Genomic DNA, 41,165 nt, shown 5'->3' on the forward strand with positions numbered 1-41,165 from the left:
CTGGATCACGAAGCACACAAGGGTGATACCACCCAGACAGTAGAAGATATTAACGTGGGGGGGAACGTATTTGGTGCTGATATCATCAGCGATCCCTTGAATTTCTAAGCGTTCCTCAAACCATTGATAGGCTTTGGAATCCGTTACTTGTTTGGTAAACATCGCGTAACCAGTAAGAAAAATGAAAGATTTAAGGTGTGACCTTTAAAAAATGTAACACAGTTTTCAGGGCTAATTCTCGCTCTTGTCAGGTTTCTCCACCGGTGGGGATCAATTGGCGATCGCTGTCTGCCAAACGGCTAACTTCCTAAAATTTCCCTTAAAATGTCTCCTAGACTACAAAAAATCGGGCCAATTGTCCGACACTGGGAATAGGTAAGGTATGGAATGAGGTCAGCGTGCTATTAAATACCTACGATCCCGAAGGCTTCTACGACGAACTATTCTTAGATGATGGTCAACCTCGTCCCCACGCGTCCCCTTTAATCAAATGGTTGCAGAATCTGCCGCCCCGAGAACTTCAACAACACCGGGAAACCGCTCAGTCGGCCCTGTTTGAATTGGGGGTGACTTTCAATGTCTATAGCGACAATCAAGGGGTAGAAAAAATCTTTCCTTTTGATATTATTCCCCGAATTGTCGCGGCTGAGGACTGGGATTATTTAGAAAGAGGCCTGAAACAACGCATCAAAGCTCTCAATCTTTTTCTCTCCGATATCTACAATGACCAGTTAATCATTAAAGATGGCATTATTCCCCCCGAATTAATCGCCTCGGCGACGGGATTTCTGAAACCCTGTCTGGGACTGAAACCCGCCGGAGGGATCTGGTGTCACATCACGGGGACTGATTTAGTCCGCGATAAGGATGGTCAATGGTACGTTTTAGAGGATAATTTGCGGGTTCCTTCCGGTATTTCCTATGTCCTCGAAAATCGTCGGGTAATGAAAAGCACCTTCCCCGATATTTTCCAGACAATGAATGTTAAACCGGTGGATGATTATCCTTCCCATCTGTTGGAAACTCTCCTCAATTTAGCCCCACCCCAATTACCTAATCCCACCGTGGTGGTTTTAACCCCCGGAACCTATAATTCTGCCTACTTTGAACATTCTTTTATCGCCCAACAAATGGGGGTAGAATTAGTGGAAGGGCGTGATTTAGTCGTCTTTGATGGTTATCTACAAATGAAAACCACCAAGGGATTAAGACGGGTAGATGTGGTATATCGTCGCCTCGATGATGACTTTTTAGATCCGGCGGTTTTTCGTCCCGATTCGATGTTAGGTGTACCAGGATTATTAAAAGTTTTCCAGGAAGGTCGCGTCGCTTTAGCTAATGCTCCTGGTACGGGAGTTGCCGATGATAAGGTTATTTATGCTTTTGTCCCGGATATGATTCGTTATTATCTGGGAGAAGAAGCGATTTTAAATAACGTTCCCACCTATCTTTGTTGGCGAGAAAAGGACTTAGATTATGTCTTAAATAATCTCGATAAGTTAGTCGTAAAAGCCGCTAATGAATCGGGAGGTTATGGGATGTTAGTCGGTTCTCAATCCACCCCCGAACAAAGGGCAGAATTCGCCCCGCGCATTGCCGCTAATCCCCGCAATTATATCGCTCAACCGGTGTTAAGTCTTTCTCGGGTTCCCACTTTAATTGACACGGAAGTTGAAGGTCGTCATGTGGATTTACGCCCCTATATTCTCCATCGGGGTGATGAAATTTATGTGCATCCAGGAGGGTTAACTCGCGTAGCTTTGAAAAAGGGTTCTTTAGTGGTTAATTCCTCTCAAGGTGGTGGCAGTAAAGACACTTGGGTTTTAACCAAGTAATCAGGACAATAATCAAAATTTTGCTGGGTTACTAACCCACCCTACCCTTTTCACTTTTTCCTCGTTAATTATGCTTAGTAGAGTTGCCGATTCAATTTATTGGTTAAATCGCTATATTGAACGGGCGGAAAATGTCGCCCGGTTTATGGATGTTAACCTTAATTTAATGTTAGATATTCCCACCAGTGTTTTGCAACAGTGGGAACCTTTGGTTTTAACCACAGGAGATTTAGAACAATTCAAGGAACGTTACGGCACAGCCACCGCAGAAAATGTGATCAATTTCTTGACATTTGACACGGAATATAGTAGTTCAATTATCTCTTGTTTGCGCTGGGCGCGAGAAAATGCTCGGTCAGTTCGTGAGATTATTTCTTCGGAAATGTGGGAACAGGTTAATGGTTTTTTCTTGATGGTAAAAGATGCTTCCTCTTACCATCCTCAAACTACTTTACCTAACTTTTTTACCCAAGTTAAATTGGCTAGTCACCGTTTTGCGGGGGTGATGGATGCAACGATGACTCATAATGAAGGTTGGCATTTTGGCGTTATGGGAAGATTACAGGAACGCGCCGATAAAACCGCCAGAATTCTTGATGTTAAATACTATTATCTCTTACCTTCCGCTCAATGGGTAGGAACTTCTCTAGACCAAATTCAATGGATTGCTTTACTGCGGTCGGTGAGTGCCTACGAAATGTATCGTAAATGTCAACGACGGATTACTCCTAGTGACGTGGCCGAATTTTTAATTCTTAATCGAGAATTTCCTCGTTCAATTCACTTTTGTCTGCGGGAATTAGACCACTGTTTACATCAAGTTACAGGGACTCCTGTAGGAACTTGGGGGAATTCGGTAGAAAGAAGTTTAGGGCGACTTTGTGCGGAAATGAGCTATCTAACTATCGATGATATTATTGAAATGGGATTGCATGAATTCCTCGACCATATTCAAAAAAGAGTTAATGATGTGGGAATAAAAATGACAGAAACTTTCTTCGTTTTTAATCCTGAACTTGCCTCACCTCTGCCAGTAAATAACTTTCAATATCAATCCCAATTAACAACTTAATGCGTTATCACATTCGGCATCAAACTAACTATTTCTATAATCAGCCCGTGATTTTATCTCCCCATCTGCTGCGCTTGCGACCAAAATCCGATGGTGGGCAAACTTTGCGAGAGTTCACGCTCAAAATTAACCCAGAACCTTTAACGATAACTAATATTATCGACCTCGATGGCAATTCTTGTTTACAAATTTGGTTTAATCAACCGACGGAAGAATTATTGATTGATGTGGTGAGTGAAGTGGAAACCCATGGGGTTAATCCTTTCCAGTATTTATTGGAACCTTGGGCGACCTGTTTACCCTTTGATTATCCCATTTCCCTCCACAGTCAATTACAACCCTACAGACAATTTTATGGGTTAGCTAATGACCCCGATGTGACAGCATTAGCCCAGGAAGTTATGCAGGAAACCGAGGGACAGGTGCTATCTTTCTTGTTTAATCTTAATGACAAAATTTACCGAAATTGTCAGCAAATTATTCGTCTTACCGGGGAACCCTATCTACCCGGAAACACTTGGAAAAATAAGCAGGGTTCCTGTCGCGATTTGGTGGTTTTATTTATGGATGTGTGTCGCTGTGTGGGATTGGCTTCCCGTTTTGTCAGTGGCTATCAAGAAGGAGATTTAGACCAAGGAGAAAGACATTTACACGCTTGGGTAGAGGTGTATTTGCCGGGGGGCGGCTGGAAAGGTTATGATCCTACCCATGGATTAGCGGTGAGTGACCGTCATATTAGCCTCGTTTCTAGTCCAATTCCCCGTTATTGCGCCCCGGTACAGGGAAATGCTCGACCGGTTAGTCTGGGTCATCAAGTGATGGAATCTCACCTATCATCGACAATTGCGCTCGATTTGTTATCTTGAGGGTGATTGTTTATGGCTAAAGGATTTGGCACAGCAACAAAAGGACATTTAGGCTATGTTTTATTGTTTATGGGGCTAATAATAGTTTAGATGGGGAGGGAGAGGAGTTTATTGGGGTTACTAATCTGTTAGAAATGGCGCGAGTTTGGACTAAAAAAAATGCGGCGCGTGAGGCGATAATCAAATATGCAGATTTTTTGATTGAACAGTTAGAAGAAACTCCCCAAGTGAATATTCAGATTAGAAGTTTAAAGCGTTTAGCCAACGGCAAGTTGGTTACGGAAGTGTTAGAGGAGTTAACTTTTGAACAAAATTCGGCCTCTCCTAGATAGAGAGCCATTTAAGTAATTTTCTATGGAGAGTTAAATTATGTCGTCAACTGCCTACGAAACTGATTATAATCAATGGCTAAAAGAGACGGTAAAACAGTTACGAGAGCGCAATTTTGAGCAGGTAGATTGGGATAATTTAATTGAAGAAATCGAGAGTATGGGTAAAAGTGATAGACGAGCTTTAATGAGTCTGTTAACCCGTCTTATCGAACATCTTTTAAAGCTGGCTTATTGGCAAGAAGAAAAAAAACGGTCAGGTAATCATTGGGCGGCAGCAATAGTCAATTTTCGCGCCCAAATTCAGCATCGTTTAGAAGACAGTCCCAGCTTACGGCAAGAATTAGCAGCTATGTATGATAAAGTTTATCCAGTGGCGATTAAATCAGTTTCTCAGCTTTTTTCCCTCAATTCAGACGCTCATATATCCCTCGAACAAACATTAGATGATAATTGGTTTCCCCAGCTGAAAAATAGTTCTTATAGCAGTTATCTTAATGGTGAGGTATGAAGTTTTCGTTTTGGGGAGTCAGGAGTTAGGAGTCAGGAGATAGGAGATTATTTTTATTTATTCTCCCTGCTCCCAATTCTGGTGCAGTCTTAAGGAGTAATACTAAATCCGTTGAGTATAGGCTACTTATGAGTATAGGTAAAAGGCAAAAGGGAGAATCGATAATCAGTCTTTAATAACCAGATTTAGTATAATTTGCATAGTCAACAGCTGACCCACGACTATAAAATTAACATCCATCTTGCGGGGGTATTACCCTAGTTAATACCCCCTATTTTTGGTCTGGTATAGTGTTAAGCTTCTCCCGTGATTGATAAACCCTCTACCCAAACGTAGGGACAAACACCACTAGGAGTAATAACTGCTTCCGGTTCCAGATAAACAATCGATTTCAGCAGTGTTAAAATATCTCCGGCTACGGTAGCGGAATCGATGCTAACGCGCTCATTTTTGTTCACTAACCAACCGTCAAAGGGCAAAGAGAAGGAACCTTGTAGAGAATTAACTCCCGCATGAAGTGCCTGTAAACTATCAATTAAAACCACATTTTCTGCTGTTTCCAAAGAATAGCTTTTTGGTTGATTAGCACTAGCAAAAACGTGATAAAAATGGGGACTAACCGTTACTTTTGACCCAATGTTACCGTTGCCAGTCGGTTCTGTATTCATCCGTTTAGCGGTAATCGTGCTATGGAGAAAATTACTCAAAATCCCCTCTTTAATTAATTCCACACGACGGGTGGGAGTGCCTTCACTATCAAAAGTTTCTGCGGCAACATTAGCCGGATGGAGGGAATCATCGCACAAATTTAAGGCCGTAGCAGCGATTTGTGTCCCTAGGGATTCAGGAGTAGAAAGACTCTGTTTATCAAGGACATTTTGGGCATTAAACAGATTAGAAAATGCTCCCATTAGACTCAAAAAGGCGCGGGGGGCAAAAACCACCAAATATTTACCCGTGGTAATCGGTTGATAGTCCAGATGGCTAACAGTTTTGCTAATCGCTTCCTCGATGCAACCATCGATATCTAATTTTTCCAGGCCCGGACTCACCCGAAAAGCACCGGCGCTGCGGGGTTTTTTGCCTTCCTGTTCGGTTTTGGTGTATAAATACACACTGGCATAACTACGCGCTTCCTGACGCATTGCCCCGTCGCTATTGAGATAAAAACGTCTGACCTGCTGTTGTCCCAAACCATTATAGGGAACACTGGCAATAGCCGGATGGGCCGCTAGTAGGGATTTTTCGGCGGCTAATAACTTATCGATGAGAGTGGATACCGGTGCTTGATTGTACATTTCGCTGGCCACTTCTGTGGTGGGTGCGGTGGCAGCGGGACTAAAATCGGGGACATTTTCCTTAACGCCAAAAACGCTGGCTTCCTGAGCGGTTTTTAGGGCTAATTGCAGTCCCACCGGGTCCACATCGGTGGTGGAGGTGACACCGACTTGATTATCCTGATTCCAGACGCGAACAATAACGCTGGAACGATTGGAAGCTTGTACCTGTTTCGGTTCCCCTTGAAACACATCCACATCGGTTTCATCGACCGAGGAACCATAGATGTCGTATTTAGCAATTCCTAAAGCTTGGGCGCTAGAATTAGCGATTTGGGCGATATCTTCAACTTTTGGCATAGATTTGGTCAGAAATGAGATGAATGTAGAATTGAGCGGTCAGCCATCAGCCGTAAGCTAGATAAAAGTGATATTTATCAGAAAAATGGCTGATTAATTGAAAAACAAAGAACTCAAATCTGAAAACTGATAGCTGAAAACTGATAACTGAAAACTGATAACTGAAGAGAGATTCGGCCAGGTGGTGACAATAAAGACGATAACGGCAGCCGTGGCCAGCATAGCTTTGGCAACGTGACCGATAACCGTACCGACGACGATACCGACACAGACTTTTAGGGATTGTTGCAAACGGGGAGTTAATTCCAAATCGCGACGATAGGCGTATTCTCCCAAAAAAGCCCCCACCACAGGACCGACAAATAAGCCGATAATCGGGCCGCCAATGGGTAAAGCTGGTAAAAGCCCGAATATTCCCGCTAATAAACCCACTACTAGCCCGATTTGACTCCAATTGCTCGCCCCAACTTTTTGGGCGCCGAGATAACTAGCGAGGAATTCCACCCCCAGACTGAGGAGAAGGACAACAAAGGCCACGGTTAAAGCGACCCCCATCCCCGCAAATTTGGTGACAAAACCCCACACCACCATGGCGATTAAAATCAAACTCATGCCGGGGATAGCGGGCAGCAGTTCGCCAATTATCCCCACTATCATGATGGCAATGAGGAAGTAGTAGAGAATCACTAAAGTCATGATTAACGACCGCCAACGGTAATAGAATCGACTTTTAAATGGGGTTGACCAACGGTGACATAAACGCTACCACTAACGGAACCGCAAAAACCCGCCGCTAGACCTAAATCTTGGGAACACATAGAGATTTTATTCATAATCTCCTTAGCTGAACCGATTAAAGTCGCGCCTTTCAGGGGTTTAGTCAGGTTGCCATTTTCGATAAGATAGGCCTCCTCGACGGCGAAATTAAATTCCCCGGTCGCCCCCACACTACCACCGCCCATTTTTTTGCAATAAATGCCTTTATCGATGGAATTAAAGAGATTATCGAGGGTATATTCCCCGGGGGCGATGTAGGTATTCCGCATCCGACTAGCGGCCGCATAGGTGTAGTTTTGACGGCGACCGCTACCTGTGCGCGGATGGCCGGTTTTAATTGAACCGGTGCGATCGGCAATGAAGTTTTTTAGGATACCATTTTCAATTAGGAGAGTACGCTGGGCCGGCATTCCCTCATCGTCCATATCGATAGTACCGAAAGCTTTATCGGATAATCCTTCGTCCCAAGCCGTCAGATTTTCGTGGGCGATTTTTTCGCCTTTTTTATCGAGAAAGGGCGTGGTTTTTTGCTCGATTTGCGTAGTTTCTAACAAATGGCCACAAGCTTCGTGGAAGATAACGCCGCCAAATTCATTGGCCATGACGATGGGATAACTGCCGGATTCTACATAGTCAGCGTAAAGCATTTTACCCGCCGATTCGGCCACTTCTGCCGCCGATTCCTCGGCATTCCACGTCCGCAGAAAATCGGGATTACTGGTACTACCCACCCGTTTACCAATGCTAGAACGATTAGTCCCATCGGCACAGAGGAGATTATAGCCCACCGATTGGGTGAGGCGAATATCCCGGGCAAAAGTGCCATCACTAGCGGCAACTAAAATTTCTTGCCAATCGCGAAAATAAGCGGCGCGACGAGATTGGACGTGAGAGGCTTTCTGATTGAGTTGAACGTTAGCATTTAGGAGAATATCACCCATTTCTCCCAAAGAACTGCAATTATTCAACCAAATATCTTTGTTTTTGACCGTGGCATAATCCCGGAACATTTCCAGATTGATTTCGGGAATATAGGCGTTAGGACTGGGTAGGTTTAAACCGAGAATCGATAAACCTTTTTCTAGGGCATTTTTTAAGCCTTGGAAGCTTAAATCGTTGGTACTGACATAACAATCGGCTTTACCGCGAAAAAGGCGGATTCCTGCCCCTGTAGATAGTTTCGGTGAGAGACTGGTGATGCTGTCATCTTCGGCTAAACAACTGATATAGTTGACTCTTTCCAGGAAAAATTCGATAAAAGTTGCCCCGGCAGCCCGTCCCAGTCCCAGAAGAGTGGACAAAGGAGCCGCCCAAGAGCTATCAAAGCGCTCCAGACTAGGATTATATTTCAGGGTGGGGAGTTCTTTGGAGATGAGTAGAGTGGGTGACATAAAGCTCGTTTATCAGTTAATCTGCTGGTTTCTAGTCTAACAGTTCTCCGTTTTTTGCGTCTGGGGATGCGTTAGCGCCGCCCAACCAGGCTAAATTTTTCTCCTTCATATCTCTTAATAAAAACCTTGATTCGAGCGCTCATCGCCCGCAAGATTAAAGAAAGAGCGACTCAGGATTAAAATAATGGCCACAGCGACACAATTCTTAAACATTTCTGACTTGACAAAAGATGATTATTGTGTATTCGGTTTAGCAATTTGTTTTCTCAAACAGGAGGGAGAATTAGAAAAAGTGGCGGTGTTAGAACCGATTCCCTCGGCAGCCCTAGAGGCAATTGTCAAAGGAATTCCCACTTCCTACGAATTTGCCCGCGCCATGAGTTTAGGAGAGGTTTTTCAGGACGATAATCCTCAAATACCTAGTAATTTCCCCGATAATACCCAATTATGCGAGAATTTTGTCGAAAGGGCGATTGCGGCCACTCGCACCTATAAAAATCAACCCCACCTGCAAGGGTTAATCTCCTTGGGCAGCCAAAAAAACGATTTAAACTTTTCCCTAGAGAAAAAACGCATCTTGAATGCTGTTCATGTGGTGCGGACGGAGGATAACGTCAAACAACATTCTCACACCCATAAGGTTTTGTAATCAAGGTTAGTTCGGGTTAGGGAAATTTGGCAGTTTTCCCTGATTCCGAACTCAGGTTATAGCAGTCGAGCAATAGCTGCTCAATTAATTGTTTAGTCTCTGGTGATACTAATCGAGGGCAAATATAGGCTAATTTTCCCAAAAATCAGCGATAAAAACCTTTTTTCCCATCTGGACTGGCTCTGAAGACTGGGAAGCTCGGAAAAATCTCAATTGAGCCACAATTAGCTTAATCAAAAAATATGCTATAATCAGAATGTAAGCACAAGGGGCCGTAACGGTTTCGACAGGTTAGCGAAAGCTCCCCCGTGATACAGGTCGAGAGTGAGTCTCCTCTCGTAAATCAAAGGCTCAAACAAAAAGTAAATGCGAACAACATCGTTCCTTTCGCTCGTAAAGCCGCTCCTGTAGCTGCCTAATAGTCTCTAATCGACTCGAGCATTCATGGTTTGACTCCGTTAAGGACTATGGATAAACCCCCAACGGATGCCACGTTTAACTTTCTCTAGTTAGTTAACCGTCTAAGCTTTAACTAGAGCATCCCACTGTCCGGGATAAGTGACAGTCCCCGTTTCGAGGGTAATCGAGACTAAACCTGTGAATGAACGGACAGTCAATACCTAATTTGGACAGCAGTTCGACTCTGCTCGGCTCCATTGATTACTTTAATAAAAAACCCTTAAAAAAAGTGTCTAAGGCTTTTCTCCTCCACGAAGAAACGGGGACTCTCTTGGAAATTTCGGGACGGAAAAACCGTTTTTATCTGGGAAAGGTCAATCCGAAAGTGACGGTAGATTTAGATCTTTCCCATCTTCCCGATGCGAAAATAATTTCCCGCGTCCATGCGATTATTTATGTGGAAAAAGACGGTTTTTATCTAGAAGATGCCGGCAGTCTTAACGGCACTTATCTTAATGGGGAAAATCTGCAATCGGGACGCAAAAAGCTGAAAAGTGGCGATAGGATTACTTTGGGATATTACCGGGCGATTAATCTTTTGTTTGAGATTGAATCAGCCCATCCTCCCCAATATACCTTCAAATCTCTTGCCAACTGATGAAAAACCTTCTCTCTCGCATGGACGGGGTACAAACACCAATTATTCCCGTGGTCGGTCAATTAATTAAAGCGAACCCCGGCACTATTTCCCTCGGTCAAGGGATTGTTTCCTATTATCCACCCCAGGAAGCGCTCGAATCTCTATCTTTATTCTTAGCTAATCCCAAAAATCATCAATATCAATCTGTGGCGGGAATTCCCCCCTTATTAACAGTAATTAGGGAAAAACTAGCCGAAGATAATCGGATAGAAATCAGCGATAAACAGGCAATTTTTGTGACGGCGGGCAGTAATATGGCCTTTATGAATGCCATTTTAGCCATTACTTCCCCGGGGGATGAAATTATTCTCAACACTCCCTTTTATTTCAATCATGAAATGGCCATAAAAATGGCTGATTGTCAAGTAATTTTAGTTGCCACAGACAAAAATTTTCAATTGCGTCCAGCCGCCATTGAAGAGGCAATCACGGAAAAAACTAAGGCAGTGGTGACGATTTCTCCTAATAATCCCACGGGAGTAGTTTATCCAGAAAATACCCTGAGAGAAGTCAATCACATCTGTCAAAAAAAGGGCATCTATCACATTCATGATGAGGCTTATGAATATTTTACCTATAACCATGCCCGTCACTTTTCTCCGGCGGCAATTGTTGACAGTGAATCCTGGACTATTTCCTTATTTAGTCTCTCAAAAGCCTACGGTTTTGCCAGTTGGCGCATTGGTTATATGGTAGTACCAGAACATTTATCTGAGGCGATTAATAAGATTCAGGATACTATTTTAATCTGTCCGCCGGTGGTGTCGCAATACGCGGCCCTAGGGGCGTTACAGGTGGGTAAAAGCTATCCTTTAGAACAGTTAAAAACCATCAGTCAAGTTAGAGAAATTTGCCTGAATGCTTTAGAATCGATTAGGGATATCTGTGATGTTGCTACTGCGGAAGGGGCTTTTTATTTCTTCCTGAAAATTACCACAGACAAGAATGATTTTCAGTTAGTTAAAACTTTAATTGAGCAGCAGCGGGTGGCGGTGTTACCCGGTTCAACTTTTGGGATAACAGAAGGCTGTTATTTGCGTCTTGCCTACGGTGCTTTATCTCCAGAAACGGCTTTAACGGCAGTAGAAAGATTGGTAAAAGGACTGCGTTATTTTAGTCAATGATTTTCAAGAATAAATACCGGCTTTCTTTCTTGGTTTTTACTTTACCACAGCCTTTATCTTCAAGATAACGACTCCCCAAAACCAGAGAGTTTGTACCTCACAATTAAGATAACTGCTATCAGATAACCTCTGATTCTATCTTTTGGGCTATTCTTAGTTTAGCCGAACGAGAACGAGGATTTTTAGCTTGTTCTTCTCGGCTGGGAATAATCGGCTTTTTGGTGATAATTTTCAAGGAATTATTTTCGCGAAAGCCATACTTGATCAGACGATCTTCTAGACTATGAAAACTGATCATAGCGATAATTCCCCCGGATTTTAGCCAGTGGGGGGCTTGATCTAACAATTTTTGCAGAGAATCTAATTCTTGATTAACAGCGATGCGTAGGGATTGAAAAACCCGCGTTGCCGGATGAATACGTCCATAACGGTAACTAGCGGGGACAGAACTAGCGATGACAGCTGCTAATTCTGTAGTGGTAGTAAAAGGACGTTTTTGGACGATCGAGCGAGCAATAGGACGAGATAAACGTTCTTCTCCGTATTGATAAAAAAGATCCGCTAATTCTTTCTCCTGCCAATGGTTAATAATATCGGCTGCCGTCAGGGATTGACAGCGATCCATCCGCATATCTAAGGCTGCCGTGTGGCGAAAACTAAAGCCGCGCTCGCTCTGATCGAATTGGGGAGAACTGACTCCTAAATCGGCGATAATGCCATCAAAACTGCTATTTTGTCCCTTATAATCGGCGAAGTTCCCCCACCAGAGGGTTAAACGGCTATCTAGATAGGGGGCAAGACTGATTTTAGCGGCTTCTAGGGCGCTTTGATCGCGATCGATGGCGGTTACTGTGGTTTCGGGATGAGCTTCTAAAAGCAAGCGGCTGTGTCCACCACCGCCTAGGGTAAGATCGAGATAATGCCCCCCGGGTTGAATATTTAAACCGGCGATTAATTCTTGACTCAAAACGGAAATATGGGGAAAATCTTGATTCATCTGTACTGATAACTTCCTGAAAATGGCGATTTAACCTAAAAATAACTGATAGGCCCGGTTTTGACTTTCATCCCAATAGCGATAGCCGAGAGTATCGAGAAAAGCTTGCCATTGATTCATTTCATCGGGGGGGACCTGTATGCCCACGACGATGCGCCCGTAATCGGCCCCGTTATTGCGATAATGGAAAACGCTGATATTCCAGTGGGGACTCATGGAGGCGACAAATTTCATTAAAGCCCCTGGTCGTTCGGGAAACTCGAAGCGATAAAATAATTCATGCTCGGCTAAATGCGATCGCCCTCCCACCATGTGGCGCAGATGCAATTTAGTCAATTCATCATCGCTAATATCGAGGGTTTTAAAGCCGCAAGCTTCAAAACTCTCGGCTAATTTCTTGGCATCGCTGCGATTTTCGATCTGGGCGCCGACAAAAATATGCGCTTCTTTTTCATCGGCAATGCGATAACTAAATTCGGTTAAATTGCGTTTGCCGACACATTCGCAAAAACGCCGTAAACTGCCCGGTTGTTCGGGAATAGTCACAGCATACAACGCCTCGCGCCGTTCCCCTAATTCGGCCCTTTCCGCCACAAACCGCAGACGATCAAAGTTCATATTCGCCCCACAAGCCACAGCAACGAGGGTTTTATCCTCAATTCCTTCTCTTTCTACATAAGCTTTCGCTCCTGCTACCGCTAACGCCCCCGCAGGTTCTAAAATCGAGCGTGTATCTTGAAAAACATCCTTAATCGCCGCACAGATATCATCCGTATCCACTAGGATAATCTCGTCCACATACTGCTGACAGAGACGAAAAGTCTCCTCTCCCACCTCGCGCACCGCCACCCCGTCGGCAAATAATCCCACTTGAGACAAACGCACCCGATAACCGGCTTTTAGGGATTGATTCATCGCGTCTGAGTCCACAGGTTCCACCCCGATAATTTTAATTTCTGGGCGTAAACGCTTGACATAGGCGGCAATACCTGATATTAAGCCACCGCCACCAATAGCGACAAAAATGGCCTCGATCGGTTGCTGATATTGTCGTAAAATTTCCATACCGATCGTACCCTGGCCGGCGATTACCTCCGGATCATCGAAGGGATGGATAAAAGTTAAGCCTTTTTCCGCTTCTAACTGCCGCGCGTAGGTGTATGAATCATCGTAGGTGTCACCGTGCAGGACGACAATCCCCCCCCGGGCTTTTACTGCGTCGATTTTGACTTGGGGAGTGGTGACAGGCATAACGATAATCGCTTGGGTTCCCAATTGCCGCGCCCCCAAAGCGACTCCCTGAGCATGATTTCCCGCCGAGGCAGCAATTACACCTTTTTGTAACAAATCCCTTGACAAATACGCCATTTTGTTGTATGCGCCGCGCAGTTTAAAAGAGAAAACCGACTGCATATCCTCACGCTTGAGTAAAAGCTGATTGTGCAAGCGTTGGGAGAGATTGGGGGCAAATTCCAAGGGGGTTTCTTGGGCGACATCATAGACGCGTGCGGTGAGGATTTGAACCAGGTAATCGCAGTACATTATTCTTTTTTGGCGGTGGGGATTGGCAAGTCAGGCTAGGATCCAGAATAGATCATCGTCGGTCCAGTTAGCAATAAAGAGCTATCAACCGTCAGCCGTCGGCTTTTTGCTCCCCGCTGCCTGGGGTTGTTTGGCTTTTAAAATACGGGCAATCTCAAAAAATAGCGTACCTCTGGTGTGGTCAAATGCCTTTAAATCACCACAAATACTAAAAGGGGGACATACACAAAAACAAGGATGGTGGGTTACGCTTCTTGAACCTCAGTTTTCTAGGAAATCACAGCGAAGAATAACAGAATTATATAATTTGAAATTCATCCTGTTTAAGATTTTGAATCGATTCAATCTTGGAAGCTTCTACAGCGATAACTGTATAGGCTTTTCCCTGATTATTTAACACTTCTAAAACATAGCCATCCTTTTGGCTTTCGGCTCGAGGACAATAATCCACGATAATCGCGTGACTGCCACGATAAAAATTAGATTCTGGCAAATTTTCGGTTAATTGAACTTCGGAAAACCTAGCAAATTTCATAGTCTAACTTTTTTAATCTGGTAATAAGGTGATTTCTGATCAAGAAGATACCTGATAGATTAAAATAGGGGAAATGGCAAGTAGGAAAGAAAAAAAATGGTGTCTATGCTAGAAGATACAGCCTGAAACCTCTCTCAAATCGAAGACTTATGTTTTGCAGCTAAAAAGATGACGGGGGATTTTCGGTGAGCCTTTCAAGGGAGGATTTGTCAAAAGTATTTTGAAGGGAATGTCATAAAAACGGAAAAAATCTTGGGTTGGGGGCGAAGAAAAGTCAAATTGGGAATAGAAGAACAAAGAAGCGGAATAATATGTGTTGGGCGACAGTCAACTCACAGTGGAACGAAAAAATGGGAAGAGAAACAACCAGAAGCTGCCGAGTCTTTAAGAAAAATAGCCGAGTCATACGCACAACAAAATCCAACATTTAATAACCCGATTGCTTATACTCGACTGACGGCTTCTGAGGCGAGAAAACAATTAAAATTCGCCAATTCAAAAATGAAACGCATCAACCTCAAGAGTTGACAAAGAAAGGCTCATCAGGTACTGTCTGATCATTAACAAAAACAAATCAGACCCAAAAACGAAGCCCTCAACATCTTAACATAGAACAAAGAAACTTGCTCTACCAACTTAGTCAGGAGGGAAATTTATCTCAACGGCAAATGGCCGTCTGGCTCGGATGTCATCAAAGCACGACCAGAGCGAGAATTAAGAAGGAATCAAAGTTCCCTGGGCTGATATCTACCTGACACAGCACAAGCTGAAAGCGAGAAGCGCCAAAAAAATGCCAAACAACCCTTTTAAAATGTCAGCGAGTCGGCCTTAGAGTTGGTGAAAGAAGGATTGAAAAATTATCATAGTCCCGAACAAATAGCAGGTCGTCTGAAAAAAGCTGGTCAAGAATCGCTCAGTCATGAAACCATCTATCAAATGATCTATCAGAACTATCGAGACTGTGGAAAATATCAAGAATACCTACGTCAAGGACGAGGAAAAAGAAAGAGTCGAAATGGAGCAAAAAGTAAGCGTGGAGGGATTTCAGGGCGTGTAGATATCAGCAAGCGACCAGCAATTGCTGACCAGAAAACTGAAATCGGTCATTGGGAAAGTGACACAATGATTGGAGGCAATCATCTAGGAGTTCTCGTTACTCATGTGGACAAAGCCTCGAAATTTTTAGTAGCAGAATTAGCCAAAAACAAAACCGCATCGGAAATCAATAGAGTCACAGAAAAACTTTTCCAAGAGATTCACCCTGACAAAAGAAAAACCTTTACTTGTGACAACGGCAAAGAATTTTGTGGACATCAAGAGTTGAGTCAGAAACTAGGAGCAGATTTTTATTTTGCTACTCCTTATCATTCGTGGGAGAGGGGATTAAATGAGCATACCAATGGACTGTTAAGACAATTTTTCCCCAAGAGAACGAATTTTAAAATCCTTAAGCCAGAGGAGGTGGAAAGAGCCGTAAACTTAATTAACAATCGTCCTCGAAAATGTCTTGACTATCAGACCCCCAATGAGGTATTCTATAAAGGTAGATCAGACAGTGATGCAATTCAGACTTGAATCGGCCTTATCCTGATTTACTCAATCTTTCTCAAGCCTACATAGAAAGTATTGACAGGAATCAGTTAACTAAAAATGATCTCGAAGATTTTAAAAAACCAGCAGGTGAAAAGAAAGCAATTATATCCAGTATTAGTAGTATATTAAGAACAGGTAAAGCCCGACAAGTTTCCCTACAAGATAATCGATGGCTAGATGAGCAAACCCTAGAATTAGAGAGCATCAAGCTTATTAAAAATTTCCTTGAGCAGATTATCGGACTTTGAGAAAAAAAAGCTAATTGAATAGCTGCTATCGAAATTATCCCCATCTCTACTAGGAACAAGCTATCATAAAGATTGCTATCTCGTTCCGATTCTATCCGTGCCTTACTATTCCCAATATCCCGATGCTTTCACTCCCAGTTACCTGAGCGAACTACAAGGACAGATTCTCGCTTGTCCCCACTTCACAGTTAACAATTTAAATCGAGATTTCGTTAAAACCAAAGGCTTTTCCATCGCTTTTCGACGCACACAAATCAGCGAAGTCGCACGAATGTTTCCCTATTTTAAACCCTATCTTGATCGCAGTTTACAAGCTGACTGCAACGCTTTTTATCTTAACCCCTTACTCCTACAAACCGGTTCACGCGTCGATCCCCATATCGATCGCTCCCTGCGCTCCTATTGTAAAACTATCGATCCCCCGCTCCTAGTTAGCGTCCTTTATGTGCAGGTTCCTAAAGATATTCAAGGGGGGGAACTGGTACTAGCAACAGGCAATCGTTCCGTGGCCCAGATTCGTCCTTGTACTAACACCTTGATCCTCTTTCAAGGAGATCTCACCCATTCAGTTAATCCCGTTAGCTGTTCTGGTATTCGTCTCAGTCTTGTCTGCGAACAATATCGTTTAGATGCCGAAGAATTGCGAGAGATTCCCGAAATACAGATAGAATCGCGAACCATGAAACCAGAAAAGAAAAAAAAGAAAGATCGGGTCATTGCCCTACAATAAAAGGGCATTTTTGTAAAGATATTCTAGATGGTGATGCGCGAACCGATCGTCGAATTAAGGGGAGTAACCAAAGCTTTCGGCAAGAAAGTAATCTTAAATAACGTCGATCTGAAAGTGTACGAAGGGGAAGCGATCGGCGTGATCGGTCCGTCCGGGACGGGAAAATCGACGATTTTGCGCTTAGTCGCCGGATTACTGGCCCCCGATCGAGGAGAAGTGTACATCTACGGCACAAAACGCCAGAGAACCGTAGAACAGGGGGAAGATCCCCTCGGTGTTGGTCTAGTTTTCCAGCAATCGGCCCTTTTTGACTCCCTCACCGTCGGGGAAAATGTCGGTTTTGCTCTCTATCGCCACTCAAAGCTAAAACGAGCCGAAATTCGCGATTTAGTGGAAGAAAAACTGGATTTAGTGGGTATGACTGGTTCCTACGACCTCTATCCCTCTGAAATATCCGGAGGGATGCGAAAACGCGTCAGTTTAGCCAGAGCAATTATCAGCGATCCCTCGATCGCCGCCGATCGAGCGAACATTCTCCTTTACGATGAACCCACTGCCGGACTGGATCCCGTCGCTTCTACCCGCATCCAGACGGTAATTATGGAACTTCTCAAAGTAAAAAAAGCCTGTGGGGCCCATCTCATTGTCACCCACGTCCACAGCACCATCGAAAATACCACCGATCGCATCGTTTTTCTCTATAAAGGTCAATTTCAATGGGTTGGGCCGACTCAAGAGGCTTATCACTCGGAAATCCCCGTACTCAAGCAATTTTTTACCGGCAGTATCGACGGACCAATTCAGTGATCAGTAAACAGTAAACAGTAATCAGTGAACTGATAAGCTGCCCGCGCATTTAAATTGCTTGTTGAGACGAGGCAAGAGGCACTCTTGCAAGACCCCCCCCAACCCCCAAACCCCCTGCCCCCCCCCGACATCGGGAGGGTCGGGGGAAATTCAGCTAATCTAAGGATAGGCGGTTAAGATGCGTCTTAGCTTAACTCGCATCTGATCACTGATAACTGATAACTGATCACTGATCACTGATCACTGATCGCTGAAATCCCCCGATTTCTCCTGTAAGATACTGTGTAGAGATGAGGAGTAATTATTTATGGAAGCTGGCGGTTCACAACGAGGGATTTCCCCAACTCTCAGGCAAAGTGGTATCGGTTTAATGTTACTGACATCGGGGGGAATATTAATCTGGTTTATCGCCTGGTTAAGTAATTTTAGCTTCGGGGGACGCAGTTATCGCGCCAGCTTCCTTTTTCCTAATGTGGGTGGCATGATGGTGGGAACCCGCGTCGGTTATCGGGGAGTGAGAATCGGGCAAGTGACGGCAATTACCCCAGAACCGGAGGGAGTCGCCGTAGAAGTGGAGATTTCGCCAGCAGATCGCCTAATTCCCAGTAATTCCCTCATCGAAGCCATTCAATCCGGTTTAGTGGGTGAAACCACGATCGATATTACTCCCCTGCAAGCTTTACCCGTCGGTGGTGTTAAAGAACCCCCTTTGAGTCCTAACTGCAATGGGGAGGTGATTATCTGTAACGGTTCCCGTTTACAAGGTCAATCGGCGCTAAATGTCAATACCCTGATCAGATCTTTACTGAGAATTTCTAATCTAGTTAGTGATCCCGATATGGTAGCCGGATTTCGTTCCTTTACCCAACGCGCTGCCAATGCCTTGGGGGGACTCGATCGCTTTAGTGGTGAGGCAACCACCGCTTTAAGCGAGGTTCGTCGCAGCGGTACTCTAGGTAAAGTTAATTCGGGGATGAGATCCCTAGAATCCTTACCGCAAGTATCCGGTTCCCTCGATCGCCTTTCTAGTGATCTTTCTGGTGTCGGGGGATTGAGTCAGGAAGCGACTACTTTACTGAGAAGTTTACAGGGAAGTGGCGGCCTGAGAAATTTAGACGCTACCCTGGTAGAGGCCCGAAAAACGCTGCTTTTGGTGGGAGAAACCACCGAAGAACTGCGGGTTTTTTTGGCAGCTAATCAAAATCGTTTAATTGCTACTCTCGATAGCATCAAAACTACCAGCGATCGCCTACAAACTACTCTCGCTGCTTTGGATCCCATCCTGACGGAAGTGCAGAAAAGCCAAATTATCGATAATTTAAACACTATTTCGGCAAATGCTGTTAAATTAAGTGAAAATTTGGGAAATTTTACCGCTTATCTCTCCGATCCTGCCACTGTTGTCACCCTACAGCAACTCCTCGACTCCTCTCGTGCCGCTTTTGCCAATCTTCAGAAAATCACCTCGGATGTGGATGAAATTACTGGTAATCCGCAACTGCGACAGGAAATTATCCGCTTAATTCAGGGTTTAAGTCGTTTGGTTTCTTCTAGCGAACAACTACAGCAGGAATTCGCCCAAGGTCAAGCAATGACAAGAATGGCCGCCCAAATTGCGACAATAGCCCCAAATCCCCCCGCTAATACCCCAGAAAAAGACCCTAAGAAACCTGAATCTGAGTAGCAGAATTTGGGGTTAGGGGTTGGGAAAAAAAGTCCGAGCATTTGTACTAAAATTTTTAAGACCCAGTTTCAATACACAACAGTTTGTCTAATTTTTTGTCATAGCTAAATGAGGAATTTCTTCACCATGTTGACGATAACTTTCTTTAACGCTTTCCCAAGCTAGAATTAATTGATTGAGTGCTGTTTGGGGGCTATCAGCAAAAGCGGAAACGCTAGGAATTTCTACTAAGTATGCTATCCAATCTCCCTCCTCATCTTGGAAGATATTAATGCTAAAACCGTTAAAATCCTCGGTTGTTGGATTCATTTTCTTCCTCCTGTATTTTTAAAAATTGTTTAACTTGATCAGCTTTCGCTTCACCGTTTTTTGTCGGTTGAATAGATAGACGGACTCTCTTGGATGAATACCAAATGTGATGACTTCCTGTTTGATGGTCAAAAGTCCAACCACAAAGATTAAGCAAACTCTCAAATTCGCTAAAACGTAATCCTTAAGGCGAGTTTTTGGCCTTTTCTAGCAGTTTTTCTTTTTTTCCCATCGATCGATCACAACGAACTCAATCTATTTTAGCTTAAAGTTAAAAGAAGGAGATCGCATTTATACATCAGAGATAGAATGCAATTCGCCGCTACAATACCCGCAAATCAATTAGTTTTGCTAATCTTCGAGTAACGGCCACACCATAGCACAGAAAACCTCAAAATAGATGAAAAAATGATTAACTTTTTGCTCAAGATGGCCTTAAATGAGCTTTGGGATAGAGAGACTTGTGGCAAGATATAATTAAGGTATATTTTGGGGAAGAAATTGGATTATGGAAGAACTTTTAGAATTAAAAGCTTTGCTCTTAAAAGGTGATATTAAAGGTTCACTGGCGATTGTAGAACACCTTGAAGATATGAGCAAAAATGCGATTATTAGCACCATTCGTAGTTATGCTGTTATCTTATTACTGCATTTAATTAAACAACAGGCAGAAAACCGAACCACTCGTTCTTGGGATGTCTCCATTCGCAATAGTGTTAGAGAAATTCAACGCCAAAATAAACGCCGAAAAGCAGCAGGATATTATTTAAGTGATGAGGAATTAACAGACACTTTAAACGATGCTTATCTTAATGCTTTGGATGCCGCTTCTTTAGAAGTCGAAGCTGGTGGTTATCAATCGGAGCAACTAGAAGCTATAATTGACAAAAATAAACTGATTAGTGATGCTTTCCTTTTAATAAAAAACGTCTCTTCCTAGAAAGATTATGACCAACTCAATCTCTCAAGAACAAGCCCAAGAAATGTTAAGTTAGTTAAACAAAAATCGTGAAACCGTGCTTGATTTATATAAAAATCAATACATTGCCTATAATGAAAAAGGGGTCATTGCTGACGGTGAAAATTTACAGAATGTTCTGGAAGAAGCCAACACAACCAATCAAGAATTTGTCATTTATCTTGTTCCTAGTTGTCGTTATTCTATTCAAATTTTACCCATTCAAGTTTAAAGTAGTTTAAGATGATTTTGACAACGGCAAAATTCTATGAAAATAACCCTTTATCAACCGACATTATCGTTATTATTGCTGCTGTTGCTATCGGGGGGTTGTGCAGTCAATCGGGAAAAAGACAAAACCACCACTCCGCAAGCGTCTCCCCTAGCAGAAATCGTTCCTTGGCAGATGGTGGAACGGGTTACTATTTTAAAAGCCGATCGGGATCCCATCTATGCTTTGGCCATTAGTCCCGATAATTCCCTGCTGCTGAGTGGTAGTTTTGACGGCACGGTTAGGGAATGGGACCTAAAAACTCAAAAACCTCTCAGGACTTGGCAACTAGGAGATACCGTTAACGCTATCCAATTTAGTCCCGATGGTAAGACTTTCGTAACTGCCGATGCGGGGGGAAAAGTGCAACGCTGGAATACGCGCACGGGAAAATTGGAAATGACCTATCCTGGCCATGCTTTTCTCGTTACCGATGCCGCTATTTCTCCCGATGGCAAAATTTTGGCCACGGGTAGCTGGGATCGTACTGTTAAACTCTGGGATTTTCAGACGGGTACACTGTTAAAAACCCTGCGCGGCCATAATCATCCGATTCAGGCGATCGCATTTAGTCCCGATGGTAAAGGAATTGTGAGCGCCGATTACGATGGTTTCGTTAAACTGTGGAAAGTGAGTACCGGTCGCTTTATTCGTGCCTATGCGGGTAATTTATTCCCCGTTTATCGGGTGCTTTTTTCCAAGGATGGTAATACCGCCGGTACTGCTAGTCAAGACGGTTCGATCCGCAGTTGGCAAGTGAAAAGTGGCATCGGCACCACTACTATTCTCGCCCATAATGACGCTGTTACCGATATGGCCCTGCTGGATGGGGGCAAAGTTTTGGCCAGCACTTCCGGGGATGGAACTGTCAAATTTTGGGATGTTAATACCCGTCGGCGCTTGAATACCCTGAAGGGAAACGTCATCTTAAGAATGGTTGCCAGTCAAGATGGTCGTTGGTTAGTCACTGGAGATCGGGATGGTGCGATCGCGATCTGGCGGGGAATCTAATTGACTATAATTAAGACTAGAGTGTTTTCTAGGGTGAAATATAGCTATGGCAGCAGTGATTTTAAACTTAGATACAGTCAATCTCAGCGATGAGCAGTTTTACCGTCTCTGTCAAGTTAACCCAGATTGGCAACTGGAAAGAAACGCCCAAGGAGAATTAATTGTGATGCCACCTGTTGGGGGAATTAGCGGCAACCGAGAGGCCGATTTTATTAGTTTACTTTGGTTGTGGAATCGTCAAACCGGATTGGGTAAAGTCTTTAGTTCGGCGACGATTTTTCGTTTACCGAAGGGGGGAGATCGCGCTCCTGATGCCGCTTGGGTGAGTTTAACCCGTTGGCAAGCTCTAAGTCGAGAAGAACAGGAGAAATTTCCGCCTATTTGTCCCGATTTCGTCATTGAACTGCGCTCCCGTAGCGATTCCCTCCCAGAAATTCAAGCTAAAATGCGGGAATATCTCCACAGTGGTTTGCGATTAGGTTGGCTAGTTAATCCTCAACAACAACAGGTGGAAATTTATCGTCCTCAGCAACCCTTAGAAATTATGGAACTACCCGCTAATTTAAGCGGAGAGGATGTCCTACCCGGCTTTAGTTTATTTATCTCCATTTTTGAGTAAAATATAGTCAAGACTAATGTATGATTCTACTTGTAAATTTATCGCCCTGGAATATTCGAGAGATTTAGCCACTTGGTTATTAGGTAAACCTTTAGATTTAACCGAAATTAAACCCTCAGAGTTGTCATTGGAGCCGATAAGAGCCGATAGTTTAATCTTTTTAGAGTCAGAAGAATTAATCTTACATATTGAGTTCCAAACCGACCCTAAAGAGGATATTCCCTATAGAATGCTCGATTATGCCACAAGACTCTATCGACGCTATCAGGGCAAACCTATCTATCAGGTAGTTATTTATCTAAGGAGGAGTACCTTGCCCCTAGTCAGACAGAATGACTATCAACAGGGAAAAACTTATCATCAATTTGAGGTGATTAGACTATGGGAACAGCCCTATCAACCCTTATTACAAGCACCAGGACTATTGCCCTTTGCTATACTAGCTCAAGCTGAGGAGCAAGAGAATTTACTGCGGCAAATCGCCCAAAAAATCGAACAAATCAGCGACAGTCGAGAACAAAGCAATCTGGCTGCCTCCACCGCAATTCTCGCTGGATTAGTATTAAACAAAGACATCATTCAACAATTGTTGAGGAAAGATATTATGAAGGAATCTGTCATCTATCAGGAAATCAAAGGGGAAGGAAGACAAGAAGAAGCCATCAATTTGCTTCTACGTCAATTAAATCGGCGTATAGGTGGCATTTCTGCCGAATTATCTGCCAATATCCAAAGTCTTTCTCTAGAAAATTTAGAAAACTTAGGAGAAGCTTTATTAGATTTTCAGTCAGTAGAGGACTTAGAACAATGGCTAGAAAATGAGCGTTTTTAACTGAAATTACTGTCCAAACAAAACCGAACTATTGCCAGAGCCTTGGAACAAAATCCAAGTCATCAGCAGATTAGATAAAAAAATCGCTAAGAGCATAGTGACTACGGCTGCGGTAGTAGCTTGGCCGACTCCTTTAGCACCGCCATCGGTCGTTAAACCCCAATTACAGCCGATAATCGCAATTAAAGCCCCAAAAACCACCCCTTTAACTGGTCCACTCAGCACATCTCCCACACCCAGGAAACCGCGAACCGAGTCGAGAAAAACTGAATTAGCAATTCCGTATAAACTTTGGCCGACCAGCAAACCGCTACCTAAACCGATCAGCAACGCCATAACACTCAAAGCGGGAACCATCAGACAACAGGCAATTAAACGAGGCAGCACCAGATATTCCACGGGATCGGTTTTGAGCATATAGAGTGCGTCGATCTGCTCTGTCACCTTCATGGTGCCGATTTCCGCCGCAAAAGCCGATCCTACCCGACCAGCCACCACGATCGCCATCATAATCGGACAGAGTTCCCGACCGAGAGCAAGGGCCAAAATTCCCCCCACCATACTGCCAGCACCCAAAGCTTGGAACTCCCGGGCCACTTGGATAGTAAAGATCATCCCGATCACTGCGGCCGTGATCATGGCGATAATCAGTGAGGCGGGCCCAGCTGCCACCATTTGTTCTTGGGTGACGCGCCAATCGGGTTTGCGCGTGAATAGGAAGTAAAAAACCCTGCCGGTTAAGAGTATCGCTAACCAACAGCGCCGAAACCAAGAGCTTAATTCCTTGCTAAAAATTGCCAATAAATCCTTCATGGCCCTCAAAATAGATCGGACTAGAGAAAAGTCTATCCTGTTTTGTCTTTTAATCCCATTCCTTACCACGCTATGGATAGTACAGAATTTTTGGCTCTTCGGTAATTGTTATGCAAATAATTAACTTAAAATAAAATTCGATGAGAGTACCTACGCTAAAAAATAGCTGAAACCCATACAGGGAAAGATTTAAGGCACAAACAGGTTAATGCCAAAAGATAGACAATTGAGTTAAGATTTGATATAATAGCCAAAAACCAGAGTATTTTACTTATGATACTTGACAAATTCTTGAACCTAGAAGGAACCTCTATTCAAGGCTATCGACACCTAGAAAATATCGGTATAGTTTTCCGAATTGAATCGAAAAATAAAAAAGCACCCTGTCCTCGTTGTGGGTTAGAGAGCGATAAACTCCACCAAAATCATCGACATTTAGTCAAAGATTTACCGCTCTCAGGTCAACCAGTGTACCTACAAGTTAATCGTCGTCAATTTAAGTGCGGTAATTGTCAGAAACCCTTTAGCGAAGAGTTAGATTTTGTCGCCAAGAAACGAACCTATACGAAAAGACTAGCCGAGAATATAGCGGTGTGCAGTCGTATGAGGTACAGTGTCACGAGCTATAAACCATGCTAGGCAAAGCTTGGTCTGTATCTCACTCAAGCGCTTACCGCTATATACTCGAACAATTAAAAGAAGGAGATATTTTAAATGTTAGTCGAAGAAATAACGTAACGGAAGAAGAGATTCAAAGAATGGTAGAGGACATCGCCGAAGAAATTACAGAGCCAGATTTATCGAAATTAAAAAGACTAGGAATTGATGAAATCGCTCTAGTCAAAGGACAAAAAAATTACTGTGCGGTTTTAGTAAATTTAGATACGGGAAAACTAATAGCTATTCTAGAGAATCGAACACAAGAGGAGTTGAGAGAAACGCTTACAAGCTGGGGAAAAGAGGTGTTAGAGCAAATTGAAGAAGTCAGCATAGATCTTTGGTTGCCCTATAAAAATTTGGTGAAAGAATTGATGCCATCGGCCGAGGTAGTCGCCGATAGATTCCATGTAATGAAACAAATTAATCAAGAGTTAGACGAACAGAGAAAAGACGTTCGGCGATGCTCAGTCGAGCCGCAGAAAAAAGAGCCGTAGAAGCGCAGAAAAATAAAAAACAGAAAGCGGAAAAAGAAGCAAAGCTAGAAGTTTTAAAGCGAAGTAAATATAGCCTGTTAAAAAATGAAGAAGATTTAACGGAACCCCAAAAAATCAAACTAGAAGCTATCAAAGAAAATTTGCCAAATTTGAAAAAGATGCAGGAATTAAAGGAAGAATTTAGAAAGATTTATGAAACCTCAGAGAATCCGACAGAGGGAATGCTATCCATCTCGGAATGGTTGGCAAAATCCTCCAGTGTTTTTACAAAGAGTTGTCAAACAATCCGAAACTGGTTTGGAGAAATAATTAGTTATTTCGAGCGAAGGACAACGAATGGGGTGGTCGAGGGAATCAACAATAAACTTAAACTAATAAAACGGAGAGGCTATGGCTTTAGAAACTTTCGGAATTTTTGGGTTAGAAGTATGTTGTCTTGGCATCTTGTCTGTTGATTTAGCATAAAGGGTAACGAAGAGCCTGAATTGTTATCGCTTTAACTCTTGTATCGGCAATGAATTGGCAATTAATCAGAAATTAATATAAGCAATTATTGTAGGTTGGGTTGAGCGAAACAATACTGGGTTGAAAATGGATCAATTCGATTGTTTAAGCGAAACCCAACAACCCCAAAGGTTACTCTTTGTTGGGTTTCCTTGCGTCAACCCAACCTACGAGGCTTAAAAATTGGCTGTTACCTTTATATGTTACATTTTGCAAGTCTCGACGCGAGAGAAGAGACTTCTCCAATTATTTTTCCATTTTTCAAAGGGGAGGTGGCCTTGGGGTGCCTTTAGGTCAAAAGTAACGTCTTTGTAGTATATCCAACTATTCTTCATAAATCCTACTCGTACTCGCCAGCCGATTTTATCCCCGAAACCGTTCCAGATTTTATCATTATACTCCTGCGTCCCGCCGAGGTCGTGATAGATTTTCGCTTGCACAGAAAAGCCAAATTTTCCGTTACTATATTTCACCCATAATTGGTCAATTGTTCGCAAATCTTCGCAGGGGAACTTATCGATATCCTCCTTTCTCAGCCATCTCTCTTTTGTGCGTTTGGCAGCCTGTAGCATCACTCTCTCGGTTTCCTGGTCCGCTTCTTTCCATTGCTGCCGTTTCAATAAATCTTCTAATTTCCGATAATCGATTCCTTTGGCACTTTTAAGCTGGATAGATGGGGGAGTTTGCGGAATAGTTGTCTGGGGTATAGAGACTGATGTTTTTATCTGCAAAGCTTGCAACACTTCCGAGGCGGATTGATAGCGTTTTTTTGTACCAAACTCGATTAATTTATCCAGAATATTCCCTGAATCATTACTAACAGGATTATTAACCAACCACTGTCGCCATACCCATTGGTGTTCCCCCCCATCGAATAAATCAAAGGGAGATATTCCAGTTAATAAATAAATGCAAGTTACACCCAAACTATACAAATCACTGGCATTAACTGCCTTGCCATTACCCTGTTCTGGGGCAATATATTCGGCAGAACCGATAATTGTTCCCGTCATGGAACGATTTAAAGGACTGACAAATTTTGCTGCGCCAAAGTCCACTAAAATTAATTTATTATCGCTTTTTCTGCGAATAATATTTTCGGGTTTAATGTCGCGATGAATTACTTGTTTACTATGAATAAATTCTAGAATCGGTAAAATCTCTGACAAAAGATGTTTAATTTTTGCTTCGTTAAATACTCCTTCCTGTTTTAATTCTTGTTCGAGATTTTGTCCTTCGATATATTCCTGGACGAGATATTGTCGCCCATCATTACCGGTAAAATAGGCGTAAAGTTCGGGGATTTGTGGGTATCTTCCCAAACTATCTAAACGAATCGCTTCTTCTTTAAATAATTCTGCTGCTTTTTGTAAAGTTCCTGTTCCCTGCGCTGACGGGAAAAATTGTTTAATTACACAATAGGGTTTTGAAGGTTTATCCTCATCTATCGCTTGAAATGTTTTACCAAAACCCCCTTGACCGATTAATTTTAGCGCTCGATAACGTTCTCTGAGCAGTAATTGAGAACCGCACTTATGACAGAAATTATCCGTGGGGGTGTTTTTGTGCGAACAATCGGGATTGAGACAGAGACTCATAGCCGTTTGAAAAGCGTGGGAAGATTAACACTTATTATAGAAAAAGAAAGCAAGCTAGGGCGACTCTAGTAGGCAAATTTTCTCTGATAATTCGCTGAAAATAAGGTGACAGGTATGGTCAATCCACAACCCGCTATACTTTGTCCATACCACAATTTAGCCATTTTGTCAAAAAAATTTTGACTTTGCAACAAAACTACACAAAAATTAGATCAACGTTGTTCGGAAAAAAAGGGATAATTTGTGAAAGTGTTTGGTTTTGCTCAAGGGAAAAGTCTAGATTTAGCAAGGGTTTTAAGACAACCTAGACCATTAAAACCCTAAAAACTACAATAAAAACCATCATAGCATAATGCAAAATTATACCAGAATCGCTGGAAGTATTGCAATCTCGTAAATAAATAAAAATTATTCTCAATAAATTCTTAGGTAAAAATAAATATTACCGATTGTAAATTTAAATATTTTTAAGTATTTAAGGTATTTACATATAAAATACTTATCATTTTTCCTGATTGCCTCTGACTTTTCCCTCCCCAGAGTAATTTTGGGGAGTCAGTTGTCGATACCAAACTAGGCTAAACTCTATAGGAGAAACCCGATGACTAACTTGATTATTTCGCAAAAATATGGCTAAAAAGCTCGATTTTGTTATTCCCGCCGTCGGTGGAGTCACAGGAGCCAATTTATCTGCTTGTCTGGGAAATATTGGCTTAGTCGGCGGATTTGGCGGTATAAGCGTCGGTTTAGTGGGAATGACGGGGATTGGCCTCCTGACAAGTTCGGCAATTTATGCCAGTCTGCAAGGACTAGAAACAAACGATCACAATGTCGGGTTAGCTTTGGGAATAGGAAGCCTTGGCGGAATCGGTATCTACTCTACCTTTGGGGGTGTGGGAGTCGCGGTTAAAGGTACAGCTTTCGGTGTTGGTGTCGGTTCTATGGCAATCGCTGGCGGGATAGTCGGGTTAGGAATCTACGGAGTGATGAAAATGTTATCTCCCACCTACTCCGACAATAATTTTTATAGCAATCTAGAATTTTTTGATCGCATTACTAGAGAGTACGAAGAAGCTTTATTTTGGCAAGAAGTTACGGGGAAATATGAAAATCTAGAGGCAGAACTACAGCAACTGTTGGAAGAAGTATCTATTCAGGAAAATCAACAGTTATATTCTACAGAAATTACTATTCCAGAGCGTTTATCTTGGCAGTGTTTCCAAACTCTTAAAGGTCATCAGGCAAATATTGGGGCGATCGACGTTAGTCCTGATGGTAAAATTATTGCTAGTGCGGGAGAAGATCAAACCATAAAACTTTGGCAGCGAGAAACGGGTAAATTAATTTATTCCTTTGTGGGAGTTAATGAACCGATCCAAACTCTGGCGATAAGTCCTAACGGTAAATCGATCATTGCTGGTGGATTAGATGGCAGAATTAGTCAGTGGCAATTAGACACTAAGCAGTATAAAAGTAGTTTTTTCGCTCGTGTCAATGCTCCCCATAGCCATGATGGTGTCATTTTACAATTAGCTTTTGCTGCCAATGAAAGATTTATTGTTAGTGCTAGTAACGACAAAACTCTGCGAATCTGGGGTTATTATACAGGAGAATTGCAGCGAACTTTAATCGGTCATGAGGAGGCAGTTAATACCTGTGCTATTAGTCCCGATAGCCAAATTATTGCTAGTGGTAGTGATGATAAAACTATTAAATTATGGCGATTTGATCATAGTTATGCTTATCAAACTTTTATCGGTGACAGGGCAGCCGTTAACAGTTTAGCTTTTAGTAATGATGGTCAATATCTAATTAGTGGCGGTAGTGATAAAACGATTAAAATCTGGGATATAAAGACAGGAGAAATGATTAAAAGTTGGCAGGCACACGAGCAGGCAATTATCAGTATTGCTATTAATCATCATCGCCATCTAATTGCTAGTGCTTCCCGAACAGAAATTAAAATTTGGCAAGGACAAACAGGAGAACTAATTAAAACTTTACGGGGAACTGCTCCCTTAAAATTTAGTCCTGACGGTCAGTTTTTAATTACAGGTAGTTATGGAGATAAGGTAAAAATATGGTCAAAAATGTTAGGAGAATTAGAAATATTTCCCCCAGATTCCGAGGATTGGTGGGAAGTTTTAGAAGTTTCTAAGAATGCCAGTTTTCCAGAGGTTAAACAAAGATATTATCAGCTTGCTCGTCAGTATCACCCCGATCACAATTCTTCCGCCATGGCGATTAAAATTATGCAAAAAATTAATCGAGCTTACGAGCGGTTTTTATTTTCTATCTCCCAACAGTAAAATTGTGAGCCTAGGTTCAAGTATTTAACTATCTTTCGATTCTCCCTTAATCCCCCCTTGATCCCCCCTTGATAAGGGGGGTGCCGATAGGCGGGGGGATCTCCCTTGATAAGTGGGGTATCTGATAATTTTTAACGACTACCTACTTATCTCACCATTAAGATAAATGCTATAATTATTCAATTCAAGAGGCAAAAGTAAAACCAGAAATATAGAGAGCTTACTAACAAGCTCTCTATAAAGTTTAGGTCTTCTACCACTTATTTTCCAGACTAGGATTTCTTAGCAGTATTCAAGCTACCCACTTGAATATTCAGATTAATTTTTTGTCCTTCCCGGCTAATTTCTACGGGTAAATTATCGCCGATTTGAGTATTAGCCACAATTTCCTGAACCGCATCGGGATCGGTGACATTCTTACCACCTACAGACTTTAACACATCACCCGATCGCAATCCTGCTGCTGCGGCAGGAGAATCTCTCATCACCCGCACTAACAAGACACCAGAATCATCGGGGATAGTCCAATTATCAGCCATGGGACTATCGGCTAATTGTTCTTTTACCTCCGGAGTTAACTGTACCATTTGAACACCGAGATAGGGATGTTCCACCTTACCCGTGGCGATTAATTGTTCGGCGATTCTTTGGGCAGTTTTAATCGGAATAGCAAAACCTAAACCCTGGGCATTTTGAATGATAGCAGTGTTAACTCCGATAACTTCTCCCCGAGCATTTAACAAAGGTCCACCAGAATTTCCGGGGTTAATTGCCGCATCGGTTTGCAGGAAATCCACCCGTTTATCACTAGCACCAATTTGGGAGCCATTGCGTTCCTTGGCACTAATAATTCCCGTGGTGACAGTGTTATCTAATCCCAAAGGATTACCGATAGCAATTGCCCATTCTCCCACCTGTAAACTATCAGAATTACCTAATTTAACCGTGGGTAAATTGCTCGTTTCCACCTGTACCACTGCCACATCAGTTAAAGGATCACTACCTAAGACTTTACCATCAATAGTGCGACCATCTTTGAGGGTGACTGTCACCTTATCTGCTCCCTCGACAACGTGAGCATTGGTGATAATTTTACCGTCATTACTGATAATAAACCCGGAACCTGTACCCCTTTGAACTTGTTTTTCTCCTCGCTCTGGTATTTGAGAACCGAAGAAGCGACGGAAAACAGGATCGTTAGCAAATTCCGAAAAATCACCGCCTCTATTGACTTCCCTAGAAGCATTAATTCTCACCACCGCTGGCCCTACTTCTTGCACCACAGAAGCGACAAAATTGGTAGGAATAACCAAAGACGAGGGAGCGGCTGCGGCTGGTGTGGAGGAGCGAGGATTATTGGTAGCGGTGGCAATATTTTGGGCTAATTCTAGAGGATTTTGACTGTAGGCGTAGGTGGCACCGATACCTAACCCGGCACCCAAAACCAGTAAGGAGGAATAGGCAAAAAGTTTTTTCATTGCAGAAGATTTGGAGCGTTTGGGATTACCTGCGTTGATCGGGGAAATATTATCGTTAAAAATATTGCGAGTCATAGTTTTTATTGTTTAACCATTTTGAGAAGGGAATAAAAGTCAGTCCTAATAATCGTGGGTGTGAGAGGAGTGTTTCGGAAAACGGCTTGGGACTGACTATCTCTAATTTAGGCGGGGGATATGAACTTACTGTGACGCAGACATGAACTTTTGATTGCAAGGTCATTGTCCTATCAGTATTCTCCGAGTCAGAAGTCAGAAGTCAGGAGTCAGGAGTCAGGAGTCAGGAGTCAGGAGTCAGCTTTTATTTATTCTCCCCATCTCCCTGCTCCCCAATTCATAATTCATAATTCATAATTCTTGCTCCCCCATCTCCCTGCTCCCCACTGATTACTGATTACTGTTGACTGGACGGCTACGCCGTGCCTTTGGCAACACTGAAAAGCTCCCCCTATACTTTTTCAACAGGATGGGGAAAGACTGCGCCAGTTTCAGCAGGGTTTAACCACTGGTGATCTTAATCTTTCAGCAATTCTAAGCGATAACGATACAAAGCCACAGGACGATTCGGCGCTTGGAAATAATCCGGCGATTGGGGGGACAGATAAATGGCTGTCACCTGATCGCCTAGAATTTTATTAGGAGATAATAACTGATAGGCGGTGGTGGTTTCCACCTCATTGAGATAAGTGTTGGTTTCTCCCCGGAAAATTTGTTGACTGATTTCTGTGGCAATAAATTGATTTCGGCTAGGAGTTTCGCTATTTCTGGCAATTACGGTGGAAATGAGTTGATGAGCGCCGCGTAAAAAGGTAATCTGACGATTGGGATTATTGGGGTCAGTTTTTACGGATAATACCGATTGATTACCTAAATAGGCGCGACTAATTGCTAAACCATTAAAGGATCGATCGGCCACAATTGATGGTTTACTGATAATGGTGGATAAAAAGGCAGCATTTATCGGTCTGGCCATCGCTTTCTCGATGAATCTCACCGGAAACTCGATCGATTGTTCTAGGTAACGACGATTACTTTCAAAACCAGGTGTGATAATCTGGGGAGCAAGAGGAGCGGTTAAATCGATTAGGGTACTGGTGACAGTCCAATTGCCTACCATCCAATCGGGATAAACTAAATCTCCGCTGGCAAAACTAACCACTGGTTTAGTCATCCAGCGAGGATAATCGGTTAAGCGATCGCTTAAATTTCCCGCCATAGATAATTCTAAATGGTTACTACAGCCTAGAATCAATACTAACAAGAACAAAATTATCCTTTGCATGGGTAAAAATATTTTTTAAGTAATATTCTTTGATTATGAACGATTTTATCAACTCTCAAGCCGTTAATCTCGATTCGGCAGTAATTCCCATCGCACCGACCGGTTTTAAATCGGGTTTTATTGGCATTATTGGTCGTCCTAATGTGGGCAAGTCCACCCTGATGAATCAATTAGTGGGACAAAAAATCGCCATTACTTCCCCCATCGCTCAAACTACCCGCAACCGTTTACGCGGCATTGTCACCGGCGAGCGATCCCAGATGATTTTTGTCGATACCCCCGGCATTCACAAGCCCCATCACGAATTAGGCAAAGTTTTAGTTAAAAATGCTGAAAACGCCATAAATTCCGTAGATTTAGTTTTATTTGTTGTCGATAGTAGCAATTTTTTGGGCAGTGGCGATCGCTATATTGCCGATTTACTGACTAAAAACCAAACTCCCACGATTTTAGGGCTAAATAAAGCCGATCAGCAACCGGAAGACCGGGAGCCTCTAGACGATAGTTATCGTACCTTGGCGGCGGAAAATAACTGGCCTCTGCTCAAATTTTCGGCACTGGAGGGGATGGGAATCGCAGAATTGCAAAATCTGTTAATTGATTCCCTCGAAGTCGGTCCCTATTACTATCCCCCCGATTTAGTCACAGATCAACCGGAAAGGTTTATTATGGCTGAATTAATCCGCGAACAGATTTTACTGCAAACCCGTCAGGAAATTCCCCATTCTGTGGCGGTGGTGATTGAACGCGTCGAGGAAACTCCCGCTTTAACTAGGGTTTTTGCCGCCATCAATGTGGAACGAGATTCCCAAAAAGGGATCGTCATCGGCAAAAATGGCAGTATGTTAAAAGCGCTCGGCACTTCCGCTCGCTCGGCTATTCAAAAGTTAATCGCCGGGGAGGTATATTTAAAATTATTCGTGAAGGTAGAACCGAAATGGCGACAATCTCGCTCACTTTTAGCGGAATTTGGCTATCGCACCGAGGAGTGAAGGGAGCGGGGAATTATGAATTATGAATTATCAATTATGAATTGGTGAGCGGGGAGAGGGAATTATGAATTATGAAGTGGGGAGAAAAAATAAAAATAATCTCCTGACTTCTGAAGACCGACTTCTGAAGACTGACGGCTGATAATTTTCACTTTTGTAGTAGAATGGAGAACCACTGATAACTGATAACTGAAATGACTGATATTAAAACCCTAATTAAACAGGTACACCAAGAGGCAAAAAAAGAGGATTTTCCCATCGATACCCTAATTTACCAAGAGGCAAAAAAAGACCCCTTTGAACCAGTTTTGTATGCTGGTAATCTTGCTAGTCAGTTATGCTTTTTTGGCCGGGATTTAGGACGAGATGAAGTGTATGCGGGACAACCTTTGATCGGGGCTGCCGGTAGAATGGTAAGAGAGGGATTTTTTCAAGCTTGGCAGGGGAGAAAATCCCATGATCGTCAAGAGCTATTATCGGTGTGCGATCAAATTTTCTTAACTAATACAGTTCCCTACAAACCTCCGGGTAATAAAGCTTATTCTGGGGAAGTGAAGGATCGTTTTCGTCCATTTATAGAAAAACTGCTCGTTTTTTATTGGCAAGGTGATCATATCATTACCCTTGGCACGGAAGCTTTTAAATGGTTTGAACCCTACGGTAAACCCAGAGAAGTAGATAAATTCTATCTTGATAAAGAACGCTTTACTAAAAAACTGCTAGTTACCCTTACCGCTACTGATGAAGATGGATTAAAACAGCAAAAGAAAGTGACTTTATTACCTCTCCCCCATCCCTCTCCTCTCAATCAAAGATACTATGCTCTTTTTCCTGATTTATTACAAAAAAGATTAACTGAATTTGCCTTTTAACCGATGAGAATTTACGGCAATCGTCCCATAAAAACCCTAGCAGGACAATTAACCCGTCCGACGACAGCAAGGGTGCGAGAAGCTTTATTTAATATCTGGCAACATAAATTATCTGGCTGTCGTTGGTTGGATCTTTGTGCGGGTAATGGTTCCATGGGTGGGGAAGCTTTATGTCGAGGTGCGAGTCTAGTAATCGGAATTGAACAATCAGGACGCGCTGGCGAAATTATCAAGGAAAATTGGCGCAATTTAGCAACTTCTCCCCAGCAATTCCAAGTAATTCGGGGGGATGTGCTGACAAAGTTAGCCACTTTAGCAGGGGAAAGTTTTGATTTAATTTATTTTGACCCTCCCTACGAAAGCGGTTTATATTTACCGGTACTAACTGCCATCTCTCAATATAATTTATTAGATTCTCTGGGGGAAATTGCCGTGGAACACAATCCCAAATCTTGGCAAGCAATTAATCTAGAAGGTTTAACTATTTGTCGTCAGAAACGCTACGGCAATACTACCTTAACTTTTTATCAAAAAACAGATGAATTATGAATTATGAATTATGAATTATGAAGTGAGGAGAAGGGAGAATAAATAAAAGCAATCTCCTATCTCCTATCTCCTATCTCCTGACTCCTATCTCCTGACTCCTGACTCCTGACTCCTGACCCCTGCCGACCGCCGAAAATGGTCAATTTTATTTGACAGTCCAGAAAAAATTATTATTTCTCAACAAAATCACATAATTTGTCACTTTTCTTGACAATTATCCTGAGCAACCCGAGAAACTTTCTGGCAACCGCAGTTAATCGCCCCCCTTTTTAGGCTATTTAAAGAAAAATTAGGGTTTATTTCGATAAAATTAGCAGTAAATAGGCTGTAACCTCCTAAAAAACTTAAATACCTTTTCCTAGTTCTTGTTTTGACCTGAAACTACCCCGAAGTTTCCTGACACGGCAGCCCAACCATCTCCCCTTAACCCTTGCTGCTCCCCAGAATATCACCTATTTTTGGTATAGATTTATACCCGACTATTTTTGTCGGGTATATTTGACACCAAGATTTTGCAGGTGATAGGATGCTTGTAGATTCAGTTGACGGCAAGACAGGAAAATCATGACCCTAGCGACAAACATCGAAACCTCAAAATTCATCCCCACCTTTACCCGCTTGGTTTCTAAGGAAGGAGGGACCTCCTACCCCCTGAAAGCGCTGAATATCTGCGAAGAAACCTTTGCCCCCCTGGAAGTGGACTACGATTACGACCTCATCCGTCGCACCGTCACCAGAGAAAGCATTCAAGCAGGTCCCAATTCCATCTGGCGCTATCGTTCCTTTTTGCCGGTGGAAAGTGAAAATCCCATCGATGTGGGTACGGGTATGACTCCCCTAGTTAAATCCCACCGTTTAGCTCGGCGCTTGGGTCTAAAAAATCTCTACATTAAAAATGATGCCGTCAATATGCCCACTCTCAGCTTCAAAGATAGAGTGGTATCCGTCGCCCTTACCCGGGCCAAAGAATTAGGTTTTACTACCGTTTCCTGTGCTAGTACGGGAAATCTGGCCAATTCCACCGCCGCTATTGCCGCTCACGCTGGTTTAGACTGTTGTGTTTTCATTCCCTCCGACTTAGAAGCGGGTAAAATTCTCGGCACCCTAATCTATAATCCCACGGTCATGGCAGTTAAAGGCAACTACGATCAAGTTAACCGTCTCTGTTCAGAAGTGGGCAATACCTACGGTTGGGGTTTTGTCAACATCAATCTGCGTCCCTACTATTCCGAAGGTTCCAAAACTTTAGGCTTTGAAGTGGCTGAACAATTAGGCTGGAAACTCCCCGACCATATTGTCGCACCTTTAGCCAGTGGTTCCCTGTTTACCAAGATTTATAAAGGCTTCCAAGAATTCGTCAAAGTCGGTTTGGTGGCAGATAAAGCAGTGCGTTTTAGTGGCGCTCAAGCGGAGGGTTGTTCCCCCATTGCCCAAGCTTTCAAGGAAGGACGGGATTTTGTCGCCCCAGTTAAACCCAATACTATCGCCAAATCGATCGCTATTGGTAATCCCGCCGATGGTGTTTATGCCCTTGATATTGCCCGTAAAACTGGCGGTAATATTGAATCCGTCACCGATGCCGAAATTATCGAAGGTATTAAACTTTTGGCAGAAACGGAAGGCATTTTCACGGAAACTGCGGGCGGTACAACTATCGCCGTCTTGAAAAAATTAGTAGAAGCGGGTAAAATCGACCCTGAAGAAACCACGGTCGTTTATATCACTGGTAATGGTCTAAAAACCCAAGAAGCGGTACAGGGTTATATCGGTGAACCCCTGTTAATCGAACCGAAATTAGAAAGTTTTGAACGGGCCCTGGAACGTTCCCGCACCCTCGAACGCCTCGAATGGCAACAGGTTCTCGTCTAGAATTGATGTTCAGGGATGATGGGGCGATTATCCCCTTGCCTCATCTCCACAAGCAATTTAAATTTGCGCGCAGCTTACCGTCCTTTCCACTTTTTCCTTGATATCTATGGCCGTAAAAGTTCTCGTTCCCACTCCCCTGCAACAATTTACAAAAAATAAGGCTACCGTCGAGTGTAGTGCTAGTAATGTCGGTGATTTAATCGAATCCTTAGAAGCAAGTTTCCCCGGTATTAAGGCCCGCTTATGCGATGAAGAGGGCGCACCCCGGCGCTTTTTAAATTTCTACGTCAACAGTGAAGATATTCGCTTCCTCGATGGGACAAAAACCCCCTTAAAAGATGGCGATGAAGTCAGTATCGTTCCTGCGGTGGCTGGAGGTTAACCTCCCCATAAGTTTGTTTTCCGTCAATTGTAATTAAACCCCTAGAAAGTGATGTTTTCTGGGGGCTTTTGTTCAGGTAAGTTTTAGTTAGGGTTGCCAGAAAAACCTAATCTTTGTGTCCTTTGTGCCTTTGTGGTTGTTCATATTATTATAAGCTGAGACACATTTGGTCAATTGCCATAGAAGTTCTCATCTAAGATTTGCTCTGGCAAGAAAGGACAAATTTGAGGATAATCATTTTCTGGGGGAATCCGAACACCAAATTGAGCAAGTTTCCCTTCCTTAATTGCCACTTGACGAGCATCTGGATAAGCTTCTCGAATAGCAGTTTCTAGATAGGATTTCAGGGAAGGCGTATTGCGTAAGTTTTTCTCAATTCGCTGGCGATGCTCAATAATAGAACAATACCAGCTATCCTTCATTGATGGCGGTGCGTCCTGCTGTACTTTTAATTTGAGCAAATGAGCCAAAAGAATCATCAAATTACTTTCTAAAGTTCTTTTTTCCGATTTTCCCAACTCGGTTAACTCCTCAATTAAGTTATCAGTATCCAGCGCGGCAAATTCCCGCTTCTGTAGGTGGCTAATTGTTGTTGCGAGCCATACTTGAAAATCTTGTTCGTAGAGAGTTTTCGACATAGCGATAAGTTGTTCCTTCGAGTCAATAACTAGATTGGTAACTAAGCGGCTACAATTCTCAAGGCGTTACTAATTTCTAGCTTCCCTTGGAGTTTACCAAAAAATCACCTAAAATGGAAACTATCTGTATCCCTTGCTGACTGCATCTGGCTCCCTACACCATTTTCTACTATCGTTGAGCAAACCGGCGAAAGATAAGGAGTTAAAACTATGCCTTTAAGTTGGAATGAAATTAAAAATCGCGCCATCGCTTTTCAAAAAGAGTGGGAAGGAGAGACTTCAGAAAAAGCAGAATCTCAGTCTTTTTGGAATGATTTTTTTAATGTCTTTGGCATTTCACGGCGTAGGGTAGCTAGTTTTGAGCAACCGATAAAAAAAGCCGATAATAAACAGGGTTTTATTGATTTACTCTGGAAAGGAACGATTTTAGTTGAGCATAAATCGAAGGGGAAAGATTTAGAAAAAGCCACACAACAGGCTAAGGATTATTTTCCCAATTTAAAGGAACATGAGTTACCGCGTTATATTTTAGTCTCGGATTTTCAACGGTTTAAATTATATGATTTAGATTCGGGCAATCAATGGGAATTTGAATTAAGTAATTTTGTTGATAACGTTCATTTATTTGATTTTATTGCTGGTTACGAAAAGCGAGTTTATAAAGACGAAGATCCCGTCAATATTCAAGCAGCCGAGTTAATGGGAAAACTTCATGATTGCCTCAAAGAAATTGGTTATATGGGGCATAATTTAGAAGTTTATCTAGTGCGTTTATTATTTTGTTTATTTGCCGATGATACGGGTATTTTTAATAAGGGGATTTTCTGGGAATATATTGATCTACATACCAAAGAAGATGGCAGTGATTTGGCGATGCACATCGCTTCTATTTTTCAGGTTTTGAATACACCAGAAGACAAAAGATTAAAAAATCTCGATGAGAATTTAACTCAATTTCCCTACATAAATGGCAAGTTATTTGAGGAGTCATTACCCTTAGCGGCTTTTGATAGCAAGATGCGAGTCATGTTATTAGAAGCTTGTGCTTTTGATTGGGGAAAAATTTCCCCTGCTATTTTTGGCTCTATGTTTCAAGCGGTAATGAATCCAAAAGAGCGACGCAATTTAGGGGCGCATTATACCTCCGAGAAGAACATTCAAAAGGTGATTAAACCGTTATTTTTAGATGATTTACACAGAGAATTTGAGAAGATTAAAGGCAATCGCAATAAATTACTAGAATTTCAGAAAAAGATTGCTAATTTATATTTTCTTGATCCTGCCTGTGGTTGCGGCAACTTTTTAATTATTACCTATCGGGAGTTACGAGATTTAGAGATTTTGGTGTTACAAGAGTTAGATAAATTAGATAAAACGGGGCAGTTAGTAACAGATATTAGTACCATTATTCAGGTAGATGTCAATCAGTTTGCTGGTATTGAATACGATGAGTTTGCGGTGAGGGTGGCAGAGGTGGCAATGTGGTTAATTGATCATCAGATGAATATTAAAGTTAGTAATACTTTTGGTCAGTATTTTGTGCGTTTACCATTAAAGAAAGCGGCAAAGATTGTTCATGGAAATGCCTTGCGAATTGATTGGGAGGAAATTGTATCAAAAGAAAAGCTCAATTTTATTTTAGGAAATCCTCCTTTTGTTGGTGCGATGATTATGAACGAACAGCAAAGGAATGATATGGCTTATGTTTTCGACGGTGAGAAAGGAATAGGCGTTTTAGATTATGTGTGTGCATGGTATATCAAGGCTGCTCAAATAATTCAGGGCAATAGAATCAGGGTTGCTTTTGTTTCCACAAATTCTATATCTCAAGGTGAGCAAGTTGCCTTACTTTGGAATATTCTTTTTCAAAAATATCATTTAAAAATTCATTTTGCCCATCGTACTTTTAAATGGAGTAATGAAGCAAAAGGAAACGCCGCAGTTCATTGTGTTATTATTGGCTTTGGAAGTTTTAATATAACAACTAAAATCCTATTTGATTATGAAGATATTCAAGGTGAATCATTAGTTGTTCAGTCTAATAATATTAATCCCTATTTGGTTGATGGAAGTGACATCATTATTTCTAATCGAAGTTTTCCTTTATCTAATGTTCCATTAATGCGTTTTGGTAGTATGCCAAGAGATGGTGGTAATTTTATTTTTACAGAACCAGAAAAAGAAGAATTTTTAAAATTAGAGCCGAAGGCAGAAAAATGGATTAGACCTTATACAGGAGCGCAAGAATTTATTAATGGTTATAGTCGCTATTGTCTATGGTTAGTTGATATTTCTCCCAGGGAATTAAAGACATTACCAGAAGTCATCAAAAGAGTAGATAAGGTTAAAAATTTTAGATTAAAAAGTAAAGCTGCTTCTACTCGTAAATTTGCGGCGACACCTACTCTATTCTGTCAAATAGCACAACCCGATACTAATTATTTACTTGTTCCCCGTGTCTCATCTGAAAGAAGAAAATATATTCCGATAGGTTTTATGAATAAAAATGTGATTGGTAATGATCAAGTTTTATTAATTCCTAATGCCAATCTATATTTATTTGGTATTCTTACTTCAGAAATGCACATGGCATGGGTTAAATATGTCTGTGGCAGATTAAAAAGCGATTATCGCTACTCAAAAGATATTGTTTATAATAACTACCCCTTTCCAGAAAATATCCCCGACAAACAAAAACAAGCCGTCGAAACTTGCGCTCAAGCTGTGCTGGATACTAGGGTAAAATATCCTGATAGTAGCCTTGCGGATTTATACGACCCTTTAACCATGCCTCCCGACTTGCTCAAAGCTCACCAAAAACTTGACAAAGCTGTTGATTTGTGTTATCGTCCCCAACCCTTTACCAGTGAATTAAACCGTATTGAATACCTCTTTGAACTCTACGAAAAATTAACCGCTCCCCTACTCCCTACCAGCAAACAAAAACCCCCGAAAAGAAAAAATCCTCAATAACGAAGACAGGAGACTCCGAGACTCCGAGGCAGGAGGCAGGAGGCAAAAGGCAGACTTCGGCAGGAGACAGGAGGCAGCTTTGTTCTCCCCACTCCCCACTTCATAATTCATAATTCATAATTCATAATTCCCCCTCCCCACACCCCACACCCCACACCCCACACCCCACTCCCCACTTCATAATTCATAATTCATAATTCATAATTCCCACACCCCACACCCATCCCTAAGCGCCGCAATTCCGGAGATTATATAAAAAAACACCCAGAACAATCGAGGTGATGGACAATACTAAAGGTTGTGTAGGT

At 42.4% G+C, this 41,165-nt stretch carries 37 protein-coding genes, 1 other RNA gene and 5 pseudogenes (1 of these 43 running past the window's edge); 28 read left to right on the forward strand and 15 right to left on the reverse strand.

The genetic code is table 11. The annotated features are described in order from the left end of the window. A protein-coding gene (gene petB / locus N0824_RS08285) for a cytochrome b6 (RefSeq protein WP_002738970.1) crosses the window boundary here: on the reverse strand, window positions 1–162 show its start. Its footprint begins 507 nt before the window's first position; the window shows 162 of its 669 coding nt (coding positions 1–162); its start codon is at window positions 160–162; its stop codon lies beyond the left edge, outside the window. Between the two features lie 236 nt (window positions 163–398). Between petB and N0824_RS08290 the strand changes: the two genes are divergently transcribed. The 5 genes from N0824_RS08290 (at window position 399) to N0824_RS08310 (ending at window position 4,613) form a co-directional block, all read left to right on the forward strand. Continuing rightward, window positions 399–1,835, forward strand: a complete 1,437-nt coding sequence (locus N0824_RS08290) for a circularly permuted type 2 ATP-grasp protein (RefSeq protein WP_108936413.1) — start codon at window positions 399–401, stop codon at window positions 1,833–1,835. Between the two features lie 70 nt (window positions 1,836–1,905). Further along, a complete protein-coding gene (locus N0824_RS08295) occupies window positions 1,906–2,907 on the forward strand; it encodes an alpha-E domain-containing protein (RefSeq protein WP_046662870.1) in 1,002 nt (333 codons plus the stop codon). Beyond that, on the forward strand, window positions 2,907–3,773 hold the full coding sequence (locus N0824_RS08300; RefSeq protein ID WP_108936414.1) for a transglutaminase family protein: 867 nt from the start codon (window positions 2,907–2,909) through the stop codon (window positions 3,771–3,773). Before N0824_RS08295 ends, N0824_RS08300 begins: the two co-directional genes overlap by 1 nt. Window positions 3,774–3,907: 134 nt before the next feature. Then, a complete protein-coding gene (locus N0824_RS21290; protein ID WP_233256388.1) occupies window positions 3,908–4,105 on the forward strand; it encodes a hypothetical protein in 198 nt (65 codons plus the stop codon). Between the two features lie 37 nt (window positions 4,106–4,142). After that, complete coding sequence (locus tag N0824_RS08310; protein WP_108936415.1) at window positions 4,143–4,613, forward strand: DUF29 domain-containing protein; 471 nt, start codon at window positions 4,143–4,145, stop codon at window positions 4,611–4,613. 293 nt (window positions 4,614–4,906) lie between these two features. On the opposite strand, the gene N0824_RS08315 is transcribed toward N0824_RS08310, so the two are convergent. From N0824_RS08315 to N0824_RS08325, 3 genes are all read right to left on the reverse strand, one after another. Continuing rightward, a complete protein-coding gene (locus N0824_RS08315; RefSeq protein ID WP_108936416.1) occupies window positions 4,907–6,250 on the reverse strand; it encodes a TldD/PmbA family protein in 1,344 nt (447 codons plus the stop codon). Between the two features lie 93 nt (window positions 6,251–6,343). Next, window positions 6,344–6,946, reverse strand: a complete 603-nt coding sequence (locus tag N0824_RS08320; RefSeq protein ID WP_108936417.1) for a DUF456 domain-containing protein — start codon at window positions 6,944–6,946, stop codon at window positions 6,344–6,346. Window positions 6,947–6,948: 2 nt separating this feature from the next. Beyond that, window positions 6,949–8,418, reverse strand: coding sequence for a TldD/PmbA family protein (locus tag N0824_RS08325; protein ID WP_046662865.1), 1,470 nt, complete (start codon window positions 8,416–8,418; stop codon window positions 6,949–6,951). Window positions 8,419–8,602: 184 nt separating this feature from the next. On the opposite strand from N0824_RS08325, the gene N0824_RS08330 reads away from it, so the two are divergent. The 4 genes from N0824_RS08330 (at window position 8,603) to N0824_RS08345 (ending at window position 11,290) form a co-directional block, all read left to right on the forward strand. Then, window positions 8,603–9,067: a hypothetical protein gene (locus N0824_RS08330; RefSeq protein ID WP_004267957.1), complete on the forward strand. Its 465-nt coding sequence runs from the start codon at window positions 8,603–8,605 to the stop codon at window positions 9,065–9,067. Window positions 9,068–9,335: 268 nt separating this feature from the next. Then, window positions 9,336–9,726, forward strand: a transfer-messenger RNA (tmRNA) gene (ssrA, locus tag N0824_RS08335). Between the two features lie 29 nt (window positions 9,727–9,755). Further along, the gene (locus tag N0824_RS08340; protein ID WP_108936440.1) at window positions 9,756–10,124 is read left to right on the forward strand and encodes an FHA domain-containing protein; all 369 of its coding nucleotides are present in this window, start codon (window positions 9,756–9,758) and stop codon (window positions 10,122–10,124) included. After that, window positions 10,124–11,290: a pyridoxal phosphate-dependent aminotransferase gene (locus tag N0824_RS08345; RefSeq protein WP_108936418.1), complete on the forward strand. Its 1,167-nt coding sequence runs from the start codon at window positions 10,124–10,126 to the stop codon at window positions 11,288–11,290. Before N0824_RS08340 ends, N0824_RS08345 begins: the two co-directional genes overlap by 1 nt. A gap of 118 nt (window positions 11,291–11,408) precedes the next feature. On the opposite strand, the gene rsmH is transcribed toward N0824_RS08345, so the two are convergent. The 4 genes and pseudogenes from rsmH to N0824_RS08365 form a co-directional block, all read right to left on the reverse strand. After that, on the reverse strand, window positions 11,409–12,287 hold the full coding sequence (gene rsmH / locus N0824_RS08350; protein WP_108936419.1) for a 16S rRNA (cytosine(1402)-N(4))-methyltransferase RsmH: 879 nt from the start codon (window positions 12,285–12,287) through the stop codon (window positions 11,409–11,411). A 30-nt stretch (window positions 12,288–12,317) separates the two neighbouring features. After that, window positions 12,318–13,829: a threonine ammonia-lyase, biosynthetic gene (gene ilvA / locus N0824_RS08355; RefSeq protein WP_002742782.1), complete on the reverse strand. Its 1,512-nt coding sequence runs from the start codon at window positions 13,827–13,829 to the stop codon at window positions 12,318–12,320. A gap of 117 nt (window positions 13,830–13,946) precedes the next feature. Further along, window positions 13,947–14,051: pseudogene (locus N0824_RS08360) on the reverse strand (DNA cytosine methyltransferase); the annotation flags it as partial. A gap of 76 nt (window positions 14,052–14,127) precedes the next feature. Next, window positions 14,128–14,364, reverse strand: a complete 237-nt coding sequence (locus tag N0824_RS08365) for a DUF4926 domain-containing protein (protein ID WP_108936420.1) — start codon at window positions 14,362–14,364, stop codon at window positions 14,128–14,130. Between the two features lie 279 nt (window positions 14,365–14,643). Between N0824_RS08365 and N0824_RS08370 the strand changes: the two genes are divergently transcribed. The 6 genes and pseudogenes from N0824_RS08370 (at window position 14,644) to N0824_RS08395 (ending at window position 19,426) form a co-directional block, all read left to right on the forward strand. Continuing rightward, window positions 14,644–14,892, forward strand: a complete 249-nt coding sequence (locus N0824_RS08370) for a hypothetical protein (protein WP_233256389.1) — start codon at window positions 14,644–14,646, stop codon at window positions 14,890–14,892. Between the two features lie 80 nt (window positions 14,893–14,972). After that, window positions 14,973–15,939, forward strand: a pseudogene (locus tag N0824_RS08375) (IS30 family transposase). Further along, complete coding sequence (locus N0824_RS08380) at window positions 15,936–16,205, forward strand: hypothetical protein (protein WP_233256390.1); 270 nt, start codon at window positions 15,936–15,938, stop codon at window positions 16,203–16,205. Before N0824_RS08375 ends, N0824_RS08380 begins: the two are co-directional and overlap by 4 nt. 97 nt (window positions 16,206–16,302) lie before the next feature. Next, window positions 16,303–16,935: a 2OG-Fe(II) oxygenase gene (locus N0824_RS08385; protein ID WP_002798217.1), complete on the forward strand. Its 633-nt coding sequence runs from the start codon at window positions 16,303–16,305 to the stop codon at window positions 16,933–16,935. A gap of 27 nt (window positions 16,936–16,962) precedes the next feature. Continuing rightward, window positions 16,963–17,742, forward strand: a complete 780-nt coding sequence (locus N0824_RS08390; protein WP_108936421.1) for an ABC transporter ATP-binding protein — start codon at window positions 16,963–16,965, stop codon at window positions 17,740–17,742. A gap of 307 nt (window positions 17,743–18,049) precedes the next feature. Further along, window positions 18,050–19,426 carry an MlaD family protein gene (locus N0824_RS08395; protein ID WP_108936422.1) on the forward strand — a complete coding sequence of 459 codons (1,377 nt, stop codon included), beginning with the start codon at window positions 18,050–18,052 and terminating at the stop codon, window positions 19,424–19,426. Between the two features lie 87 nt (window positions 19,427–19,513). On the opposite strand, the gene N0824_RS08400 is transcribed toward N0824_RS08395, so the two are convergent. Beyond that, window positions 19,514–19,735, reverse strand: coding sequence for a type II toxin-antitoxin system HicB family antitoxin (locus tag N0824_RS08400; protein WP_108936423.1), 222 nt, complete (start codon window positions 19,733–19,735; stop codon window positions 19,514–19,516). Further along, window positions 19,710–19,895 (reverse strand): annotated as a pseudogene (locus N0824_RS08405) (type II toxin-antitoxin system HicA family toxin); the annotation flags it as partial. The pseudogene N0824_RS08405 and the gene N0824_RS08400, both read right to left, overlap by 26 nt. A gap of 348 nt (window positions 19,896–20,243) precedes the next feature. Here N0824_RS08405 and N0824_RS08410 point away from each other — a divergent pair. The 5 genes and pseudogenes from N0824_RS08410 to N0824_RS08430 all read left to right on the forward strand — a co-directional run bounded on the left by N0824_RS08410 (window position 20,244) and on the right by N0824_RS08430 (window position 23,426). Beyond that, the gene (locus N0824_RS08410; protein ID WP_108936424.1) at window positions 20,244–20,675 is read left to right on the forward strand and encodes a DUF29 family protein; all 432 of its coding nucleotides are present in this window, start codon (window positions 20,244–20,246) and stop codon (window positions 20,673–20,675) included. Window positions 20,676–20,682: 7 nt separating this feature from the next. Beyond that, window positions 20,683–20,925 (forward strand): annotated as a pseudogene (locus tag N0824_RS08415) (DUF5678 domain-containing protein). A 36-nt stretch (window positions 20,926–20,961) separates the two neighbouring features. Then, window positions 20,962–21,975: a WD40 repeat domain-containing protein gene (locus N0824_RS08420; protein WP_108936425.1), complete on the forward strand. Its 1,014-nt coding sequence runs from the start codon at window positions 20,962–20,964 to the stop codon at window positions 21,973–21,975. A 46-nt stretch (window positions 21,976–22,021) separates the two neighbouring features. Beyond that, window positions 22,022–22,594 carry a Uma2 family endonuclease gene (locus N0824_RS08425; protein WP_108936426.1) on the forward strand — a complete coding sequence of 191 codons (573 nt, stop codon included), beginning with the start codon at window positions 22,022–22,024 and terminating at the stop codon, window positions 22,592–22,594. Between the two features lie 16 nt (window positions 22,595–22,610). Then, window positions 22,611–23,426: a DUF4351 domain-containing protein gene (locus N0824_RS08430; RefSeq protein ID WP_002750702.1), complete on the forward strand. Its 816-nt coding sequence runs from the start codon at window positions 22,611–22,613 to the stop codon at window positions 23,424–23,426. A 6-nt stretch (window positions 23,427–23,432) separates the two neighbouring features. On the opposite strand, the gene N0824_RS08435 is transcribed toward N0824_RS08430, so the two are convergent. Continuing rightward, window positions 23,433–24,239, reverse strand: coding sequence for an MlaE family lipid ABC transporter permease subunit (locus N0824_RS08435; RefSeq protein WP_108936427.1), 807 nt, complete (start codon window positions 24,237–24,239; stop codon window positions 23,433–23,435). Window positions 24,240–24,512: 273 nt separating this feature from the next. Between N0824_RS08435 and N0824_RS08440 the strand changes: the two are divergent. Beyond that, window positions 24,513–25,848: pseudogene (locus tag N0824_RS08440) on the forward strand (ISL3 family transposase). A gap of 252 nt (window positions 25,849–26,100) precedes the next feature. On the opposite strand, the gene N0824_RS08445 reads toward N0824_RS08440, so the two are convergent. Then, the gene (locus N0824_RS08445) at window positions 26,101–27,495 is read right to left on the reverse strand and encodes a serine/threonine-protein kinase (protein WP_108936428.1); all 1,395 of its coding nucleotides are present in this window, start codon (window positions 27,493–27,495) and stop codon (window positions 26,101–26,103) included. A 629-nt stretch (window positions 27,496–28,124) separates the two neighbouring features. On the opposite strand from N0824_RS08445, the gene N0824_RS08450 reads away from it, so the two are divergent. After that, window positions 28,125–29,804 carry a DnaJ domain-containing protein gene (locus tag N0824_RS08450; RefSeq protein ID WP_108936429.1) on the forward strand — a complete coding sequence of 560 codons (1,680 nt, stop codon included), beginning with the start codon at window positions 28,125–28,127 and terminating at the stop codon, window positions 29,802–29,804. Window positions 29,805–30,076: 272 nt separating this feature from the next. On the opposite strand, the gene N0824_RS08455 is transcribed toward N0824_RS08450, so the two are convergent. Next, on the reverse strand, window positions 30,077–31,357 hold the full coding sequence (locus N0824_RS08455) for an HhoA/HhoB/HtrA family serine endopeptidase (protein WP_108936430.1): 1,281 nt from the start codon (window positions 31,355–31,357) through the stop codon (window positions 30,077–30,079). 457 nt (window positions 31,358–31,814) lie between these two features. Further along, complete coding sequence (locus N0824_RS08460; protein ID WP_108936431.1) at window positions 31,815–32,582, reverse strand: DUF6816 family protein; 768 nt, start codon at window positions 32,580–32,582, stop codon at window positions 31,815–31,817. Between the two features lie 35 nt (window positions 32,583–32,617). On the opposite strand from N0824_RS08460, the gene era reads away from it, so the two are divergent. The 5 genes from era to N0824_RS08485 all read left to right on the forward strand — a co-directional run bounded on the left by era (window position 32,618) and on the right by N0824_RS08485 (window position 37,246). Then, window positions 32,618–33,574 carry a GTPase Era gene (gene era, locus N0824_RS08465; RefSeq protein WP_046662857.1) on the forward strand — a complete coding sequence of 319 codons (957 nt, stop codon included), beginning with the start codon at window positions 32,618–32,620 and terminating at the stop codon, window positions 33,572–33,574. Window positions 33,575–33,768: 194 nt separating this feature from the next. Continuing rightward, a complete protein-coding gene (locus N0824_RS08470; protein ID WP_108936432.1) occupies window positions 33,769–34,446 on the forward strand; it encodes a uracil-DNA glycosylase family protein in 678 nt (225 codons plus the stop codon). A gap of 3 nt (window positions 34,447–34,449) precedes the next feature. Then, window positions 34,450–34,995 (forward strand): 16S rRNA (guanine(966)-N(2))-methyltransferase RsmD, encoded by a 546-nt coding sequence (gene rsmD, locus N0824_RS08475; protein WP_108936433.1) that lies wholly within the window; start codon window positions 34,450–34,452, stop codon window positions 34,993–34,995. A gap of 564 nt (window positions 34,996–35,559) precedes the next feature. Next, window positions 35,560–36,864 carry a threonine synthase gene (gene thrC, locus N0824_RS08480; RefSeq protein WP_002783420.1) on the forward strand — a complete coding sequence of 435 codons (1,305 nt, stop codon included), beginning with the start codon at window positions 35,560–35,562 and terminating at the stop codon, window positions 36,862–36,864. A 106-nt stretch (window positions 36,865–36,970) separates the two neighbouring features. Then, window positions 36,971–37,246, forward strand: coding sequence for a MoaD/ThiS family protein (locus N0824_RS08485; RefSeq protein WP_002742805.1), 276 nt, complete (start codon window positions 36,971–36,973; stop codon window positions 37,244–37,246). Between the two features lie 170 nt (window positions 37,247–37,416). On the opposite strand, the gene N0824_RS08490 is transcribed toward N0824_RS08485, so the two are convergent. Next, window positions 37,417–37,884 carry a DUF29 domain-containing protein gene (locus N0824_RS08490; RefSeq protein ID WP_108936434.1) on the reverse strand — a complete coding sequence of 156 codons (468 nt, stop codon included), beginning with the start codon at window positions 37,882–37,884 and terminating at the stop codon, window positions 37,417–37,419. 210 nt (window positions 37,885–38,094) lie between these two features. Between N0824_RS08490 and N0824_RS08495 the strand changes: the two genes are divergently transcribed. Then, window positions 38,095–40,857, forward strand: a complete 2,763-nt coding sequence (locus N0824_RS08495) for a DNA methyltransferase (protein ID WP_108936435.1) — start codon at window positions 38,095–38,097, stop codon at window positions 40,855–40,857. Window positions 40,858–41,165 lie beyond the last annotated feature (308 nt).

Source organism: Microcystis sp. 0824 (genome assembly GCF_003112475.1).
GTDB lineage: Bacteria > Cyanobacteriota > Cyanobacteriia > Cyanobacteriales > Microcystaceae > Microcystis > Microcystis aeruginosa_C.

Bases quoted from the DNA above. Each gene is read 5' to 3' on its own strand.
- N0824_RS08320 (WP_108936417.1), bottom strand. From the start codon at position 6,946: ATGACTTTAGTGATTCTCTACTACTTCCTCATTGCCATCATGATAGTG.
- N0824_RS21290 (WP_233256388.1), top strand. From the start codon at position 3,908: ATGGCGCGAGTTTGGACTAAAAAAAATGCGGCGCGTGAGGCGATAATC.
- N0824_RS08435 (WP_108936427.1), bottom strand. From the start codon at position 24,239: ATGAAGGATTTATTGGCAATTTTTAGCAAGGAATTAAGCTCTTGGTTT.
- N0824_RS08485 (WP_002742805.1), top strand. From the start codon at position 36,971: ATGGCCGTAAAAGTTCTCGTTCCCACTCCCCTGCAACAATTTACAAAA.
- N0824_RS08430 (WP_002750702.1), top strand. From the start codon at position 22,611: ATGTATGATTCTACTTGTAAATTTATCGCCCTGGAATATTCGAGAGAT.
- N0824_RS08390 (WP_108936421.1), top strand. From the start codon at position 16,963: ATGGTGATGCGCGAACCGATCGTCGAATTAAGGGGAGTAACCAAAGCT.
- N0824_RS08455 (WP_108936430.1), bottom strand. From the start codon at position 31,357: ATGACTCGCAATATTTTTAACGATAATATTTCCCCGATCAACGCAGGT.
- era (WP_046662857.1), top strand. From the start codon at position 32,618: ATGAACGATTTTATCAACTCTCAAGCCGTTAATCTCGATTCGGCAGTA.
- N0824_RS08460 (WP_108936431.1), bottom strand. From the start codon at position 32,582: ATGCAAAGGATAATTTTGTTCTTGTTAGTATTGATTCTAGGCTGTAGT.
- rsmD (WP_108936433.1), top strand. From the start codon at position 34,450: ATGAGAATTTACGGCAATCGTCCCATAAAAACCCTAGCAGGACAATTA.
- N0824_RS08450 (WP_108936429.1), top strand. From the start codon at position 28,125: ATGGCTAAAAAGCTCGATTTTGTTATTCCCGCCGTCGGTGGAGTCACA.
- N0824_RS08325 (WP_046662865.1), bottom strand. From the start codon at position 8,418: ATGTCACCCACTCTACTCATCTCCAAAGAACTCCCCACCCTGAAATAT.
- N0824_RS08400 (WP_108936423.1), bottom strand. From the start codon at position 19,735: ATGAATCCAACAACCGAGGATTTTAACGGTTTTAGCATTAATATCTTC.
- N0824_RS08490 (WP_108936434.1), bottom strand. From the start codon at position 37,884: ATGTCGAAAACTCTCTACGAACAAGATTTTCAAGTATGGCTCGCAACA.
- N0824_RS08470 (WP_108936432.1), top strand. From the start codon at position 33,769: ATGACTGATATTAAAACCCTAATTAAACAGGTACACCAAGAGGCAAAA.
- N0824_RS08345 (WP_108936418.1), top strand. From the start codon at position 10,124: ATGAAAAACCTTCTCTCTCGCATGGACGGGGTACAAACACCAATTATT.
- ilvA (WP_002742782.1), bottom strand. From the start codon at position 13,829: ATGTACTGCGATTACCTGGTTCAAATCCTCACCGCACGCGTCTATGAT.
- N0824_RS08295 (WP_046662870.1), top strand. From the start codon at position 1,906: ATGCTTAGTAGAGTTGCCGATTCAATTTATTGGTTAAATCGCTATATT.
- thrC (WP_002783420.1), top strand. From the start codon at position 35,560: ATGACCCTAGCGACAAACATCGAAACCTCAAAATTCATCCCCACCTTT.
- N0824_RS08445 (WP_108936428.1), bottom strand. From the start codon at position 27,495: ATGAGTCTCTGTCTCAATCCCGATTGTTCGCACAAAAACACCCCCACG.
- N0824_RS08310 (WP_108936415.1), top strand. From the start codon at position 4,143: ATGTCGTCAACTGCCTACGAAACTGATTATAATCAATGGCTAAAAGAG.
- N0824_RS08420 (WP_108936425.1), top strand. From the start codon at position 20,962: ATGAAAATAACCCTTTATCAACCGACATTATCGTTATTATTGCTGCTG.
- N0824_RS08410 (WP_108936424.1), top strand. From the start codon at position 20,244: ATGGAAGAACTTTTAGAATTAAAAGCTTTGCTCTTAAAAGGTGATATT.
- rsmH (WP_108936419.1), bottom strand. From the start codon at position 12,287: ATGAATCAAGATTTTCCCCATATTTCCGTTTTGAGTCAAGAATTAATC.
- N0824_RS08365 (WP_108936420.1), bottom strand. From the start codon at position 14,364: ATGAAATTTGCTAGGTTTTCCGAAGTTCAATTAACCGAAAATTTGCCA.
- N0824_RS08315 (WP_108936416.1), bottom strand. From the start codon at position 6,250: ATGCCAAAAGTTGAAGATATCGCCCAAATCGCTAATTCTAGCGCCCAA.
- N0824_RS08395 (WP_108936422.1), top strand. From the start codon at position 18,050: ATGGAAGCTGGCGGTTCACAACGAGGGATTTCCCCAACTCTCAGGCAA.
- N0824_RS08300 (WP_108936414.1), top strand. From the start codon at position 2,907: ATGCGTTATCACATTCGGCATCAAACTAACTATTTCTATAATCAGCCC.
- N0824_RS08330 (WP_004267957.1), top strand. From the start codon at position 8,603: ATGGCCACAGCGACACAATTCTTAAACATTTCTGACTTGACAAAAGAT.
- N0824_RS08495 (WP_108936435.1), top strand. From the start codon at position 38,095: ATGCCTTTAAGTTGGAATGAAATTAAAAATCGCGCCATCGCTTTTCAA.
- N0824_RS08425 (WP_108936426.1), top strand. From the start codon at position 22,022: ATGGCAGCAGTGATTTTAAACTTAGATACAGTCAATCTCAGCGATGAG.